The organism is Paenibacillus oryzisoli (assembly GCF_001653565.1).
GTDB classification, from domain to species: Bacteria; Bacillota; Bacilli; order Paenibacillales; family NBRC-103111; genus Paenibacillus_E; species Paenibacillus_E oryzisoli.
The window spans coordinates 1-57,671 of record NZ_LYPB01000067.1 but is presented as its reverse complement, the minus strand read 5'-3'; the positions used below and the strand labels follow the sequence as shown (position 1 = coordinate 57,671).

47 protein-coding genes (1 of these 47 running past the window's edge) are annotated in these 57,671 nt (G+C 48.7%); 19 read left to right on the top strand and 28 right to left on the bottom strand.

Features of this window, described 5'->3' with window-relative positions; genetic code table 11:
- Positions 1–1,080, bottom strand: the 5' portion of a protein-coding gene (locus A8708_RS14835) for an ABC transporter ATP-binding protein (protein WP_068664672.1). Its footprint begins 672 nt before the window's first position; the window shows 1,080 of its 1,752 coding nt (coding positions 1–1,080); its start codon is at positions 1,078–1,080; its stop codon lies beyond the left edge, outside the window.
- A gap of 552 nt (positions 1,081–1,632) precedes the next feature.
- Here A8708_RS14835 and A8708_RS35870 point away from each other — a divergent pair.
- The gene (locus A8708_RS35870; protein WP_167355889.1) at positions 1,633–1,800 is read left to right on the top strand and encodes a hypothetical protein; all 168 of its coding nucleotides are present in this window, start codon (positions 1,633–1,635) and stop codon (positions 1,798–1,800) included.
- Between the two features lie 65 nt (positions 1,801–1,865).
- Here the strand turns inward: A8708_RS35870 and A8708_RS14830 are convergent, their stop codons facing one another.
- From A8708_RS14830 to A8708_RS14805, 6 genes are all read right to left on the bottom strand, one after another.
- Positions 1,866–4,061, bottom strand: a complete 2,196-nt coding sequence (locus A8708_RS14830; RefSeq protein ID WP_068664670.1) for a sensor histidine kinase — start codon at positions 4,059–4,061, stop codon at positions 1,866–1,868.
- Complete coding sequence (locus tag A8708_RS14825) at positions 4,039–4,737, bottom strand: response regulator transcription factor (RefSeq protein ID WP_068664668.1); 699 nt, start codon at positions 4,735–4,737, stop codon at positions 4,039–4,041. The genes A8708_RS14830 and A8708_RS14825 overlap by 23 nt, the downstream gene beginning before the upstream one ends.
- A 294-nt stretch (positions 4,738–5,031) precedes the next feature.
- A complete protein-coding gene (locus tag A8708_RS14820; protein ID WP_068664666.1) occupies positions 5,032–5,286 on the bottom strand; it encodes a hypothetical protein in 255 nt (84 codons plus the stop codon).
- 192 nt (positions 5,287–5,478) lie between these two features.
- Positions 5,479–6,042: a DUF2231 domain-containing protein gene (locus tag A8708_RS14815; protein WP_068664664.1), complete on the bottom strand. Its 564-nt coding sequence runs from the start codon at positions 6,040–6,042 to the stop codon at positions 5,479–5,481.
- Positions 6,043–6,186: 144 nt separating this feature from the next.
- Entirely contained in the window at positions 6,187–7,026 is an 840-nt protein-coding gene (locus A8708_RS14810) for a M56 family metallopeptidase (protein WP_068664662.1), read from the bottom strand.
- A 2-nt stretch (positions 7,027–7,028) separates the two neighbouring features.
- On the bottom strand, positions 7,029–7,445 hold the full coding sequence (locus A8708_RS14805) for a BlaI/MecI/CopY family transcriptional regulator (protein WP_068664660.1): 417 nt from the start codon (positions 7,443–7,445) through the stop codon (positions 7,029–7,031).
- A 164-nt stretch (positions 7,446–7,609) separates the two neighbouring features.
- Between A8708_RS14805 and A8708_RS14800 the strand changes: the two genes are divergently transcribed.
- Positions 7,610–8,428 (top strand): pirin family protein, encoded by an 819-nt coding sequence (locus A8708_RS14800; RefSeq protein ID WP_068664658.1) that lies wholly within the window; start codon positions 7,610–7,612, stop codon positions 8,426–8,428.
- A 508-nt stretch (positions 8,429–8,936) separates the two neighbouring features.
- Positions 8,937–9,818, top strand: a complete 882-nt coding sequence (locus A8708_RS14795) for a (2Fe-2S)-binding protein (protein WP_204787536.1) — start codon at positions 8,937–8,939, stop codon at positions 9,816–9,818.
- Positions 9,819–10,477: 659 nt separating this feature from the next.
- Here A8708_RS14795 and A8708_RS14790 read toward each other — a convergent pair.
- The 9 genes from A8708_RS14790 to A8708_RS14750 all read right to left on the bottom strand — a co-directional run bounded on the left by A8708_RS14790 (position 10,478) and on the right by A8708_RS14750 (position 25,396).
- Entirely contained in the window at positions 10,478–13,000 is a 2,523-nt protein-coding gene (locus A8708_RS14790) for a trypsin-like peptidase domain-containing protein (RefSeq protein WP_068664653.1), read from the bottom strand.
- A 105-nt stretch (positions 13,001–13,105) separates the two neighbouring features.
- Positions 13,106–13,846, bottom strand: coding sequence for a formate dehydrogenase accessory sulfurtransferase FdhD (gene fdhD / locus A8708_RS14785; RefSeq protein WP_068664710.1), 741 nt, complete (start codon positions 13,844–13,846; stop codon positions 13,106–13,108).
- Positions 13,847–14,010: 164 nt separating this feature from the next.
- Complete coding sequence (locus A8708_RS14780; RefSeq protein WP_068664651.1) at positions 14,011–16,368, bottom strand: FdhF/YdeP family oxidoreductase; 2,358 nt, start codon at positions 16,366–16,368, stop codon at positions 14,011–14,013.
- A gap of 789 nt (positions 16,369–17,157) precedes the next feature.
- Positions 17,158–17,526: a Na-translocating system protein MpsC family protein gene (locus A8708_RS14775; protein WP_068664649.1), complete on the bottom strand. Its 369-nt coding sequence runs from the start codon at positions 17,524–17,526 to the stop codon at positions 17,158–17,160.
- A gap of 178 nt (positions 17,527–17,704) precedes the next feature.
- A complete protein-coding gene (locus A8708_RS14770) occupies positions 17,705–19,474 on the bottom strand; it encodes a methyl-accepting chemotaxis protein (RefSeq protein WP_068664647.1) in 1,770 nt (589 codons plus the stop codon).
- Positions 19,475–19,757: 283 nt separating this feature from the next.
- Positions 19,758–21,971 (bottom strand): alginate lyase family protein, encoded by a 2,214-nt coding sequence (locus A8708_RS14765; RefSeq protein WP_068664645.1) that lies wholly within the window; start codon positions 21,969–21,971, stop codon positions 19,758–19,760.
- A 12-nt stretch (positions 21,972–21,983) separates the two neighbouring features.
- Positions 21,984–22,853 carry a carbohydrate ABC transporter permease gene (locus A8708_RS14760; RefSeq protein WP_068664643.1) on the bottom strand — a complete coding sequence of 290 codons (870 nt, stop codon included), beginning with the start codon at positions 22,851–22,853 and terminating at the stop codon, positions 21,984–21,986.
- A gap of 14 nt (positions 22,854–22,867) precedes the next feature.
- Positions 22,868–23,785 carry an ABC transporter permease gene (locus tag A8708_RS14755; protein ID WP_068664641.1) on the bottom strand — a complete coding sequence of 306 codons (918 nt, stop codon included), beginning with the start codon at positions 23,783–23,785 and terminating at the stop codon, positions 22,868–22,870.
- A gap of 54 nt (positions 23,786–23,839) precedes the next feature.
- Positions 23,840–25,396: an extracellular solute-binding protein gene (locus A8708_RS14750; RefSeq protein ID WP_068664639.1), complete on the bottom strand. Its 1,557-nt coding sequence runs from the start codon at positions 25,394–25,396 to the stop codon at positions 23,840–23,842.
- Between the two features lie 220 nt (positions 25,397–25,616).
- Here A8708_RS14750 and A8708_RS14745 point away from each other — a divergent pair, with 220 nt between their 5' ends.
- Together A8708_RS14745 and A8708_RS14740 are read left to right on the top strand one after the other, a co-directional pair.
- On the top strand, positions 25,617–27,431 hold the full coding sequence (locus A8708_RS14745; protein WP_068664637.1) for a cache domain-containing sensor histidine kinase: 1,815 nt from the start codon (positions 25,617–25,619) through the stop codon (positions 27,429–27,431).
- Positions 27,418–29,031 (top strand): response regulator transcription factor, encoded by a 1,614-nt coding sequence (locus A8708_RS14740; protein ID WP_068664635.1) that lies wholly within the window; start codon positions 27,418–27,420, stop codon positions 29,029–29,031. Before A8708_RS14745 ends, A8708_RS14740 begins: the two co-directional genes overlap by 14 nt.
- A gap of 324 nt (positions 29,032–29,355) precedes the next feature.
- On the opposite strand, the gene A8708_RS14735 is transcribed toward A8708_RS14740, so the two are convergent.
- Both A8708_RS14735 and A8708_RS14730 read right to left on the bottom strand, forming a co-directional pair.
- Positions 29,356–30,189: a DUF72 domain-containing protein gene (locus tag A8708_RS14735; protein ID WP_068664708.1), complete on the bottom strand. Its 834-nt coding sequence runs from the start codon at positions 30,187–30,189 to the stop codon at positions 29,356–29,358.
- A gap of 582 nt (positions 30,190–30,771) precedes the next feature.
- Entirely contained in the window at positions 30,772–32,505 is a 1,734-nt protein-coding gene (locus A8708_RS14730; protein ID WP_068664632.1) for an ABC transporter ATP-binding protein, read from the bottom strand.
- Positions 32,506–32,727: 222 nt separating this feature from the next.
- Here A8708_RS14730 and A8708_RS14725 point away from each other — a divergent pair, with 222 nt between their 5' ends.
- The 5 genes from A8708_RS14725 to A8708_RS14705 all read left to right on the top strand — a co-directional run bounded on the left by A8708_RS14725 (position 32,728) and on the right by A8708_RS14705 (position 39,710).
- Positions 32,728–34,170: an ABC transporter permease gene (locus A8708_RS14725; RefSeq protein WP_068664630.1), complete on the top strand. Its 1,443-nt coding sequence runs from the start codon at positions 32,728–32,730 to the stop codon at positions 34,168–34,170.
- A gap of 11 nt (positions 34,171–34,181) precedes the next feature.
- Positions 34,182–35,690, top strand: coding sequence for an ABC transporter permease (locus tag A8708_RS14720; protein WP_068664628.1), 1,509 nt, complete (start codon positions 34,182–34,184; stop codon positions 35,688–35,690).
- 124 nt (positions 35,691–35,814) lie between these two features.
- Positions 35,815–37,656, top strand: coding sequence for an ABC transporter substrate-binding protein (locus tag A8708_RS14715; protein ID WP_239696695.1), 1,842 nt, complete (start codon positions 35,815–35,817; stop codon positions 37,654–37,656).
- Between the two features lie 103 nt (positions 37,657–37,759).
- Positions 37,760–38,215, top strand: a complete 456-nt coding sequence (locus A8708_RS14710) for a hypothetical protein (RefSeq protein WP_068664626.1) — start codon at positions 37,760–37,762, stop codon at positions 38,213–38,215.
- Between the two features lie 214 nt (positions 38,216–38,429).
- Positions 38,430–39,710, top strand: a complete 1,281-nt coding sequence (locus A8708_RS14705) for an ArsB/NhaD family transporter (protein ID WP_068664624.1) — start codon at positions 38,430–38,432, stop codon at positions 39,708–39,710.
- A gap of 162 nt (positions 39,711–39,872) precedes the next feature.
- On the opposite strand, the gene A8708_RS35460 is transcribed toward A8708_RS14705, so the two are convergent.
- Positions 39,873–40,034 carry a hypothetical protein gene (locus tag A8708_RS35460; RefSeq protein WP_157264784.1) on the bottom strand — a complete coding sequence of 54 codons (162 nt, stop codon included), beginning with the start codon at positions 40,032–40,034 and terminating at the stop codon, positions 39,873–39,875.
- A 30-nt stretch (positions 40,035–40,064) separates the two neighbouring features.
- A complete protein-coding gene (locus A8708_RS14700) occupies positions 40,065–41,099 on the bottom strand; it encodes a potassium channel family protein (protein ID WP_068664623.1) in 1,035 nt (344 codons plus the stop codon).
- Positions 41,100–41,341: 242 nt separating this feature from the next.
- Between A8708_RS14700 and A8708_RS14695 the strand changes: the two genes are divergently transcribed.
- Genes A8708_RS14695 through A8708_RS14675 form a run of 5 tightly spaced genes read left to right on the top strand, consistent with a single transcriptional unit; the run spans position 41,342 to position 45,567 of the window.
- On the top strand, positions 41,342–42,007 hold the full coding sequence (locus tag A8708_RS14695; RefSeq protein ID WP_068664621.1) for a Crp/Fnr family transcriptional regulator: 666 nt from the start codon (positions 41,342–41,344) through the stop codon (positions 42,005–42,007).
- A gap of 26 nt (positions 42,008–42,033) precedes the next feature.
- Positions 42,034–42,873, top strand: coding sequence for an ABC transporter ATP-binding protein (locus A8708_RS14690; protein WP_068664619.1), 840 nt, complete (start codon positions 42,034–42,036; stop codon positions 42,871–42,873).
- Positions 42,806–43,561, top strand: a complete 756-nt coding sequence (locus tag A8708_RS14685; protein WP_239696694.1) for an ABC transporter permease — start codon at positions 42,806–42,808, stop codon at positions 43,559–43,561. Before A8708_RS14690 ends, A8708_RS14685 begins: the two co-directional genes overlap by 68 nt.
- 30 nt (positions 43,562–43,591) lie before the next feature.
- Positions 43,592–44,620: an ABC transporter substrate-binding protein gene (locus tag A8708_RS14680; protein ID WP_068664617.1), complete on the top strand. Its 1,029-nt coding sequence runs from the start codon at positions 43,592–43,594 to the stop codon at positions 44,618–44,620.
- A gap of 26 nt (positions 44,621–44,646) precedes the next feature.
- Positions 44,647–45,567, top strand: a complete 921-nt coding sequence (locus tag A8708_RS14675) for an MBL fold metallo-hydrolase (protein ID WP_068664615.1) — start codon at positions 44,647–44,649, stop codon at positions 45,565–45,567.
- A gap of 52 nt (positions 45,568–45,619) precedes the next feature.
- Here A8708_RS14675 and A8708_RS14670 read toward each other — a convergent pair whose 3' ends face one another.
- The 6 genes from A8708_RS14670 to A8708_RS14650 all read right to left on the bottom strand — a co-directional run bounded on the left by A8708_RS14670 (position 45,620) and on the right by A8708_RS14650 (position 51,206).
- Entirely contained in the window at positions 45,620–46,198 is a 579-nt protein-coding gene (locus A8708_RS14670; RefSeq protein ID WP_068664613.1) for a hypothetical protein, read from the bottom strand.
- A 100-nt stretch (positions 46,199–46,298) separates the two neighbouring features.
- Complete coding sequence (locus tag A8708_RS14665; RefSeq protein ID WP_068664611.1) at positions 46,299–47,687, bottom strand: sensor histidine kinase; 1,389 nt, start codon at positions 47,685–47,687, stop codon at positions 46,299–46,301.
- Positions 47,681–48,376: a response regulator transcription factor gene (locus A8708_RS14660; RefSeq protein WP_068664609.1), complete on the bottom strand. Its 696-nt coding sequence runs from the start codon at positions 48,374–48,376 to the stop codon at positions 47,681–47,683. The genes A8708_RS14665 and A8708_RS14660 overlap by 7 nt, the downstream gene beginning before the upstream one ends.
- Positions 48,377–48,475: 99 nt before the next feature.
- On the bottom strand, positions 48,476–48,970 hold the full coding sequence (locus tag A8708_RS14655) for a histidine phosphatase family protein (RefSeq protein WP_068664607.1): 495 nt from the start codon (positions 48,968–48,970) through the stop codon (positions 48,476–48,478).
- Positions 48,971–48,999: 29 nt separating this feature from the next.
- The gene (locus A8708_RS36125; RefSeq protein WP_204787534.1) at positions 49,000–49,185 is read right to left on the bottom strand and encodes a hypothetical protein; all 186 of its coding nucleotides are present in this window, start codon (positions 49,183–49,185) and stop codon (positions 49,000–49,002) included.
- Between the two features lie 341 nt (positions 49,186–49,526).
- The gene (locus tag A8708_RS14650; protein ID WP_068664606.1) at positions 49,527–51,206 is read right to left on the bottom strand and encodes a glutamine--tRNA ligase/YqeY domain fusion protein; all 1,680 of its coding nucleotides are present in this window, start codon (positions 51,204–51,206) and stop codon (positions 49,527–49,529) included.
- A gap of 83 nt (positions 51,207–51,289) precedes the next feature.
- On the opposite strand from A8708_RS14650, the gene A8708_RS14645 reads away from it, so the two are divergent.
- Positions 51,290–52,519 carry an aminopeptidase gene (locus A8708_RS14645; protein ID WP_068664604.1) on the top strand — a complete coding sequence of 410 codons (1,230 nt, stop codon included), beginning with the start codon at positions 51,290–51,292 and terminating at the stop codon, positions 52,517–52,519.
- A 67-nt stretch (positions 52,520–52,586) separates the two neighbouring features.
- Here the strand turns inward: A8708_RS14645 and A8708_RS14640 are convergent, their stop codons facing one another.
- Entirely contained in the window at positions 52,587–53,447 is an 861-nt protein-coding gene (locus A8708_RS14640) for a hypothetical protein (RefSeq protein ID WP_082927513.1), read from the bottom strand.
- Positions 53,448–53,550: 103 nt separating this feature from the next.
- Between A8708_RS14640 and A8708_RS14635 the strand changes: the two genes are divergently transcribed.
- Positions 53,551–54,528 carry a helix-turn-helix transcriptional regulator gene (locus A8708_RS14635; RefSeq protein WP_068664700.1) on the top strand — a complete coding sequence of 326 codons (978 nt, stop codon included), beginning with the start codon at positions 53,551–53,553 and terminating at the stop codon, positions 54,526–54,528.
- Between the two features lie 194 nt (positions 54,529–54,722).
- Positions 54,723–55,223, top strand: a complete 501-nt coding sequence (locus tag A8708_RS14630; protein WP_068664602.1) for a DinB family protein — start codon at positions 54,723–54,725, stop codon at positions 55,221–55,223.
- A 458-nt stretch (positions 55,224–55,681) separates the two neighbouring features.
- Here the strand turns inward: A8708_RS14630 and rpiA are convergent, their stop codons facing one another.
- Complete coding sequence (gene rpiA, locus A8708_RS14625; RefSeq protein ID WP_068664600.1) at positions 55,682–56,344, bottom strand: ribose-5-phosphate isomerase RpiA; 663 nt, start codon at positions 56,342–56,344, stop codon at positions 55,682–55,684.
- A 148-nt stretch (positions 56,345–56,492) separates the two neighbouring features.
- Between rpiA and A8708_RS14620 the strand changes: the two genes are divergently transcribed.
- Complete coding sequence (locus tag A8708_RS14620; protein WP_068664598.1) at positions 56,493–57,344, top strand: SDR family oxidoreductase; 852 nt, start codon at positions 56,493–56,495, stop codon at positions 57,342–57,344.
- Positions 57,345–57,671: the final 327 nt, after the last annotated feature.

Sequence of the window (57,671 nt, the reverse complement as noted above, 5' to 3'; positions counted from 1 at the left end):
GCGGATCGTCATGCCAACTAAGTTATCAATGGATGAGGACGGGTAACGGAAGGTTACATTTTCAAAATGGATAGAATCTGGCTTCAACTGCGTTGCTGCGTTCGGTACTTCTTTGACATCCGGCTTGTAGCCGAGGGTCTCGTTAACACGATCTAACGATGCATTCCCGCGTTGCATGATGTTCATGAGCTCACCGATCGCAAACATCGGCCAGATCAGCATTCCTAAAAAGGTATTGAAAGACACTAGTTCACCAAGTGTCAACTCACTGTGGAACACCAGGTAACCGCCGTAACAAAGTCCGATCAGGTAGGAAATACCGACCAAAATTTTGACCGTTGGTTCAAAAAGAGCGTCAATAACGGCTACTGCGATATTTTTACGATAAACGTCGTCCGTCATCGTCTCAAAATTGCGCTCGCTTGCCTTCTCCTGCACGAATGCCCGGATCACTCGCACGCCTGCGATGGTTTCCAGAACCCGGTCATTCATCTGACCGAAAGCATCCTGTGCGAGAATGAATCTTTCGTGAATGCGGCCCCCGAAAATCGTAATCGCAACGGCCATAATGGGCAGTGGCAGAATCGAGGCCAGCGTCAGCTTCCAGCTAATGAAGAAGCCCATCATGCTCAGAATCGTTAACATAAACAGCGTCGAATCAACGAAGGTTAGAATCCCAAATCCTGCGGTTGTCGAGACCGATTGCAAATCGTTCGTCGCTCTAGCCATCAGATCGCCCGTACGGTTGCGCTCATAGAAGGTAGGTGTCATCCGCAGCAATTGGCGCATGAATCGGGAGCGCAGCACACGTTCAAGGACGAAGGCGCCGCCGAACAACTGGTACAGCCAAATGTACGACAGCCCATAGCTCACAATGATGAGCGCGCCCCAAAAGGCAAGTAATTGCCCCAATTTGGCCCCCGTTAAGGTGCCCATGTGTATGCCATCAATCGCGTAACCAATCAGCTTCGGCGGTAGAACATCAATGATGCCGACGATGATCAGCAGCCCAATCGCGAGGCTGTAGCGTTTCCAATTCATTTTGAAAAACCAAGCTAGTTTCTTTAATACAGTAAACATACGATCTTGTCACTCCTCTCAAATGGCGCATAGACACTTACAGACGCAAAAAGACATACCGCGCGCAGCGATATGCCTTCTATAGAAACAGAAAAGCGCTCGTTACGAACTTCGTAACCCGCGCTTCACAACTTAACGTATGGGAAGGGGTGCTAGCTCCCGAACATGCGCATACAATCGCAGTCTCACGGGCCAAGCAGCAGGTTACCATCTATGAAATTAGGTTGGACGTGCGTCCGTTTATGATGTGCGCTGCATGCATTAACCATGTTATCCATAGTGGAACCCCCCTGTTTCGTTTGATGAGCCCGGCACATTAGGTGCCTGTTACTTTTACCAAAAGCTGTCTATTCGTTTTCTTACAGGGTGATCTTACCATCCCTCTTCTGAACGTGTCAATCGGAGAAAAGGATTAAAATGCAACTCTCCCAGCCCGACATTTCCGATGTCTATACTCGTGATGAGAGGGCTTTCAAATGTCACACATGTTTCAAATTCACCCGGCATATGGATAGATTAGGAGTTCATCGCGCCTCAAAGGAGTGAATGCGGATGGTCGATCAAGTGTTTGCATTAATGGGATGGATTGTGGGATTCGGAACGATTATAGGCATTGTCATTGCGGCTACAGCGAGGTTTGTCTCGCGGGACTCGACCGCGTATGACATGGTTTTCTTGTGGGACAACCGGTATACCTTGGAGGAGTTGGAGTTGAAATAAAACAGAGAGGGCTTCCCTTAAGCCATGTGGCGGGGGCCCTCTCTTTCGTGCGATGGGGGTGGCGCCTACTCCAGCGGCACAGCTAGTGCATCCCGTTTCTCAAACTCGGCAATCACCTTGAATTGGTCACCGTCAATTTCGATCGAGAGCGTGCCGCCTTGCAGCTCAACGATGCTCTTGGCAATCGCGAGGCCGAGGCCGGAGCCTTCCGTTCCGCGAGACTGATCGCCGCGTTTGAAGCGTTCGAACAACTCTTCTACGCCGAAATTAAGCTCATGCGTTGAAATATTCTGAATGATGAAGATGACTTGCTCTCTATTCTCCGTCAATGTGACGTAAACACGCGTCCCCGGCAAGGCGTATTTCAAGGCGTTGCCGATGAGGTTCTCGAAGACGCGCCATGTTTTTTTGCCATCGAGAAGGGCATACATATGCGGGCTTTGTACGTTCACTCGGAATGACAGCGAGGACGCCTCGATTTTGTCGCTGAACTCCGCCAATGCCTGCGTCAGCAGAGCGGAGACGTCGACTTTTTCCCAAATGAGCTCGGTTGATCCGCTTGCCATCTTCGATGCCTCGAAGAGATCTTCAATCAACACTTTGAGCCGCTGCGTTTTCCGATCAAGCACCTCGAGATAGTGAGTGGATTGGTCAGCGGATACCCCTTCCTTTTTGAGCAAATCCACATAATTGATAATCGAGGTTAACGGCGTTTTCAAATCATGGGAAACATTCGTGATCAGCTCTGTTTTGAGACGATCACTTACACGTTGTTTCTCCAGCGAAAGTTGCAGACCGTACTTCATATTGTTAATGTTCATTGCCATGCGGGAAAGCTGGCCTCTCCCTTTGGCTGGGAGGGTTACATCGAAGTTGCCTTGCGACATTTGTTCCACACCTGTGATAATGGTACGAAGTTGCTTGATTTTGCGCATCATATAAGGCAGCACCACGAGTAGGAACATAATGTACCAGACGAACGTGAAGACGATAATAACCTCTTCTCCACCTGAAGCCACGATACAGACCGGCAGGAAGCCCATGATCGCAATGATTGCCATGAAGACGATCAGCTTGAAGATCAAGCCTCGTTGCTCCAGCGTATCTTTCAGGGTATGCCAGAAGGATGCGGTCAAGCTATTTCTCCATGCCATGGCGAGATTATCCGGGTATTTCAACAATGCGACTGCACCACGACAACCGCTGTACACAATAATAAGTAAAACGGATGCGATAAGAACGATAATAATTTGATATAAGCTTACATAGCTCGGGGACCAATAGTAAAGCTCCGCATTGAAGAGGATACCTAGCAGAGCAGCCCCCGCAATAAAAGTTGTCCAAGCCCGCACATCAATCGGCAAGCGTTCCCTTACTACTCTTTCGATGTCACTTAGCGATAGGGTATCTTCCCGATAGTGTCTTGCCAAATAGCTTAGCCCGATGGTAAGAACCAAGAGTGCTGCTAACCAGAAAACCGTTGATGTTGCTTGCTTCTTTTGAGACTCGTAAGAAAGATAATCCGACTGAATAATGCCAGAACCTTGTGATGGGTTTAAAATGTAGTACGTTGCTTTGACCTGGTCAACATTCATTTGGTACGTAAATCTATTCGGTTCATCGATTTTGGGTAACGTCAACGTATACATAATCGCTTGTTGGTCTATCTTTTTTTGCAGCGCTTCCGTTGAGATGTTGCTATAGGTTTCGCCGGTTTTCAGGTTTTTCACGACATAGTAAAGCGATTTGAAACGGTTATCCAAATTTGACTTGGCTGTCATGAATTGCTTTTGTTTAGCCGAAATTGCCGTCTTCAGACTTTGTTGAAAAGTCGTCTCTTTCTCCTTATTCAACTCCGCAATTTTCGCATCCCTCTCAGCTTCGAGTCGATCTACCTCTGTATTGTCACTACGGTCGCGAGCCGTATTGATGCGTGAGCCATACTTCTCCTGCAAATTGTTGAGGCGATCCTGTATCGTTCGCTCCGCGTCACGCTTCACATTATAATAATCATTATTGCCTAGCTGCTCTTCTGGTGTTTTCTCGTTAAAATGAGGTGCCTCCAGATGATACAACTGAATGTTCTCATAGACCGAATTGATTTCCCTGTCAAATGCTCCGCTTTTAAAATAGGCATCCTCACCGAAGTAGATGCTGTTCTTATAGACATTCGTTGCCGCAAATAACGTCAATGTCCACATGATCACAACACCGAACAGCAGCGCCAGTGAGAGTGATTTACTTCTCCATTTTATAGCCAACACCCCACACCACCTTCAAATATTTAGGTTCTTTCGGATTAATTTCGATTTTCTCGCGAATTCTGCGCACATGCACAGCTACGGTATTCTCGGCATTAAAGGCTGGATCTTTCCACACTTTCTCATAAATATCATCGATTGAAAAAACGCGTCCCTTATTCACCATCAACAGCTCCAAAATTTTGAACTCTGTTGGCGTCATTCGCACTTCCTCACCATCGACTGTGACTTCCTTCATAACGGGATTGAGCACGAGGCCACGGACGCTTAATTCCTCGGTCTTCTCCAGCGAATTAATAGGGCCTAGCGTTGTGTAGCGTCTTAACTGCGACTTCACTCTAGCGATTAGCTCCAAGGGATTAAACGGTTTCGTTAAATAGTCGTCAGCACCCACATTCAAGCCCATAATTTTGTCCATATCCTCTGTTTTGGCGGATAGCATCAGAATCGGGACATTGAAGATCTCTCTTATCTTGAATGTCGCCTGAATCCCGTCCATCTTCGGCATCATAATATCGAGTATGACAAGATGGATCTCCTTCTCCGCCAGTACATGCAGGGCTTCTAAGCCGTTGTTCGCTCTGCTGACTTCCATCCCTTCGCCCCTCAAATAAATCTCAATCGCTTCCTGAATGTCGATATCGTCATCGACGACCAGCACTTGGTATTTCGTCACGTCCACGCACCCTTTTTCTTCATTTCACTTCGACCCACCGTAGTAGCCTAATCATAAAAGATACTATTTACAAAATAGTTATCATAATTCTTACGAAATTATGAAGACAAGACTAACAAGCTGTTTCTCTCTAGTGTAGCACGGAAGTATGCACTTCATCATGAGTTCTGTTTACAGCAGATAGCGATGAAAACGCAAAAAAGCCGCATCCACTGTAGTTGTGAGCTACGGGATACAGCCTTTCTTCAAACACCTAGCAGGTTAATCTCGCATAGGCCTTCGGGGTTACAGTGTTTATTCCAAACTCGTCAGCCGAGCCTTATCCTCTTCTAAGGATTCAATAGCCTGCTGTACCGCGGGGCTATCCGATTGATCAAAGGCCTGATCCACCGAGTTTTTCGCCTTTGAAATGGCATTTTGCGCCTCTTCCGTCGTCTGAGCTGTCGGATGGGATAGGGCATGATTTACGGCTTGGTGAACGTTATCGACGGAGTTTTGCGCGGATGAGATCGGATTTTGCGATTGTAAGCTTGAATCTACTTTGGTCATATTTGGTCATTGCCTCCTTAAAAGGATATGTAGTACCTCTGCTAGGATGAGGTAAATGACGCAATTTTATTCGCCAGATTACCGCTATCACATGCTAATACCCTAGAAAAAAGTACACGAAACACGCCTTGGCCCACCATTAACAGGTGGAATATCCAGCAGCTGCTCACCGCGGACATCCCCTTTATATGATTATTTCGTTGGTGCGGATGACGATTGAGCACCCTGACCGCCTGGTTGTTGTTGGCCCGGTTGCTGTTGGCCTTGACCACCTTGACGCTGCCCTTGGCCTTGCTGTCCCTGACCTGGCCCACCGCCGCCAGGCCCACCCTGCATCATGCCCGGACCTCCTTGCATGTCGCGATGTACCATTTTGCCACCTAGATGGCCTGTGTAGCTAACGAGCAGCACGGCGACAAGAGAAGCAACGAGGAGGATTGGGTTGCGGCCTAGCTCGAGCTTTTTCCAGACAAGCAAGCCAACGCGCACTACGGCTAGTATAATCGCAACGATCATCGTTAGCCTTGCATAGAATTCATGTGAGCTGAGTGTCGCATTCTTCATCATCATCTCAGGCCCTGTCAACACGCTGGCAATCGCACCGAGCGCACCAACAACAAGACACAGCATGCCTGCTGAGTGCCATTCCTTCTTTTTAAAAATAAGGGCCACAACATCAAAAACGAAGCTGAAAATTAAAAGTGCAATTGGAACGTGCGTAAATATAAAATGTAAATTTTTGATGATGTAGTCCATGCTACTCGCTCCTTTATATATCGTAAAATAGCTTACACTACAAAGCGTAGTGTAAAAGGTTGGAATTGTCAATTTCTTTTCTGACAAGCCCCTCTTTTTAGCAAATTCGTATGCTGTAGATGTAAAAAAAGAAGGGCTTATTGATTAGATAAGCCCCATAACTAGGATAAAGATAAGTGCAGAAACCGCTATGCGAATTAGCGGCCAACGCAGAGCAACTTCCCTCTCAGGGTCCAAAATATGCTGAATGCGCACATTCATTGAAGTCTCCGCAAAGGAAGCGTGTGAGAGCGGGAACCGCGGTTTCGCGGTTTGTTTAAGCAACTTCAGCAGCGCACTGCCTAAGTCTGTCGCTTGCTCCATACGCTCAATGGCGTACTTGTCCGCACGGAGCTCGATCATCATGGGATATTTGTGCGCAATCCAAGCAAAAATAGGGATATACCCCATCGACTTCGAGATCAGCGCTAGCAGGAAGATAGCTGCAGGATCCCGGTGCCGTACATGGCATTTCTCATGCTCAATCACCGCACGCAGCTCACCCAGCTCCAGCATGTCCATCAATCCCGTAGAGACAAGAATACGCGGCTTCCATATCCCGATGGTCATGGCAAGTGGAGCTTTGTAGCGGACAATTTGGAGCTGTTGTGGGAGTAATGCAAAGCTCTCCGCATATGTGGCGGATAGTGCCACGTCATGGTATCTTTTCACGAGCTTATTCGCCTTAACCACATCATAACTGTGCTTGACGGTAAACCAAACCATGGTCCCCATCGTATAGAGAATCAATAGATTAACTAAAGTCATTGGCACGTGCCCGGGCAGATGCAGATAGTGAAGAAGAACCATACACAAATCGAATAGATTGCGAGAGGGTCGTATGTGGAGCATATGCCCAAGGAGGAAGGCTACCATTTGCCATAGAATCGTGCCTCCTATTACCAGCGCAGCCGCGTACAGCCATTTGAATCGCGATTCCTTCATCGTTATCGATCCCTTTTCAGAAGTAGAATATGCTGCTCCAACTGGTCAAGCAGCTCTGGATCCACTTTATCGAGCGCATCAACCATATGGGTTACTGCCAAGGAGCCGAACTGTTCAATAAGATCGTATGTCAGCTCTTTGGATTGCGTGTCCATGAACTCTTCAATCGTTACGACAGGCTTATAGTGAAACGACCGTGCAACAGAATGCTTTTGTAAAATCTTTTTGTCCACGAGGCGATTCATCACTGTCATCACCGTATTGAAATTAATCGCTTTGTCTTCGTCCAGCTTCTGTTGGACGTCTTTGATCGTCATTTCTGAGGAGCTGGTCCAGAGAATCTCCATAATTTTGGATTCAAGTGGACCGAAAAAACGGTTAAGCCCGCTTTCCTTTAATTTAAAATTTTGCATTTTCACGTTAGGCCACACTCCTTACACTATAGATTGTAGTGTGATCATAGTGTGGAAGTCAAGAAGTACCGTGTTGCGCGAGGAAAGCTTTTGACATCTGGGATAAAAGGCGATATAATACTTACATAAAGTTAGTTGTTAACTATTAATTAGTTAAGGGAGGGATTCTTATGAGCATCCACATATATTCAGCTAGTGAACAAGGCGTTGGTGCATTCGATGGAGGCAAATTCATTGAACAACGGGCCATTAGCTTCCCCGGTGAGAAGACAGCGGTAGATAGAGTCGGACCTTTATTCTACTGGGCATGGGGCAAAGCATCCGATGTATCGGAAATCGGCATGCATCCGCACAAGGCGTTCGAAATCGTCACGTATGTCATCGACGGACTCGTCGAGCACCGCGACTCCCTCGGATCCTTGGAAACCGTGACGAACGGCGGCGCGCAAGTGATTCAAGCGGGTTCGGGTGTTTATCACTCCGAAGCCTTCCGCAGAGCAGGCAGCGAGGCGATGCAGATCTGGTTCGAGCCGCATTTAAGCGAGACTGTGAAGAAGCCAGCTACCTACAACCAATACGAGCATGAGCTATTCCCTGTCAATCAAGCGGCCGGTACTACCGTGAAAGAAGTAATCGGCGGAGATGCCCCCATCCACTTGGATGCAGATGTCCGCATGTACGACTGGCAGATTGAGCCTGGCGCAGCGTTCAGCTATGATTTGGAGCTAGGACGTAGGACGGCGTTCCTCGTGATTCGCGGGGAAGGCGAGGGGCGCGTCGGTGCGGTGGGGAATGGGCAAGATCAAGGACAAGGGCAAGGACAAGATCTAGATCAAGAGCGGAAGAACCTGTTCCACAAGGACTTCGTGGTAGCGCACGCAGTAAGTGAAGGCGAAGCTCTTCACTTACTGGCGAGCAACGAGCAAGGCCTGCGGATCATTGCGATCGACGTACCAGAAGATCCGGGCTATGCCCTGTATCGGAAGTAAGAAGTGCCCTCCACGCGCCTCCCCCTCCATAAGGATGGGGAGATGCTGTGTTTCGGGGAGCTTCCCTGTCAGCAAACATCCAGGCTCCTTCGCGTGCTAATTAAGATAGTTCCGCCATGTCCACCAACTAATTCTTCCTTCCACCAGCACCGACACCCCGTCTCCTACTATTACTTTCTTCCACCAATACTGACACGGCCACCAACTCGCTCTTCCTTCCACTAATTCCGACACGGGCACCAACTAGCTAGCCCCCTCACTGATTAACTGGATTTCCTCCAGCTATTTTGAGCTTATCTTCCTCTATTTCAGAAATAGATGGAAATTATACAGCTAATCTCACTCATATCCGTCCGAAAAACCCAAATCCACTAGATTAGCTGTACTTTTTCCATCTAATCACTCAATTCAGGAAAATCAGGTTATATTACATGTATTTTTTCCATCTATTTGTAGGATCTGCCTTCCTTTTTTGGAAGAAACCAAATTGACACTTTCGTCGCGCATCTTGTATGATCAAAGGAATTATTATGATAACGATAATCATTCTTATATTTGGAGCGTGCTGACGATGCCCATCGAAACAAACGTCGATTTTTCGCTAGTTGAAACGTACTTTCATATTTCACCCAAAGGAATGGAAGAACCGCTTCTGCACGTTCCTGCACAGCAGCTCCTAGATGGCCCTGTGATGCTGAACATCCTGCAGCAAGGGCAAACGTTGCTTCGCGGCAAAGGGTTAGACATATCTGCTTCTTACCTAGGCCTCACGCTTTTCAATCTGGTGGCTACGATTCAGCTGTTTCTTGCCCAGTACAATCAATGGTTGGATTTGGAATTGGAGCACCTCGCACTCCAAGTCGAGAATCATGGCGACCATGCACATGTGGGCTATCAAATTGTAAATCTACAATGGAAGGAAGTTCCGACAGAAGATCGTGATCTATTCATTGAGTTGGAGATGCGCAAGTTGTTCTCCAATCTCATTGGTCCAGTCATTACGGTCATTGCAGAGCAAGCGAAAGTCAATCAGGCTATGATCTGGAATCAATTTGCTGCGCGCATGACATTCGTACGTGACTATGTGTTGGAAAATGACCCGCGTCCTCATGTCCGCGAACAGTTCTCCGCTGATTATGAGGTATTGACGAAACAGTTAACGGCCGACGTTTTTGGTCGCAAGGTGAATCCGTTCGTCCATGAGCCGAAGTACTTAGATAGTCCTTATCACGAAGGCAAAAAAATTCTAATGCGCTCCTCCTGTTGCATGTACTACCGCCGCGAAGAAGGAACAAAATGCTTCAGTTGCCCCATCCTCAAAGAATCGCAGCGTGAGGAAATGTTTATTGAGATCAAAAACAAGCAGGCGAGCACAGCTACAGCTGGTTAAAAAGATTGAATAGTCAAAGCCCCTGAGATTTCCCTCAGGGGCTTTGGTTTGTTCAGCTAGTTGGAAGGACTGTTCGGGTTCGGGTTCGGGTTCGGGTTCGGGTTCGGGTTCGGGTTCGGGTTCGGGTTCGGGTTCGGGTTCGGGTTGGGTCTGTGCTCGAGGGCAGGTTGATGGAGTCGGGGCCTGGTTGGGGGTGGGTGCGGAGGAGCTATCAAAACTGCAAATAGGCAGTTTTGACATAGGATTTCATCCGTTTTATTGAAAACTGATGCAAATAGGCATCAATTTAGTGAGCTTTGAAGAGATTTCCTTAAAATTCAATAGAAAGGATGCCTATTTGCACGAATTTATTGATTTGGAGGATAAATGAGGTGGAAAGGATGCCTATTTGCATTTTTCAAGGAATAACTCCCCTCCTCCTCTTTCAATCCTAAATCTAACGGACGGACGGTTGGTCTCAGATTTGGTGTTAGTCCTGGCCTTCTTGGTGGTGTTGGTATCGATCCCCATTAAATTTCACAATTAATGGGGACTTCGCTAATACTGCTGACATAGCAAATAAAACTGGAGCGTGCGTAAGGTAGCATAGAGTAATCAACAGAAAAAGCAGCGAAACTCCGCTGCTTCATCCAATTCTTCTCGCCAACCTGAGCGAGGCGCTATTTCCCACCAACGCCGTTCACAAAGGTGAACGAAGTGAAAGCCTTATTCAGTCTCGCGACATTCGCATCCGTGCTTACCGCAGTATCAATACGAAGCGTCACAGTATACGTGACCTGCTTACGATTAAATACATATACCGTTTCGCTATACGGAATGTGCGCTTTTGTATAGCTCACTGTGTATTTCTTCCCCTTCACATCACCGAAAAGCGTAATATCCTCCGATGAATACGTGTAGTCACTATCATTCGTGTGACTTTCCTTATGCTCGTCTTCGACATCCTTCAAAATCTCGGTATAACCCTTCTTACCGTCTGCCTCTACACGTAAGTAACCACCTGTGAAGGTAAAGGACTTCATCGCGGGATCAATACCATCGTAGGAGCGATTCGTTGTCCAATTTTCAGGGATACGCAAGGTATAGCCCCACTTCTCGTTCTTGTACAGCGATGTACGATTCGGATCGGCAAGCTCATCTAAATCCTGAATGAAGCCAAGCTCCCCATCCATCGCATCTTTATCCACAGAGATCGACGCCACGACGTTATCCCAGATTTTCTCCAGCTCATCCATTGGATCATCTTGCGGATAGGTCATTTGCACTTCATATTTGTACTTATCTTTGATGAAGAAAAGCGAACTTCCCGCAAACCACTCGTCTCCCAAGGAGCTCGCAAAGCCAACTTTCCAGGCGGGCACTCCATCTACTGTTACCTCTACTGGCTTGTCGACACGGCGGTAGTCCGCCTTGTATTGAGCTTCAAACTCATGCACCTCCCGGTCGACCCAATCCGACAGGGTATCACCTGAAGATGCTGAAGTCACTTGAACATGAATCGATTGCGAATAATCCTCATTGTAAAAGGAGTTGCTTCCCCGATGATCCTGCTCCCAATCCGCAGGCAAATCAATGGATAGCCCATACTCACTCGTGTAGGTCACGTCATCGGAATTAAACACGGAAATATCCTTCAATGAGTTATCCTCCGTATTAAAAGCAAGCTTAAAGCTATCTAACAGATCATTATAGCTATTTTGTTTGGAGCGATTCGTGTACTGTTCTTTGGTTACGAAGAGCTTCACTGTATACAAACGACCGCCGTGCAGGTAGCCACGCGTCTGAATGTAGCCATCTTCACCGGATCGACTCACGATTTTGGCATAAGGACTTTCAGCCCGCTTCACATATTGACGCTCCAGAATCGTCGCACTATCGCTATAACTCCCATATTCACTGCTATCATCACCTGCGATTTTGTTCAAAAGAACCGCTGGCGACAGCTCATCGCTTTGGTCGCTATCTACGTGAATGAACAGCGCGAATTCGCCTTTCGCATCAACGAAGCTTACCGAATCACCGTCGTCGGATTGATCTCTTTTGACAAGACCCGCAGGATACTTCATGGACCAGCCGAAATGGCTGTCACCAATCTTCGTTTTACCGCTGTCCGCGTCCAGGGAACTCCCTTCGGTATCCTCTGTCAATGTCGCTTCCGCACTGTGCGATTCACCCAGTTTCACGGTTTTGGTCAAGGTCGCGCTGCCCGACTGAAGCTTGATATCTACCGATTGGCCTGGCAAATACTTTTTAATCGCCTCGTTGTAATCCACGAGAGTTTTGACCGCGTTAGGGCCAACAGAAACCAGAACTTCATCTTGTTCGATTCCCGCTTCTGCCGCTGGTGAATCCGCATCCACGTAAGTCACTCGGAGCCCCGTGGAACTTGGCAAGCCAACAACAGCTTCCCAGCTTTCTTCTAACTCTAGCCCTGTATAAGCCCGCTTTACTTTGCCATACTGTTCAAAATGCTTCAAAACATATTTCACCGTATCGACAGGAATGGCAAATCCGAGATTTTCCACGCCAATATCCGCATATTTCATGGTATTAATCCCAATGACTTCGCCTTTCATATTGATCAAAGCACCCCCACTGTTGCCTGGGTTAATAGCGGCATCGGTTTGAATCAGCTGATATTGCGAGCTCACCGAGCGATCTAAACCACTGACAATACCCACCGTAACCGAGTTACGCAAAGCGAACGAAATCGGCGTACCAATCGCCGCCACCGTCTCGCCAACTTTGATATCCGAAGAGGAAGCAAATGTAGCTGGTTGGAGGCCTGTAGCATCGATTTTGACAAGCGCAAGATCGCTCTCCTCATCAATATTCGAGGCATGCCCGCGATAGGTTGTCCCCTCGGAGGTGACCACGACGATGTTTTTCATATTTTTCACAACATGCGCATTCGTTACAATCACGCCGTTCGAGGCCACAATGACCCCCGTTCCATGAGCAAGGTTAAAACGGTTCTTCTCTAATGACTTATCCATCTCTGAGGATGGTTTTCCTATAATGGCGACCACGGAAGGTGAAGCTTTCTCAATAACCTGCGGAATCCCTGCATTAATCTCAGCTGCATAAACAGGCGAAGACATCGGCTGTGCACACGTCACAAGAACGAAGGCTGCGACCAGCGAAATGCTCCCTTTTTTCATCCAAACTTTCCAATTTCCCATTATGTCGTTCCTCTCTTAACAAAAGTTAGCAAAAGTTAGCAATAGCTAGAATCTAGCACAATTCTGATAGAGAGACAACATATATATTTCCACAAAAAGGTAACTTCATCGACATTCCGCAATGCGTTCTGGATGCGTGTACACGCTGAGATGATCTCTTCGAATGAAGCCAACCACCGTAATGCCAAGATCATGAGCAAGTCGGAGAGCTAGATCGGTTGGTGCTGATTTGGATAAAAGAATACCGACGCCGATTTTCGACGCCTTTAAGACGACCTCGGAAGAGACTCTTCCGCTGAAAGCGAGAGCCTTATTCCGTACTGAGATCCGCGCTCGCAGGATGTGTCCATATATTTTATCCAGCGCGTTATGTCTTCCTATGTCTGCTCGGGTCACAATAAGCTCGTCTGCCGTACACAACGCCGCATTATGCAGGCCTCCCGTCAGCTGAAAATCAGCCGATTGCGCCTGAAGCTCGCTCATGAGATGAAAGCATTGCGGGATGGTCAGACTGAGCTTCGTCGTCACTGTTTTGGCTGTTCGCATATCATTGTGAAAATAAAACTGACGGCTTTTCCCGCAGCAGGAGCCGATGAATCGCTTGGATACCATCTGACGGCTCAGCTGATGGAGGTGGCGCAGCTTCACATGGGCAAAGCCACGGTCCTCCTCCAGTGAAAGAGATTCGATCTGATCAACGAAGCGAATCATACCTTCGGAAGCGAGGAATCCCGTCACCATATCGACAATGTCGCTCGGGGTACAGACAATTGTGGCGAATTCTTCGCCATCGAGCACAATGGTCAGAGGCGACTCAACCGCAATGGTATCCTCCGCAGGAAGCATCTCCGAACCGTTATAACGGTGAATCGACCATGTAGTCGTGGCAGGCGACGATGAGGAGGAAGAAGCCTCCGCAGGAATGGAGCTAGCGGGAAGTGGGACTTCACCGATTTCATGCTGCGAACTGCTCTCGGATTCCTTATGTTCTAGCTCCATCTCGTCCACGCTCATCCCTCCATTTCGATTTCCAACTCTATAATTCGCTTCTCCACATAGCGTGTGTCTTTGTGTGCATGATAGGTTTCCGCCTTTTCAACGATGACGGCCGTGTTGTATTCTGGAATACCAGCAAATGGTTCATATACCCCCTTGGGTATTAAACTATTCCCCTCTGGCCAGTGTACCTCGATATTTCCCTGCTTAACATCGGCCTGCTTCACCCTGCCATGCATTCTGCCGAAACCATTGTAAACCACGATGGCTTCTCCTTCGTTTAAGGCAAGTTCTTTCGCATCTTCTTTATGAATGAGTACGTCATAACGATCTGCTTCATTGAACGGATCGACGTCACTGTAGATCATTGAATTGAACTGTTTGCCGCGGCGCGTCGTCACCGCGAAGTGCCCCTCCGGCTTCCGCAGCTCCGGAAGCTCGATCGGCAGCAGCCGGCCGCGGCCATCCGGCGTCGGACAGACACCGTCTTCGCACAGCCACGCGCCGCCGGACTGGAACACGTCTCCGCGCTCCCGCAGGTGCTGGATGCCGTCGTAACTGGGCGCGGCTAGCGCGATCTCCGCGCGGATCGCCTCCGCGGTCTCACAGCCCAGCTGAGCTGCGGCTTCGGGTTTCACCCGGCGGGCGAGATCGACGTAGATGTCCCACTCCGCACGGGCTTCGCCGATGCGGGGACCGTCGATCTCGGGTGAGAAATACACCATCCGCTCCGTCGAGGTGGATGTGCCTCCCCCCGGCTGCTCGTAGCGCGTCATCGCCGGCAGCACCACCACGGCCTCCCGCGCGTCCAGCAGCGTGGAGGTGTTGAGGATGATGTCCTGGTGAACACGGACGTCCATTGACTCTAGGGCGTTCCGGACGAATGCCGGGTCCGGCATCGTCTCGAGGAAGTTGCCTCCGGATGTGTAGAACAGCCGGAGCTTCCTCTCCTGCTCCTCGGGCAGGAGCGCGTTCTCTAGGGTGACACCGACGATGTCACCCTGCCATTTGGGCAGCTCGAAGCCCCAGAGCTGCTCGATGCGGTCACGGTCGGCGGCGCTGTTCATTTCGCCGCCCGGCAGGGAGAAGGGATCGGCGCCCATCTCGCCGGAGCCCTGCACGCCGCTGTGACCGCGGATGGGCATCAGCCCGCAGTGCTCGCGGCCAAGAAAGCCCCGCAGGAGGGCGAGATTCGCCACCTGCGAGATGTTGTCCGTGCCGAAGCGGTGCTGTGTGAGCCCCATGCTCCACACGAATACCGCGCTAGCGGCACGGGCAAGTAGTGCAGCGAGCTCGCTGATGCGCTCGCGGGTGAGACCGGACGACTGCGTGAGCGTCGTCCAGTCGAGCTGCGCCACGTGGGCGCGCAGCTCTTCGATGCCGTTCGTGTGCGCAGCCACGAACGCATGGTCAATCGCGGAGCCGGGCTCGCGCGCCTCCATCTCGAACCACACCTTCATGATGCCGTTCATGAAGGCAATATCTCCGCCGATGTTCACTTGGTACACATCGTCGGCCAGCTTCGTGCCGAATAGCGCCGATTCGGCAATCGAAGGAATCCAGTACTGCTCCATCGACGGCTCGTAGTACGGGTTAATGACAATGATCTTCGTCCCTTTGCGTTTGGCCGCATACATATACTTCGTCGAGACCGGCTGGTTGTTCGCGGCCACGCTGCCCCAGAACACAAGGACGTCCGTACCGATCCAGTCCTTGTAATTACACGTCGAAGCGCCCACGCCTACGGAGCGCTTCAGTGCCGTCTTCGACGGGGAGTGGCAGATGCGCGAGGCATTGTCGATATTGTTCGTACCGAGCAATCTCGCAACCTTCGCTGCCACGTAGTACGACTCGTTCGTAATCCCTCTCGCCGTTAAGTAGAACGCCATCTGCTTCGGGTCCAACCCTCGCATCTTCGAGGCAACCGTATCCAGCGCTTCATCCCAGGTCGCGCGGCGGAAACGTCGTTCCCCTTTCCTACGGATGAGCGGATACGGAATGCGCCCGAGCTGACGAAGCTCGGTGGAGCTCATGCGGCTGAGCTCATCGATGTCCGCGTGAAGCAGCTCCTGACGAATGGCTGGCATCGTATTCAGGCGAAGCACATTCAACCGCGTCGTGCAGATATGCGGTCCCGCCAGCGTCTGATCGTAAAGCCCCGACACACCTAGCGCACAACCGTCGCATACCCCCTGTGTCAATATCCTCACCGCATAGGGCAGATTATCTCGATTTTGCCAAGCGATCTTGGCGGTCTCTCGAATATGCTTCGGTTTGACCTTGCCTAGTCCGAACGGTATTTTGCTGACCCACAGCTTCGGGTCAGGCTTCGCGGGCAGCTTAATTGGCCCTGTGTGCTTCGTTTTCCCCAAAATGAACGCCTCCCATTGCGTGTATATATGGCCTCACTATGTATTTGCATGTAGTTTGCATGTCCTCTTCCTCGGACCATTACTCGACGTCACTATCACTTCCACCGCTATCAACGTTGCCCCAAATAACTGCAAAAGTGCAACCTTTCACCAACAAATTCAGCCTTTTCAGAGAAATAAGTGCAGATAGGCATCTATTTCTGTCATTTCTAACGTTTATGGTGTGTTTCTCGCCAAAAGGATGCCTTTTTGCAACAATTCCTCCTCAGTGGGGGATCCAGCGTGAAAAGGTTGCCTTTTTGCATCTTTCACGGTCTAGACCCACCAGCCAAGCACTTTCTTGACTCTCATCTACTCGCCTTTATCTATCTATCTATCTATCTATCTATATCTATATCTATATCTATCTACTACCTATCTTCATCTATCCACTTTACCTACCCATTCACTCCTACTCACCACTACCTATCTACTCACTCTTGCCCACAAACTCTCATCCACCTACTCTTACCTACCAGCCCCCACATTCCCCTCTATCTACTCTCACCGACCGACCACCTACACTCCGATCGGAGCCAAGTAATTGCCCACCCACCAGTTGGTTAAAGTTTCAACCGCATGTTAACGACTGCGCCTCCGTCCCTAGAAGCAAAAAACCACCGCAAAACAACCCCAAGCCCCTCTTTACGAGAAGGATCTCGGGTTGTCTCACAGTGGTTAGTCTCCGGCAGGTTCGCTACCAAGTGCCAAGCACCTTACTTATGTATATGTTGATGTACGAGCGGTTAGTTATCCGTGTTTGGTACTGAACTTCTTTTCCAAATCCTGATCAAAGACGAATACCGACATCCCAACATCCTGCGTAATATCGATATCGACAAACAGCTGAATGAACTTCGCGCCGAGTAATTCTTCCATTTCTACAGGTGGATGATCCTTGTAGATCTCTTTGACCATTTCGGTGCGTGCCGTGCGGAGCATTTGCCTGCCATCGCCCGTCTTCGCCATAAATTTCTCCACAGGGGAGAGGTTTCCCGCCATTTCGCAGATTGCCCAACTCTTGCAGAAGGTCGTTGTCACACGCTCAGGACCTTTGCCCATATGCCTCTTGCGATACGCTTTTACCAAGTTACTGAATTCGGCCTCCATGCGGTTCATTGGTCAGCCACCTTTATGTTTACTAGCTTCATCATAGCAAGAAAGCCCTTACCTGACAACATCATAAAGGCCTATCCGTGTGGCTTACCTTATACCACTCCCCGTATGACTTCATTCATGAAAAAGAGCGATCAAGACATACGTCTTGTCGCTCCACCTCTCTGTTGCGTCGTTCATCTCATTCCTTAATCTGAAACTGATGTGCCATCTTCTTAAGTGCTGTCGCCATGTGGTTAAGCGAACTGGAGGATTGCGCGATTTCGTCAATCGTGGCCATTTGTTCTTCCGTTGCGGCGGTAATTGACTCCGAACTTTTGGCTGACTGCCCGGCAATGCGGTCCAGTTCCTGCAACGAGGCTGTAATTTCTTCGGAACTTGCCGACATTTGCTCCGCCGCCGCCGAAGCTTCTTGAATTTGGCTCACGACCCCTTGCGCTGTTTCCACAATTTTCGCAAAAGCTGTTCCCGTTTGCTCAATCGCCAACATGCCTTCCTGGAATTCGTCGATGCCTTGGACAGTCGAGTTGGAAGCGGATGCAATGTCGGCCTGCACTTGACTGACAAGCTCGTTGATCTGCTCGGAGGAGTTCTTCGACATTTCCGCCAGCTTTTTCACCTCGGACGCAACAACCGCAAAGCCTCGCCCTTGTTCCCCAGCACGTGCCGCTTCAATAGATGCATTTAGTGACAACAGGCTCGTTTGCGAGGCGATATCCGACATCATCGTGACAATGCTGCTAATTTCCTGGGAGCGCACATTCAGCGTCTCCATCACCTTGGAGATGTTGTTGACCGCTTCCTCCACGGACTGCATTTTGGAAATGGACTGCTCAATAAGCCCGAAGCCGTATTCCGCTTCTGTCTTTGATTGAATGGATGTTTCATAGGCTTGCGAAGACGTATCGGCAATGCGCAGAATGCCCTGCGTCATTTCTTCCATCGCTCTGGAGCTTTGCTCCGTGCTCATCGCTTGTGTTTCGATGCCTGCCGCAATATGCTGCGTGGACTCTGCAATGTTCCTTGAAGCTTGTGTCGTTTCCTCAATGGAAGATTGCAACGTCTCCGAAGCTGCGGAAACTTGATCTGAGCTATGCATCACTTGCTTCACCAGCGTTTTTAAATTCGTGCTCATCGTTGTAAAATCACTGGCAAGCTTGCCGATTTCATCCCTATTCTTAATGTAAAGCGCATCCGAAGTTAGGTCGCCAGTTGCAAGCTTTCGAGCCTCGGCGGCAATTTTCTTAATTGGTTTGGAGATATGATTGGAGAAAAGAATCACACCCAGCGTTCCCACGACCAGACAAATGAGCAGTGTCGTGATCATGGCATGCAGCAAGCGCGTCTGACCTTCGTTGTAGTCCTGATAATAGGAACCAGCTACGACAATCCAATTCCATTCCGGAACTTTGAGGGCATAGGCGATCTTCATCGCCTCTTGGTCGCTGTTAGGCAGCGGCCAATCATAGAAGGTAAACCCGCCGCCATTTTGAGCTTGGTGAATCATGTCCTGGATATAATAAACGCCGTCCGACGACTTTTTATCCCAGATATTCTGACCTTCCAGACTTGGATGAGCTTGCAAATCCCCTTTATCGTTTAGGACAAAATAATAGCCGTTGACGCCCATGTTAATATTACGATTAACCGGTCTTGTTCCATCTGCCTGCTTGCTGCCCAACATGATGAGCTTCGCGTCTTCTTCCGCCAGCTGCATCGTTAATTGGCCGTTCTTTACCAGCTCATTTAGCTGATTAATATTTTGAACCATCAGTTTGACGCTGTTCTCCAGGTTTTTCTCAATGAGCTTATCCGTCTCTTCTTTGGCGTTAAAATAACTGTCAACAGATAAAAACACCGTAGGAATCAACAACAATAATAGGCAAAAGGCCAAAAGCTTCTTTCGGATTGTAAAGCCCCATTTCAAGGAAGTACTGCCAACTTTGTGCATGTGTTCTTCGCCTCCTGAGCAGCTCGCAAGCATAGGTTTATTAACCTAGGTATAAATAACTAGATATATAGATCTTTATACCCCCATTATACTTGGGATTCTATGCAGCTGAGCACGTATGTGTTACGAAAACAGTAATTTTCGCGACACATTAGTCAGTGCGATGTACAGGTGTGCTAGTTCTGGGTTTTTCTAGTGTATTCTGATGTGTGCTGGCTGGTATGCGAGTACGGGTGCGCATGTGCACAAAAGGCTGCCAGCATCCACTGACAGCCCCACCGTATTAACGCGATTTGATGATGACACCCTCGCTGCGCATTTCCCCAGCAAAGATCAACCCTTCGATTGCCCGTGGTTTGGGTAAAAGCGATGCACTCACGATATTTCCCGTATGATCGAGATAAGCACTAACATCCATATTGCCATGATAGAGGCATATCTCATCCGACCAGCTTTCCCCTTCAATCCGCAGAGCTGTCGCTTCCCATGGCGCTAGCTCTCTTCCTTGTAAATGTGCAGATATCCGCTGAATAACCACACGAGGACTTGCGTCGCCTTCTTTATTCGGTACAATGACAGTCTCCATCGATGCTTTCCCCTGAACAGATAGCGATCGCTTAACGACTGGATTCGTATAATACTCCCCTAGATGAAACAACAGACCCGATTCTACGGTCAGCACATCTTCCTGCCCTGCTTGTGGTGGATAGTGTAGTTGCACATTCGCTCCATCCAAATGCGTACTAACCCTTCTCCCCTCCCAATCACAAATGGCTTGGCCACATGGCAGGTGATAATACTGCTCATATCGATGCAGTTCATTGGCGTCGAACAGATCCACGATGAGCCAGTATCGGTTCTTTACAAACAGTACTTTGCGTGAGTGAATAACGGGATCATCGTACCGGGTGTAGCCATAATGACTGGCAAACCAATAGTCATACTGTGAATTACCATGCACTTCCCAAATTTTGCAAGCCGCTGTCGGCGGCGACTGCCAATGCAGGCCTCGGACGTGCTGATCCTGCCCGTCCACAACAACCGTGTTATGCGCTCGCGTGGACACGGTATATTTCCGCTCTTTGTTCCACTCGAAGAGGCCCATACCCGAGTCCGGCAGCAGCTCTTTGCCGCCAGCATACATGATCACGCTCAGCGCATCGGAATGCGCATGTCCGTTGATCCCAACGCCAGCGCGCATCCCCATATACAGCGCATCTTGCTTCCAATCCCCCCGTGAGAGGATATACCCGCCAATCGGGAAACTGGCTAGTGTTTCCTTCGGTATTTCAGCAGTCAATCGAATATATCTTTCCACTGCCTGAGGTCCCAACCTCCATAGTAAAGAGAACGGCAGTTCGGCGTGTCCGCAATATTTGAAATCCCCCCGATTAAATAAATACGCCCCTAAGCTCATTGTCGTGCGCAGCTCACTAGGCACATGCGAATCGGTATCGCCGAAGCGCGGTAACAGGCCATCTGGCGTCAGCATATGCAGAAGGACGATATACATTTGTTCGAGCACTTGCTCATACGAGGATTCGATAGCCAAACCGAGTGTCTGAAACAGCGGAACCAATTCAAACAAGTCCCGCATGACGACCAGATGATAGTTGGGACTCGCCTCGAACTGGACACCATCCTCGTACACATTTTGCTGGATGTAGCCCGGTAATTCCTTCAATCCGTAGTTCAGCCACGCGGACGAGACCTTGAGCTCTGGGAGCAGCAGCGCGACCTGAATGAGACCACGAAGCTGCATTGTCGCATGGTTGCCATGGTGTGCGTGGTAGCGGCGGACATAGTGACCATGCTCGTGGAACGATTTGATCATTTTCATTTTCACTTCCGGCGTGAAAGAGGACGAACCCCAGAACGTCATGAATGCTTCCGGCAGCATGAACAATCGCACCCCGACGGACAACGGATCCCATGTACAGTGCTGCGCTCGGAACGTATCACCCACAGGGACAGGATTATCATCGATGAAATCACGCATCATCTCATTCCAGCACACTGCGTACTTCTCGTCACCAGTCACACAATACGCTCGTGCCAAATGCTTCACGTATACGAATCTCGTCAAATGCAACTGATACTGCGAGCTATCATATAGCCAGCTGTTCCAATCGTACTTACCCGCCTGAAACTGTACTCGCTTTCCTTTGAAAATGGGAATATCCCCGGCCACAATCCGGTCAGCTTCCTCGACGGATAACTTGGCTTCCTCGTCATCCCTGTACCGTTCTCTCGCATAGGCCATCAAGCTCGGCACATCGCCAACGTTGAAGTAGTAGCGCTTGGTGACGCTGGCATCGATCACCGCCAAATACGCGTCCCGCGCTCCAACTACATCGCCGAGAGTCATGCGCTCACGTATTTGCTCCATGCCTGGTCGCTCCAAATCCAGTTCTTGCCGTATAAATGTCTCGTCGGACATTTGCGGTTGCGTATAACTTGGATTATGTCGTAAATCCTTATACCCCATCTCAATCATGCTTTCACCTTCTTATTCCTTAATTGAGCCTAGCATCGCGCCTTTGGCAAAGTACTTTTGTAGAAAAGGGTACACAGCCACGATAGGCAACATCGCGAGCAAAATCGCCGCATTCTGAACATTAGGTCCCAGATTGACAGCCAACTGTGCATCAATAGCGGCATCAGCCGAGATGTTGGAGGCACTAATCGCAACCATTTGCCGCAGCAACGGCTGAATCGGCCAGCGGTTCGTATCATTGATATAAATAACAGCAGAGAAGAACTCATTCCAATACTGCACCATGAAAAACAGCGTGAAGGTCGCAATAATCGGCTTCGACAGCGGAATTACAACGGATAATAAAATACGGAATTCTCCCGCTCCGTCAATGCGCGCTGCTTCGTCCAGACTCTCCGGCAAGCTTTGGAAAAAGGAGCGGATGACAAGCACGTTAAACGCACTTGTTGCCGCAGGCAGTACGATCGCCCAATAGGAGTCGAGCAGGCCTAAACTTTTCACAACCAGATAGCTCGGAATCATGCCGCCATGGAAAATCATCGTAAAGAAAATAAACAGCATCATGATACGGCGTCCAGGCACAATCCGTTTAGAGAGCGTATAGGACAGCGTGATGGATACGAACAGATTGACACAAGTGCCCAACACGGTAATGAAAATCGAGTTTTTGATTGAATTCAGAAAGGTTTGAGCATTAAACAAGTAGCTATAAGCGTCCAGTGTCCAATGCTTCGGCCAAATAAAGAAGTTGCCGGCCATCGAATCCCCTAGGGGGCTGAATGAAACTGCAATGATATAAAGAAAAGGTAGAATGACCGTCAAGGAGATGAGCACAATGATGACGGTAAGCAGACAGTCGAACCAGGTTACGCGTGCTTTCATACTGTTACTCCTCTCTAGAAAATGCCCTCTTCACCGAGCCATTTGGCTGCATAATTTGCGGTGAGCACCAGCACTAGGCTCGCTATCGACTTAAACAAGCCAACGGTAATGGCGAAGCTGTAATTGAATTGTTCTAAGCCGATGTGATACACGAAGAGGTCAAACACATTGGACACATCGAGATTCAAGCTGTTGGTCATCAGGAAAATTTGCATAAAGTTCGAATCGAGTGAGGAACCCAGCTTCAGCAGCATCAGAATAACAATCGTGCTTTTGATCCCGGGCAGTGTAATGTTTACGATGTTATGGAAGCGATTTGCCCCATCTACTTTGGCTGCCTCGTACAGTTCTGGATTAATGCCAGCAAGTGCAGCAAGGAAAATAATCGTACCCCAACCCGCATCCTTCCAGATCGATTGCAGAATAATGAGTGGACGAAACCATTCATTGCTGACAAGGAATAATGTGTTCGAGCTGAACCATTGCTCCATGTAATGATTGATGACCCCTGACGGGCCAAAAAACGAAATCGTAATGCCGTATATAACAACCCAGGACAAGAAGTGTGGGAGATAGACGATAGTTTGAGAAATCCGTTTAAACAGGTGAAGCCGTAATTCATGCAGCATAATGGAAAGCATAATCGTAAATGGGAAATAAACGAACAAATTGAGAAAAGAGAGCAGCAATGTATTTTTGAGAAGAATATAAAAGTCCGACGTACTGAAAAAGTCTTTGAAATTCGTAAGGCCGACCCAAGGGCTGTCCCATACGCCGACAAAAGGACTATAATCCTTAAAAGCAAGCACCAACCCCCACATAGGTGCATAGTGAAACACGATGAAATAAAGAAGGCCCGGTGCTGCCAGCACATAAAAAGGCCACAGTTGTTTGAATTTATTAGGTTTATGAAGTCGTATCGTTCTCTCCAAGCCGTTCCCCTCCTTACCACAAATAGAGGGGGCTAGCCTGCCCCCTGCTCTATCTTACTTATGATCTTCGTTGTATTGATCTAGCAGCTCTTTCGTGATTTGCCCGCCTAAGCCGTTCGTCCAAGCATCCACTTCTTTCTGAACGTCATCCCATTTGGACTCGCCCAAGACGTATTTCGTCATGACCGCGCTCATTTTTTTGTAGCTATCTGGATTTTTACTAGCAATTTGTGAGTTATAGCTGAGGAAAGGATTCTCAATACCCGCTTTGCTGATTACATCCAGTGTTGTCTTTTGAATCTTCAAAATCGCTTGATCTTTCGCTGTTGCGTACGTGTATGGATCAGCTTTGTTCTCGAGAACAAATTGGGATGGTTTATCCAGATCAAATTGTTTCTTCTGCTCGTCCGTTTGAATGGCTACGCCGTCCTTCAGCTCACTAGCATGCAGCCCAATCACGCCGGTTTTCGCGAATACTGCGTTCTCTTCGGAAGCACTGAAATCCAAGAAGTCGATGATTTTTTGAACTTTATCTTTAGGCACCGAGCTCGGAATCGCCCAAAGTCCGTAGTAGCCGCCACCTACGCTAACGCCTTTTTTACCACCTGGGCCTTCCAACAGGTCAATGATGGCAATCTCCGCATTCGGGTCAACTTGTTTTAGTTTAGTTACATTCGTTTCAGTTAAGTCACTCGCATTGCCAGCAAATACGCCAGCTACGCCCGCCATGAATTTGCTTCGCACTTGCTGCTGGTTTTTCAGTACTGGCGCGTCCTTATCAATCAAACCTTTGCTCCAAGCACTTTGCAGCCAATCGAGGTATGCTTTGTACTCCGGTGTTTGGAAATCCCTAACTGCATTACCGTTATCCAGCTTCCATACATTAGGAATACCGAAAGCAAACTGCATCGGATTCGTGCCGGCAAATGGACCAGGATTCCCGATTGCATCGACACCGTTGACCGAAAGCGGAATCGTTTTACCGCCGCCAGCCGGATCTTTTTCCTTAAACACTTGAAGCGCGTTTGTTAACTCGTCCACTGTTTTGGGCATCGGCAAGTTGTATTTATCCAGCCAGTCTTTCCGAATAATCAGGTTGCCGTCTCCACCGCCGTAAATACCGCGTGGTCTTGGAATCCCGTAAGCCTTTCCTTTGACTTCTGAGTTGTTCCACACCTTCTGATCAATCTGCTTTAGATTCTTGGTATTGTCCAAATAAGGAGTAAGGTCATGGAATGCACCCATTTTGACCAAATTGGTATACTTATCGTCTTTACCGCCATCAAGCAAGAGCAAGTCATAGGAATCTCCCGCGGAGACTGCGACGGAAAGCTTATCTTTGTAGGCTTCGGATGGAACAAATGTAACGTCAAGCTTCACATTCCCTCTCTTCTCCATATCCTCTTTCGCCTTATTATTGTCTGTTGCGGGCGGATTGCCGAACAAAATGGTCATCGCTTTAATTGTTGTTGGTGCCGCTGAAGCTGTTGGTGACTGTGAACCCTGTGCTGTGCTGGCTGGTGTCTTGGAATTGCTTGAGCAGCCTGCTGCCACAGAAGCTAAGAGCAATGTAGCCGCGAGAACGGGTACAAACGTTTTTTTACTAGTCATGTACATTCCCCTTTTCGTTTTTACTGACGCGTCGTATGTGGTACAGTTTGAATTATAGAAGATGATAAGGAAGCAAGAACATGTCGAAAACAAGTGAAAGTGTCACCGTTTTTAAGATATCGCTCTGAAGCGGTATCCCCCTTTCTCCCCATGTACTATAATGCAAATACAAAGACCCCCGACCTGAGCGGAGGGAGATCAACTATGCCAAACGGATGTGATGAGCACCATGATGTTGCCCTTCTTCGGTTTTCTAACACGCAGCTTTTATATCAAAATGATTCTAGTCATGCTGGCCGTCTCCATCATCCCGCTGATTGTATTATCCTATATCTCCATATCCGTCTCCAGTTCAACTGTGGAAAAACAGGTCAATCGGCTGAATGCCCAGCTCGTCAATCAAGTGGTGGACCGCATTGAACTGACGATGTCCAGGTTCCGAGAGCTTAGTGAGCAGTATTCCCGTATTTCGTCGATTCAAAGCGCACTGGTGTCGCCCTCCTCCCAATACTTCGAAGAGGTTGTTCGCAAAAAAGATCTCATTTCGGTTCTCAGCACCGCTTCTGCCGTGATCGGCAATGTCGAAGGATTGCAGGTATATTCCAACATTACGGGTGAAGTCCTATCGTCGGATGAGGCTCCCTCAACCTTGGAACGCTCACCTTTCAAGCCATTAATTCAAGAGTTCCTTGCTAAGGGCCAATCCAGTATGTTCCTGGATAAGAGCTCGCACCCTGAATTGAAAATACTGCAAAACTCAACCTACTATATCGGCCGAATCCCTTTCGAAGTCTATGAGGATATGCGCGGGGTGCTGCTGATTTCGATGAATAACGCGCAGTTTCAGCAGCAAATTGAGAATATTCAGCTGGGCTCACTCGGTTCTGTCTCACTCCTAACGCAGAGTGGCGTGACCATAGCCACAACCAGCAAGTTAGAGCGCAGCCAGGATGATGTCCGCACCCGCAGCATTTTAGCGCATTGGGTCTCGTTAGGGAAACCCACGCAATTCGAGATGGACACGTCTATCATTTCCGTGAAACAAACGAAAACCTTTGATAAATGGATCGTCATCTCGGAAATTCCTTCACAAGAGTTGACCCAAAGCGCTGACATCATTCGCAAGACCGTCACCTATTTTCTCCTGGCGCTCGTCACGGTCGGAGGGCTTTCCGTCATCGGCTTCGGATACCAATTGTATCGCCCATTGCAGGCAGTGAAGCGACAGGTCGATGCGATCAAAAAAGGGAACTTTGATGCCCGCGTCACTTATTTTGCCAATAATGAAATCGGCGACCTCGGACGTATGCTCAATGCGATGGCTGTCCGTATTCAGGACTTGCTCTCCGAACAGCAGGAATCCGAAGATATGAAGCGCAAGCTGGAGATTCGAGCGCTACAATCGCAGATTAATCCACATTTTATGTACAATACGCTCAATACGATTCGCATGTTTGCTATGCTCAAAGATTACGACAACATTAATACCTTAATGGGCAAATTCGTTTCCTTGCTGCGTTACAGCATGGAAAATTACGATCAGAATGTGCCGCTGCAGCAGGAGGTGGACTATCTACAAGATTATATCGGTCTGTTGAACATGCGGTACAAATACCAGACCAAACTCCATGTCGACATTGAACCGCCTCTGGAAGCCATGTACATCCCTAAGCTAAGCTTGCAGCCACTCATTGAAAATGCCGTATTTCATGGGATATTACCGAAAAAGAAGGCTGAAGGCCACATCCACATTCGCGTGTATACGCAGTCTGATGATGCTTCTACCGTTATTGAGATTGAAGATGATGGGATCGGTCTAGATGAGGCTCAGTTGGAGAAACTGCGCGTGCATATGCAGCAAGAACAATTAGGCGAAAATATCGGTCTCAAAAATGTCTGGTTGCGTATGAGACTAATGTTCAGCAAGGAAGCGCAGATGGCATTATTCTCTCCCAGCGATCAAGGCCTGTTGATTCGTTTCCTGCTTCCCCCAGATTCCGTACGTTTGAAGGAGGTGCAGCATGAGCAGCTATAAAGTGTTATTGGTCGAGGATGAGATACCGGCAAGAACCGTTTTTCGGCACATGATCGAGGGACACAGCGACATGTTCGCACTCGTAGGTGAAGCGGAGGATGGACTCGAGGGTCTTGAACTCTTTTTACAGCATAAGCCCCACATGATTGTTACGGATATTACGATGCCTGGAATGAACGGCTTAGAAATGCTCCACGAAATCGAACAAAGCGGTGAAGGGATGCCGCAAATGATCATTCTGACGTGTCACAAAGACTTCCACTATGCGCAACAAGCCATTCAGTTAAAGGCCGCTGCCTATTTAATCAAAGATGACTGTCTTTCTGATCCCGAGTTGCTTCCCCGCACCATGGAGGGCCTTGCCCGGCAGGCGGTTTCATTAGATGAATCTCGGGAAAAGCAGCTGCTCCTAGAGCAAAAGGTACGCTCGAACGAGATGGAGATTGAGCAAAGCACCTTTCTCGATATGCTTCGTTCATCGGACGCCGAGGCCCAGTGGCTTCAGAGCTTGGAGGCAGCCCGCATCCCCGTAGCCAGAGGGAACTTTCACGTGCTGCTGCTGGAACTCGATCGAAGCTCGCTGCGCTTCTCGATTGATCAGCAGGAGGAGTTGAAGCTGTGGCAATTCGCCGGAGTCAACGTCTTGAGGGAGCTGCTCTCAGCTCGTGGGGCGAATAAGGTTATCGCCTTGGACAAGGGGCGTTTCTTTGCGATCTATGCGCCGGAGGGGAACTCCTCTCAAGGAGAGGTGCTCCTTGAACAGATCATTCAATCCTTTACTGCTTATCTGAAAATGAACCCGCTCGCGCTGGAATTCCGAATCGAGCAGGGAATGGGAGAACGGCTGACGGAGCTGAAGAAGCTGGTGACAGCCGCTTATCCGTTCTTTTATCCGAGTAATGGGATCACCTCGCGCTCCGCTTGGGCTGAGATGGTCACATTCCAACACATCCCAGAGAACTACAGTCGGCTATGGGTGAAGATCTTGAAGCAAGCTCTGCTGGAACCGCTCCGCAGCGCAGCCGCCCTGGAGCAGGAACGTAACTCGTTCTTCCGGCAAGCGAAAGAACAACGTTGGGACCCAGAACAGATTAAATCCTTATATCTACGCGTATTTCTGGATATTAGCCAATTCATGGCAGAATCCGAAGAGTTCGTGGAGCTAGAAGCTGCATTCCGCAAGAAGCTTGAGCAATGTCAAACGTTCCACGCCGTACATGAAACGACGTTCCTTTTCTTCCGTAACTTGCAGAAACTGCAGGGTGATGTCAAGGCAATCGATGCCTCGATCTCCCGTATGATTCAGAAGATGTATGAGGATCTCAGCTATCCGTACAAGCTGGAAGAGCTGGCTGAATCGATTAATTACAGCGTGCCTTATTTCAGCAGTATGTTTAAGAAAACGACCGGCGAAAGCTTCGTCCAGTATTTGACGCGACTGCGCGTGGAGAAAGCCAAGCTTCTACTCCTAACAACAGATCAGAAAACGTTCGAAATTGCCGAGTCTATCGGTTTCGAGAATTACCGTTCGTTTAATCGGATTTTCAAAAGAGAAACTGGCTTGACACCTTCGGATTACAGACGGGTGCAGAGCGAGTAACAACAGCGCAACGATGTTAGTCGGTATACTACCCATTCAAATACCCCTGGAAGTGAGCACATCATGTGAAGTGCTTCCTACAGGGGCATTTGTGCAGCTATGAAACTTCTATTCATCATCTTCCCATTTACGAGAATAAGCCTTCTTCGTTATCCAAATCGTTAGCCCAATCACGATAATAATCGCGATCACACTGCCAATAATCGCACCGACCACCTGTTACACGCCCCTTTTATCTGCTCCTACGTCCCATTGTATCAAAAGTCATCTAGCCCGACAGCATCGACTTCGACAATTCCGCGACAGAACACCGCCTCACAACCTCTAGAATAGATCCAACTGCCTCGGTGCCAGCCCCTCGTAGTCGAGACCCAGCATGCTCATCAACGTTTTCGCATTGCCTGCTGCATGTCCACCTGAGTTGTTGTTGAAAATGATACAAAGCTCCCGCGTCTGCTCCTGCAAGCGGAGCAACCTCGCCTTCCACTCGAGTAATTCCTGCGGATTGTAGTCATACAGATACCTCACATCGCGCCAGTTGGCTTCGTTCGTCTGCACCCATCCTCCTACGTTGCGTCCGTGGAAGCGAACCATCGTCATGTCGGGATTCGTCGCCTCCAACACGATCGGAACAGATCCAGTCCCTGCCTGCGGCTCGTCGCAAATGCTGTGCATCCAGCCCTCGCGCTTCATGAAGGCCAGCGTCTTGTCCCGCATATCCTCCGTAAACCAGCTCTGGTGGCGGAACTCCAGCGCTAGCGGCACATCGCCCATTCTCGCCTTCGCCTCGCGAATCACATCCACACTCCCCTTGTTGCACGCAAACCAAGGGGGGTACTGGAACAGTACAGCCTTCAGCTTCCCCGCTTCCTGCACAGGCCGAATCGACTGCCGGAACGCCTCGAACATCTCGTCTGCCCCGCCAGCAAAAGGATTCTCTCCCCGCAGATGGCCCGTCATTCCTTGGTAGGCTTTGATAATAAAGCCAAAATTCTCAGGCGTCTCTTGGACCCACTTCGCATAATTCCGCTGAGGCTGTACGGCATAGAATGAGGTATCTACCTCCACGATCGGAAAATGAGACCCATATGTCGTCAATTTCCCTTTATTCCCGCCCAAGTCATGGTCACCCCAACCTGCTAAGCCGATGTTGATCATTGTTATCACCTCGAGCTCTGTGTTCATTCGCTTTCTCTTCGGCATTCGTTCGTTCAACTATCATAACATTTTCCTGCCCGATACCATAAAATCCGTACTCATTTACCTGCAAAAGACGGCAATCCCTGCAGATTGCGCTGGCCCCTCCCTCTGATTTATACTACTATTTTTCGAGTTTGCGTGCGATGCTGAGGCTGAGACGGAGGAACTGTGGCAATTAACTGGATTTCCTACATCTATTTCAGGATAAAACTAGCCTCCAAGGAAGTTTAACTGGATTTTCTACATCTAATCTTGTTCGAACTGTCAGGTTTGACCACATTGAGCTGAAATAATGGGAGGAAATCCAGTTATTATGCAAAAAGACGTGATTTCTTTGGAATTAGCTGCAGAAAATCCAGTTATTCACTAGGCCATCCCAAAACAATGCATTCTAGCATGCGAAATAAATGGCTACGCCGTCCTTTGAAGGACAGGAGCGTTCATCTAGAAATTCAGCATAATTAGTAAGTAAAACTTATAAATTCTGATATTTTCAAAAAAGCGCGTCCCCTTCAAGAGGGACGCGCTTTCCTTATATTATCATTCGTTGACAGCTAACCAATGGCCAGGCGTCACTTCGACAAACCGCGACCGCTCTAACCCGTACGGATCTTGTAGCGAGGAATCAATAAGCGGCACGAACGCCTTACGGGACTCCACTGCCGGATCAGGGACTGGAATTGCCGCGAGCAACGACTTGGTATAGGCGTGCATCGGGTTCGCATACAACTCTTCGCTCTCTGCGAGTTCAACGATTTTGCCTTTGTACATCACGGCAACACGATCGCTGATATGTTTAACCATCGAGAGGTCGTGAGCGATGAATAAGTACGTCAGCCCTAATCGCTGTTGCAACTCTTCTAGCAACTTAACGATCTGCGCCTGGATGGAAACATCCAGAGCCGACAACGGCTCATCGCAAACGATAAACTCCGGCTCGACCGCCAGTGTTCGGGCGATGCCGATCCGCTGCCGCTGCCCGCCGGAGAACTCATGCGGGTAGCGCATCGCATGTGAGGGGCTAAGACCAACCATCTCAAGCAGCTCCTCGATCCGATATTGCCGTTCCCCCTTGCTCTTCGTCATGCTGTGAAGGTCCAACGCCTCACCAATGATGTCAGCAACGCGCATACGGGGGTTTAGGGAGGCATACGGATCTTGGAAGATCATCTGCATGTAGCGGCGCATTGTCTTCATCTCCTTACGGGATAGCTGATTAAGCGAGATACCCTTGTACAGCACCTCTCCGCCTGTCGCCTCGTTTAACCGCAGGATCGTTCGCCCCGTGGTTGACTTCCCGCAACCTGATTCTCCTACTACACCTAACGTCTCCCCGGCACGAATATCAAAGCTGACATCGTTGACCGCTTTGATGATCTGGCCTTTGCCTAAATTGAAATGCTGTCTAAGTGACCGGACCTCCAGCAGCGGGCGATCATCTGCCGAACGCGTGACTGCCGAAACCAGCTTAGGTTTCTTTTTCTCGTCAAGCCTTGGCAGTGCGTTCAGGAGACGCACCGTATAGGGATGCTTGGGCGATGAGAAAATTTCTTCCGTTGTGCCCGTCTCAACGACCTCACCATCTTTCATAACCACGACCCGGTCGCACATGCCGGCTACGACACCAAGATCGTGCGTAATCAAGATGATCGATGTGCCGAGCTTACGTTGAATCTCTTTCATCTGGTGCAGAATTTGCGCCTGAATGGTGACGTCAAGCGAAGTCGTCGGCTCGTCCGCGATCAGCAGGGATGGTCGACAAGCAAGTGCGATAGCAATCATTACACGTTGACGCATACCTCCGGAAAATTCATGGGGATACTGTAAATAGCGTGTTTCTGCGTAGGGGATCCCGACCAGCTTCAGCATCTCAATTGCTTCCTGTTGTGCTTCTTCCTTGCTAAGCCTTCGATGCTTGATCAGACTCTCCTCAATCTGCCGACCTATGCGCATCGTTGGGTTCAAAGAGGACATCGGATCTTGAAAGATCATACCGATATCGCGGCCGCGAATCTGCTCCATCTCGAGATCTGACTTATCAGCGAGGTTCTGCCCATGGAAGAGAACCTCGCCCCCCTTCACCATCGAAGGAGGCGATGGCAGTAACCTCATGATTGTACGTGCAGTAACACTCTTCCCGCTGCCGGATTCACCGACGATTCCCAGTGTCTCGCCTTCGCGAACCGAGAAACTTACGTTACGAACCGCTTCAACTTCTTTATCGCGAGCGTAGAAAGAGACAGACAATTGCTTCACTTCTAGTATGGATGTCATATAATCACCTTCGAGTTGGGATAAACTTGAAAAGAAAGTTTCTATCATTTGTATTTACATGTTAAAATATAAGCTATTCGAATCGCAACTATAAAAAAAATATATATTTCAAAAAAATGAAACTATTATTTGACCATTGACATTTTTAGCTACCACTTTTAAAATCTACTATATCGATCGGAATAATGCAATATAAACTGACCGACAAAGGAGCATACGAACTTGACCGGGCACACCTCAGCTATCGATACACCTCTAGTCGACCGACTCGGGAACATTTTTTCCAAAATGCTATTGCATCCAACTTATCGCTTTCTGCTAGTACTAGCAGGAGCCCCCTTGCATCTAATCATCTATGGTGTCTATTTATCCAGTAAGAAGAAGAGTATGCACAGGGCAAATATGGACAAGTTAGAACAGCAATGGATTTCCTCTGGATATCGCGATCAGCTGATCACGGAGGCGCGAGAACAACTTGAGCGCAAGCACCGATTCTTCGGACAGAACGTTACACCAGAGAAACTGAATCGCGAAGCTAACCGAATCGGGACAATCAAGTTCAGAGAAGCATTATTGCGTCACCTTGATGCTGAGCAAGATGGGAATGGCAGGTCGCAGACAACTTATGCCGATACATTTACTCAATTGATTCGGCACCCGGCGTTTCTTGCTATATCCATTATTCCCGGCGTTCTCATGTACATTCTTATGTTGATTTATAATAATGCTTATTTCAAATACATCGCTGAACGGCTTGTGATGACCGTTTTCGTCATTTTTGGTGTAGCCTTTCTCGTCTTTACCATTCTCTATTTATCGCCAATGAATCCTGCCGCGAATATTATAGGGGAAACGGCTACAGCAGAGCAGATTGCTAAGTTTAATCAACTTTACGGGCTTGATCAACCGTATCTGACTCAGCTTTGGCATACGTTTCGCGGTATCCTGACATTTGATCTAGGCAAATCGTTTGCAGGAAGTGAAGATGTCACCACCTCCATCGCCGCGAAGTTTCCCGTGACGCTGACGCTAACCGTGATATCCACGATTGTAGCGGTGCTGATCGCGCTCCCGATCGGGTTGATATCTGCCACTCGGCCGAATTCATTCTTCGACTATACGTTCATGCTGATTGCACTAATTGGGTTGTCGATCCCTAACTTCTGGCAAGGGCTCGTCCTCATCCTGAATTTCTCAATCAAGCTGCACTGGCTTCCCGCTACATATAATCCGCAAAATGCACTGACGATGATCATGCCGATTGTTGTATTGGGAACAGGCCTTACGGCGGCAGTCGCTCGGATGACGCGTTCTTCTACGCTAGAGGTCATCCACGAGGATTATATCACGACCGCCCGGGCCAAAGGGTTGTCTCGCAGCCAGGTGCTTTGGAAGCACGCCGTAGGTAATGCGCTAATCCCGATTATTACAGTCATCGGACTTCAGTTCGGTGCGATGCTTGGCGGAGCGGCTGTAACGGAGAAAGTTTTCAATATCAACGGGATCGGAAGCTATATCGTGGACAAGCAGTTCATTCCCGATATTCCCGCAATTATGGGTGGCGTCGTCTATACAGCCATCACAATCTCTATCGTCAATGTCATCATTGACATTCTATACGCCTTTATTGATCCAAGAATCCGTTCCAAAATGAAACAATACTAGCAGGTGACCACGTGACCACATCGACACTTACAAAACAAGATACTCATTTCAGATTACGTACCTCCTCCGAATACGGACAGGCCAGCTTTGCGGGGATCGCCTCGTTAAGTTTGGCCCTGGTATTGTTGATCAACAGCTTCGAGGGAGCCCACTTGGCTGTGCATTCAGCCGTTTTCGCTGCCTTTGTCTCTTATTTGGTCTTTGCACTTCTTCAACTAGGAACTATGGCGTTAATTCGCAGAGATTTGCTCCAACATGGCGAGATACGCCGCACCACTCGTTGGTTAGGCTACCTGCTATTGCTCAGCTTGCTGACTGCTAATATTTTCATCGTTACAGCTGCCTTTCAACTTATCAAGCGCAAGAAGAACGCAGCGTATATACTCTCGTTCTACGCTTTGTTGACGACCCTGTTCGTCTTCGCTGTCTCAGCTCTAAACGTCTTTAAACCGTATGTATCTAACTTGTTCGTACCGGGTATGGGGCTCATTTTAGTCGCGGGAGCCATTCAACTACTTGCCCTGCTTCTGATCTCCCGATATGGGGATGGCCAGATCCTGCCCAAGTGGTTGTGGATCGTCGCGGTACTGCTGCTTGCAACTGCTCTAACGGGTAATGTGTTCGCTCTCGCGCTTGGCATCCTGTTAATGTCCAAACTTAAGAACAGGCATGATTCCTCGGGCACGAAATTGAATGAGGTTGTAGATCGACTGTCCCGCAGCTCGACTTCCATGCTCGGTCTGTGGTTCATCGGCTTTCTTATTTCAATCTCGTTGTGCAGTTATTTAACTTTCGACTACGGAATGGCAATCGACAATAATTACGGAGCTATCCTGCAATCGCCAAGCCTCACCTATCCGCTTGGTACGGACAACTTCGGCCGATGCCTGTTCTCTCGAATCGTATTCGGCGCACGTATCTCGCTCTTTGTCGGTATCCTCTCCACCTTGATCCCCGTCATTATTGGAGGGTCGTTGGGTGCAATATCCGGCTACTACGGACGCAGTACCGACAATCTCGTCATGCGAGCGCTTGATATCCTGTACGCCATTCCAGGCATCCTGCTAGCTATTGCTATCATCGCAGCATTCGGTGCCAGCACAGTCAATCTCATCCTTGCGCTGAGCATCGGGGCTATCCCTACGTATGCTCGGACCATGCGAGCCAACGTGATGCTCGTCACTACACTTGAATATGTGCAAGCCGCGCGCGCTTTCGGCGCCGGCGATTTCATCATTTTGCTCAGACATATTATCCCGAACTCCATCGCACCGATGATTGTTAAGTCTACGCTAACAGTCGGCGGAGCCATCATCTCAACGAGCAGCTTAAGCTACCTCGGACTCGGCGTCGAGCCGCATATTCCCGAGTGGGGTAACATTCTAAAGGTGGGAAGTTCCTACCTGGAGACTCATGCCTATACGGCCATCTACCCTGGTCTGGCGATCATCGCACTCGTGCTGTCCTTCAACTTCCTTGGAGACGGCCTTCGCGACGCGCTTGATCCCAAGCTGGATTAAGCAAGCATTACAGCAACTACTTGGAATCTTCATTCTTACTCCATGAATTCTCAGGTTACACAACACAGAAGGATATGGAATGAATGTGCGTTCATACACTTACTTTTACTAGGAGGGTCAATCAATGATTAAGAAAAGCAAGGTCGTCATCCCCGTTCTCCTCGGTGTCTCTATGATGCTAAGTGGATGCAATTTCACAACCAAAGATGACGCAGCAGCGTCACCAACACCATCAGCAGGAGCAACAGCTGCAGCGAACACTACCCCTGTCGACATCGAACTGTTGGGTATGAGCTCCAATGAAACAGACCTTAACATCGTGCGCGATCAGCTTACGAAGAACGGTTTTAACGTTAAGTTAAACATCCAGCCGGATTACGGTACGTTCAAAGCGCAACAAGATGCAGGCAACTTCGACGCTGCCTTGTCCAGCTGGACCACGGTTACAGGTAACCCGGACTATGCGGTACGTTCCCTCTTCAAAACAGGTGGTGACTACAGCATTATGTCCGATCCAGAGATCGACAAGCTGATTGATCAAGCTGCAGGCCAAACAGCGGAACAATACACGGACACATACAAAAAATTCGAACAGCAATTAGTCCTTGATAAAGCCTACATTGCACCGCTCTACAATTCACTCAAAGCACAAGCATTTAATCAAGATGTTTTGAAGAAAGAGTCTGTACGTCTCTCGAAGTCACGTTCCCTGCCTTGGGAAGAACTAGACTTCAAAGATACGGCCAAACGTGCGAAAGACCCGATCATTCTGCAATCAACGCTTCCTTCTCTAACATCACTTGATCCGATCAAAGGAAACGACGGTTCGATCAATATTATCAACACGAACATGTATGTACGTCTGCTCAACTTGACAGATGATGACAAGCTAACCGCGGAAGGCTCTCTTTCGCATAACTTTGCGATTGCAAACGGCAATTCAGACTACTACTTCTTGCTTCGTGACGACATCGATTTCGCCCAAGTTAAGAATAAGCTAGCGGTTGACTCCGGCGAACGCGTTGGTGCTGAAGATGTTATTTTCTCCCTAAACCGTGCTAAGGATAAAAATTCGGTACCGAATCACCGTACATTTACATTGCATGAACATATTAAAAATGTAGAGCTTGTAACAGACCCTGCTGTACTTGAATCCGTTAAAGTATCCGGCGGTTCCGATACCATCAAATCGAGTTTGGAAAAAGGTCTGGACGCTAAAATTTCCTCCCTTGTAGGGGATAAAAAGCAAGCAAGCAACAAAGAAGGCAAGTATCAAGTTGTTAAGCTGACAACGACGGAACCATTCCCGCAAGTATTGAACTATTTAGCTCATCAATCGGCGGGTATCGTCTCCAAAAAGCAAGTCGAAAGCATCAACACGTATGATATAGCCAAATATGACGTAAATAAAGACATCGCCTACGGCGACCAAGCGACGATTACGGAAGGCGCGAAATACAACAATACGTTGGCAACAAGCGGACCTTACATTCTTTCTTACAAAACGGACTATGAAGCTGTCTTCTACAAAAACCCAGGTTATATGAAGGGGACGAAATACGAGCCGAAAGTCGACTCCATCAAAATCCGTTTCATCAAAGATGCTGAAGCTTCCTTGTCAGCGCTAAGAAGCGGCGAGATTCACTTGTACTACGGCGTGTCCGAAGTCAAGTTCGACGTTGTCAAAGCGGATACCAAGCTTTCGCTTCAAACAATCCCTAGTAACGCCGTATCCTACCTATTGTTCAACACCAAGAACCGTGAGATTGCCAAGAGCGCTGACTTGAGAAAAGCTGTGCTGTATTCCATCAATCAAGACGAATTCCTTGCGTACTACAAGAACAATAAGTTTAAAGCCATCTCTACATTAAGCCCGCTGGTCAAAACGGGATTAGAGCTCAAAGCAGACCCTGCTAAAGCGAAGGATTTCTTGAGCAAGTACAACGCCAGCAAATCCAGCAAGTAAGCTGAACCACTGAACATGCGAAGAAGACTGCCTCATCGTCGATTAGGACGGTCGGGCAGTCTCTTTCATACAAAGCCGCATTCACAGATAGGAGCGAATACCAATGCCAACACCCGAAACTACCCCAGTTAAACTGTCGCAATGGGATGCACTCATCCTAGAATCACTCAAGACCCAAGAATCTTCCGCAGACGAGCTGCTTCAGCGGGTCCAAGATGGCCGGCTTCCAGTGGATGAAAGCAAGTTCCAATTCGACTATAAGCGCCTAACCGAGTTAGCGAGCGAGGATCTCGCTTCGTTCGAGCAAGCCGTTCGTCACGGCTACCAGATCAAATACAATACGCTGCGCGGCATCGCCAGCTGGATTCTCGTCGTATTCGGCCAGGAGGCTGAGTTGCAGCTCGAACCCGGTCACGAAGCGGTCGTGGCCAGTCTTACCGCGGAGCAGCATCAGCGCCTGACTGCCGTACTCTCGCATGGATGGGTCGTGCGCGGCGAGCAAGCATCTACGCCTCAAGCGAGTTCAACATACATCATCGAGCCTCTTGTACGAGGTTGAAGATACTCTTTCTATTCGTTCCACGATGCTGCTCACGACTTTATCTTTACAACTCCCAGGGGAGACGGTATAGTTACCCTATATAGGATTGACCCGGAGGAGCCTGTCAAAAGCGGGCTCTTTTTGTCTTTTTCCGGGAACTGCGGGTCGTTCATCACATAATTCAGGGTAATACTGGAAATCCTGAAATAAAGTTAAAATGGAGGCAGATTTAGTGGAATTACAAGCTTACTGGGCGATTGGCATCTTCTTACTTATTTATGCAATTATCATTTCCGAGAAAATTCACCGCACCATTATCGCCATGATCGGTGCGGTGCTTATGATAATTTTTGGCATCGTGAGCCAGGAGACAGCCCTGCACCACATCGACTTCAACACGTTGGGTTTACTCATCGGGATGATGATTATCGTGGGCATTACGGCGGAAACGGGGCTTTTCAAATATGTTGCAGTGAAGGCAGCGAAGCTTGCCAAGGGACAACCGCGAAGAATTTTGATCGCGCTGGTGATTATCACAGCGGTGTGCTCTGCCTTTTTGGATAATGTGACGACCGTCCTTCTCATGGTTCCGGTTACCCTGAGCATTACGAGACAGCTTCGCGTGAATCCATTTCCGTTTCTTTTTACACAGATCATTGCTTCCAATGTTGGAGGTACAGCCACGCTGATCGGTGATCCGCCTAATATTATGATAGGCAGCGCGGTGAAAGAGCTTACGTTCATGGCGTTCATCAACAACCTAGCACCTATCGCAATTATTATCATGGTGGCTTATATACCGCTGTTCCTTATCCTCTTCGGAAAGCAAATCAAGTCTACCCCAGAGCTGCAACAGAGTATTATGGCGATGGATGAGAAGGCGATGCTGACGGACCGTAAGCTTCTCTCGAAATGTCTTATCGTTCTGACCCTTACCATTCTAGGCTTTTTCCTGCATCAGAGCTTACATTTGGAATCGGCCACGGTTGCCTTGGCAGGCGCGTTTCTGCTGCTACTCTTGACAGGTGAGCGGATGCTTGAGCATGCTTTTGAAAGTATTGAATGGCCAACCATCTTCTTCTTTGTCGGTCTGTTCGTGCTCGTATCGGGACTTGTAGAAACAGGCGTAATTACACAGTTAGCTGTACATGCGATTGAATTGACAGGGGGCAATGTGCTCGCAACGTCAATGCTGATTCTATGGCTGAGCGCGATCGCATCTGCGTTCCTCGACAACATTCCATTCGTAGCCACGATGATTCCATTAATCCAGGAAATGGGCACGCTTGGCGTTGATAATTTAGAACCACTGTGGTGGAGTCTGGCTTTGGGCGCTTGTTTGGGCGGCAATGGTACGTTAATCGGGGCGAGTGCGAACTTAATTGTCGCAGGATTAGCCGGCAAAGAGGGGTATCCGATTACCTTCGTGAAATATTTGAAATATGGCTTCCCATTGATGCTTATTTCGATTATTTTGTCGAGCATTTATATTTATTTTAGATATTTGATCTAGAAAAAGGTTAGAGTCTGAATTGTTCCCTGGCTTGGGCAGCTTCTGGGGATTAACTGGATTTCCTACATCTAATTTTGCTCGAAATGTCCCGTTTGGCGAAATTGGCTTTAAATAACGGGAGAAAATCCAGTTAGTTTGCAAAATACCGTGATTTTGCTTGAATTAGCTGCATAAAATACAGTTATTTGCTTGCTCAGGATGACTCGTAGCCAGCCCCGATGCTGGTGCCCGCACCAGCGCCAGGAGCAACGCCTCTGTTGTACGTTCTGTAACATCCATCTCCGCCACGGTCTCATCCTCAAAAAACATAACACAAAGAGCCAAGAGGTTTGAATCCCCCTCCTGGCTCTTCTTCTATTTCTTCGTCAACCGTCCGTACGTTTCCTTATCACAAATAACGAACAGCCTTGCTCCCTGCGGAATCTCTTCATGGAGCCTTTTATTGATATTCAGATGCTCGCCATCTGAGATCAGTGTAGCTCCCTTTTGCAGCAAATCCTGAAAAGCATCATGGAACGTCACCCACTTCGTCTGTTTAGGAATCTCGTAGAGGTCCTCGCCTTGAGGTGTACGGGTCAGCAGCTGCGTAAGGATCTTCGAGGTACCTGGGCTAAACGCCGAGCGTACCGCGAGCTGGGAAATCGTCTCACTGCCAAAGATGAACTCATCGATGCGAATATGCTGGAAGTTAGGCAGATTATCCTTATCGCGAATCTCCACGATCGTGTAGACATGGTTATAATTGCGCTCGATGGTCGTGGCGACCAACAAGGTTTTGCCATCGACGAAGGCAGGATCTCGAACCGTATGCTGGAACTGTGTCACCTCATCAGCGAAGATGAAGACTGCTCTTGCCTTTGATGTATTGGCCATTTCGAGTGTCGTCACGAGCTGCGGGTTGCCCAGCACATAATGCACGCGGTCATGCACGATTGGCGATTTGTCCAGTGTAGCTATAAGCACAACTTCCACGAGGGGATCGGAGTTCAGAATCTCGTTAATAGCATTCTCTGCATGCTGACTCCAATCAATAATGACAAAATGATTCTCCCCAGCAAATTTCAATTTCCCTTCCTCCTTCATCCGCTGATACACAAATAAAGCATCCACGACTTTACTAATCGTTATAGAAATGAGCCCAATACCAAAGATGTAGACGATGATCCCTAAGCATTTGCCTGCAACTGTGTGTGGATAAAAGTCACCATATCCTACTGTCGTCACAGTCGTCATCACCCACCACAAGCCGTTGAATCTGGTCTCGAAGGTGCTCGGCTCAAGCTCGTACGCTAGCAAGGCGCTTCCTCCAATGAACACAACAGCCACGCCAAAAACAAACAGATTATTCCAACGGATTAGACGCAATAAGAATTTGGAGAAGAAGAGCATGGCGACCTCCCTACAGACTTCCGCCCAACAATTTCCAGACTGTGGATTTAGTATAGCAAGAAAAACGCTTATAGATGAGTATTTCTCAAGAGTCTAACTATTTCTATACGCGATTTTTTTAATTTTGTCGGGAATCCGACATTTTAGTATGAAATCATGTGATAATATACATATAACAGATTGGAATACTCGGCATTAAATGAACTGCATAATTTGAGGAATATGAATAGGGGAATGATCCTATGGACCAATTACATGAGCTTGCTGACCTTAGGGACAAAGACCCTACAAAGGAAGTCATGGTTGAAGCTTTTCGAAAACATGGCATTAGTCATACTTACCGGAAGAACGAGTATGTTTTCCAGGAAAATGACTTGCCCAGCGGTGCCTATTATGTGGCTTCAGGATTAATTAAGATCTCGCAATCCTCTGAGGAGGGGCAAGGGATTACCTTATTTCTTCGCTATGAGGGGGAGGTTTTCGGCAATGCGGAAGTGTTGACCAACATGGTTCGGAAGCGTTACGCCAAATGTCTGGTAGACAGCCAAATTCTTACGTTAGACAGTCGGAAATTTCTTGAATTGGCTAAGGAAAATGCGGAGTTTGCCTATTCGGTGGCCGTTCTAGGTGCTCGCAGACTGCTGCAAACACAGCGCATGGTCGAAACTTTAATCTCCCGCCCCGTCGCCTGGAGGCTCGCTTGGTTCCTCCTGCAGCTGGGGAAACCGACGGACGCGAAGCTTGAAGTTCAGGTGCCGCTCAGTCATGAAGAGATCTCGTATGTCATTGGCTGCAGCAGACAAACCGTCACGGAAACCTTGAATAAATGGCGCGATAAAGGACTTATCGATTATGCCAAAAAGAAGATCGTTGTTTATCATCCGAACTCTTTCTTCACAGATATATAGACGAGCATCCCTTGGAGGTTGACCATATGATCACGATTAGTAATGTGAGTAAATCCTTTTCGCAGCAAAAAGGCCATTCCTACACGGCTTTAGACGACGTTTCTCTCACCATCGGAAAGGGAGAATTCGTCTCCGTCGTAGGGCCTTCAGGCTGCGGGAAATCCACGCTATTGAATCTAATCGCCGGATTCGAACATGTGAGCAGCGGAACGATTACGGTGGGTGGGCACAAGGTTACTGCGCCAGGAGCCGATCGGATCGTTGTTTTCCAAGAACACGGCTTGTTCCCTTGGCTCACGGTGCTCGATAATGTAGCGTTCGGTTTGAAGCAGAAAGGGCTATCCAAGATAGATCGCTATGCGCTTGCAACTGAGCAAATTAAAGCCGTGCACTTGAGCAAATTCATCGACCGTTATCCGCATGAGCTCTCGGGCGGAATGAAGCAAAGAGTAGCAATTGCCCGAGCGCTTGTTATGGATCCTGAGATCCTATTAATGGATGAGCCCTTTGCGGCCCTAGATGAGCAGACCCGCTTTATTTTACTCAAGGATTTGGAAGAGATTTGGCTTAAAACAGGTAAAACCATCTTGTTTATTACGCACAACATTCGCGAAGCCGTCATGTTATCCGATCGTGTAGTTGTGATGGCGACGCAGCCAGGCAGGGTCAAGAAGGAATTTGCGGTACAGGCTGCAAGGCCTCATCAAATCAGCGACCCACTCATTCATGCGTTGGAAAATAGAATCATGGAAGCTCTGACGGATGAGCTCGAGAAGGTAGTCAGAGAGGAGCTTGGCCATGCATACAGCCTTAAGAAGAACGCTATTTCTAATTCTGCTGCTGATCATATGGGAGTTGGGATTTAGAATTTTCCAGTGGGGGTGGAAGTTCCCCTCACCATTGCAAACCTTCCAGGCTTTCTATGATGGGTTTGTTCACGGTCATCTCTTAAATGCCATAGGAGCTAGTCTCCGTCGTTTACTCATCTCATTTGCCATTTCCATTGGGCTCGGGACACTATTAGGTTATTTATTTGCTCGCTATCGGTTCTTTGACGAAACCTTCGGCTTTGTCGTTGTGGCCCTCCAGACCGTACCAAGTATTGCATGGCTGCCCTTCGCAATTATCTGGTTCGGACTCAATGACACTGCGGTCATTTTCATTACGACCATTGGCGCCACATGGACGATGTCAATGGCCAGCCGCACAGGGATCATGAATATTTCGCCGATTCATCTGCGAGCTGCGCAAATGCTGGGAACAGGCAGCGGCTACCGCTTGTTCTTTCAAGTGCAGCTGCCTGCGGCATTTCCCCATTGGATTACAGGAATACGCGTGGCCTGGGCCTTCGCTTGGCGGGCACTTGTAGCTGGCGAGCTCATCGCTAAGGGCGTTGGGCTGGGGCAAATGCTGCAAGATGGGCGCGGACTTGGCGATACGGCAACCATCCTGTGCGTCGTCATCATCATCGCTGTGCTCGGTACCATTTCGGATCATTTCTGTTTCAAACAACTAGAGGATCGCATCGTGCTTCGTTTTCAGCTTAAGAAATAAATAACTAGAACCAAATAAGGGGGAATTCGCGTGAAAAAATTAGGTTGGATTATGAGTTTAATCCTATTGGTATCTTTGGTCTTGTCCGCATGCGGCCAGAGTAAGGAAGCTGCTTCAAGCGCTGTAACTACGACTGTAAAAATTGGTATTTTGAAAAATGTCACCCATGCTCCGGGATTCATCGCCCTGCAAAACAACTATTTCCAGGACGCTTTTGGTAAAAATGCCAAGATTGACGTCACGGCTTTTGACAATGGAGCAGATTTCGCAACAGCCATTGCGACGGATCAGATTGATATCGGCTACGTCGGCCCAGGTCCAGTCATCAATCAATATTTGAAAAGTAAAAATATCAGAGTCATTGCTGGCGCCAATAACGGCGGCGCGGTATTAGTTGCCCGCAAGGATGCAGGGATCAACTCCGTGAAAGATCTTGTCGGCAAAACAGTAGCCGTAGCTGCCAAAGGCGGCACACCGGATCTATCGCTTCGTTTGCTGCTTAAACAAGAAGGATTGAAAGTATCGAGCGATACGTCAGGCGTACAAATCGTGACGCGGGCCCCAGCCGATACGTTAGTCGCGATACGTCAGAAAGAAGTGGACGCGACATTAATTGCAGAACCTTGGGGTACACAGATCATCCAAGAGGGCACCGGTACGATTTTGGTAGACTGGAACAAAATCCCTCCAAAAGACGGAAATTACCCGTTAACGATTCTCGTAGCCAGCGATACGTTTCTGAAGGATCACCGTGACCTGGCCAAGAAAGCCGTGAAAGCCAACAAACAAGCGATCGATTTCATTGGGCAAAATCCAAACAAAGCTTATGAGCAGATTAGCGATGAATTGAAGCAGTTAACCGGTAAAGGGATGGAGCCCGCGCTTATCAAAGCAGCCATCGACCATTTGAAATTAACCGAAGATATCACGTTAGAGGACATTAATGAACAGGCCAAAACTTCCTTTGATGCCGGGTACTTAAAAGTGAAAGCAGAAGAGTTGGATTTCAGTAAATTCTTGGATTTGTCGCTTCTAAATGAAGTTAAGAAAGAGAAATAATCTTACGCAACTAAGGAGGCTTTCCTATGTATATACAACCACAAGAGAACCTATTGCCTGATTACCATGAGCACATGAAAGTCGTCATTCTGGGCACGGGCACACCGAGAGCTTTTTACGGAAGGGCGAAGGCAGGCGTCGCTATTCTCGCAGGCGATAAAGCGTTTCTGTTCGATTGCGGAGGCGCAACTGTAGATCAACTGATTAAGGCAGGGATCATGCCGCAGCGGATTTCGGATGTCTTTTTTACGCATCATCATAGCGATCATAACTCTGGGTTTTTCGATGTCTTCATCACGAGCTGGCGGACACATGTAATCGCGGACCGTGTATTTGAGGGCCGGAAAGGGCCAATGAACGTCTACGGGCCCATCACAACGAAGGAGATTATCGGTAAAATGAGAGCCTCTTTCGACTTCGATGTAAATCTTCGAGTGAACTATAACTTCTCCGCTGGTCAAGGAGCGGACATTCGTTATTTTGAAAGCAATGAGGGTATTGTATATGACCAGGGCGGCGTTAAAGTCACCGCATTCGAAGTCGATCATAAACCTGTTGATCCTGCTATTGCTTATAAAATCGAGTTCAACGGGAAGTCGGTCGTCATTTCGGGGGATACCATCCCCGTCGACAATATGATCAAACATAGCCGCGGCGTTGATTTACTGGTTCATGAATCTTACAACAAAGCGTGGTTGGACGCGCTAATTACCAAATTCCCTGAGCAGACCGTTGGCCTGTCCAATCCTGCAAAGTATCATTCTACGACGCTGGAAGTAGCCGAAATCGCCCGTGAAGCAGGTGTGGCTCATCTGGTGCTTACCCATCACATTCCTGCTCCTGCAGCCACTGAGGAGGCGGAAGCTGCCTATACAGAAGGCATGGGGGACATCTATGGTGGTCAGATCACGATGGCGCGGGATTTAATGGCATTTGACCTATCCTAATATCAAAAAGCAGCCCTGAGTTATTCGCTCAGGGCTGCTTTGTCTGCCAAACTTATTTCGCAGCTTGTTTCGCCCATTTGGCTTGCAGCGCACTCGTGATCTCTGCATACACTTGCTCCGTCGTTTTGCCATCCGTAGAGATGCCTAATTTAGCTGCTCTCTTGTTCATAGCTGCGGAAACCTTCGCTTGTTTCGCTGCTTTCTTGGCTTCTTTGGCAGCCTTTAGCGCTGTATGAAGCTCCTTGTTCGTCAGCCCGTCCGCGCTCACGCCAAGCTTGGTCGCTTTCTCCTGCAGCTTCACACCAACCGCAGTTTGGATCTCCGTTTTGAGCTGCTCCGCTGACTTGCCATCTGTGGAGATACCCAATTTAGCTGCCGCTGCATTCAAACGCTCCGTATGCTTTGCTGTGCCTGCCGCCTTCAGCTCTGTCTTAATCTCCTTATTCGTTTTCCCATCCGTCGCTATGCCAAAAGCTTGCGCTTTCTCTTCTAACAGTTGTTTCATAGGATGAAATTTAGTTGCCGATGATGCTGTTGCATCTCCTTGTACGCCTTGGGCAAAAGCCGCCATGGGAACGGAACAGACGATCGCACCAACCAATACTATTCCTGCTAACTTCTTCTTCAACATATGGCATCACTCCTCGATTCGTTTATGGGGTTGTTCCCCTGTACCCTACGAACCCTATCTTAGCTCAGAGTTATGTCATAAGTTTGTCATGCGGGGATATTTATGCAGGTGGCAAAAAGATTTTGAAAACCGTCCCAGCCCCCAGCTGTGACTCGACACGAATCGTACCGCCATGCGCTTCGATAATGTGTTTACAAATCGTTAAACCTAGCCCTGCGCCAGAGCGATTGCGGCTTTCGTCCGCTTTGTAGAACCGATCAAACAGATACGGCAGCTTCTCCGGAGAGATGCCTTGCCCCTCATCCCATACTTCAATCCAACGCTCCTGCCTGACGGCCTTCACGCGAATCCCCGCTTGGGAGCCCTCTGAAATGTGATTGATCGCATTATCCAGCAAATTAATGAATACTTGCCGTAGTCGATCTGCGTCGGCATGAACGGTATATGCTCCCTCCACCTCAGCGCTAAGCTCAATTCCCTTGCCCCTCGCCTTCATCTTCAACTGTGTCACCACGTGGCCAATTAACTCTAGCACATCAACAGTTTGCATCGTCAACTTCACCTGCTTCTCCTCAAATGAAGACAACTCCAGCAGATCCTCCACCAAATGACTTAATCGGAGTGTCTCCTGGAGGGAGATATCGATGAATTCCTTCGCATCTTGGGGCTCTACCACACCATCGGTAATACCCTGCAGAGAAGCACGAATCGTCGTCAACGGCGTCCTCAGCTCGTGAGAGATTTCCGATAGAAACCGCTTGCGGCCATCTTCGACCTTCTGCAGCTTGCCTGCCATGCGGTTGAGCGATCCCGACAACGAGGCGATTTCGTCTTTGCCTCGTACAGGTACCCTGCCGCTAAAATCCCCAAGTGCCAACGCCTCTGCCGTCTTGCTCATTTGCTGAAGAGGCTTCACAAAGTGCCGCGACACAAAGTAAAGAACCGCAATAGCCAACAGTGCAACTACGAGGGCAGATACATAAATGGCGCGATTAATCTCTTTAATCGTGCCTTGGATATTCTGAATCGGCGTATACAGGAAAATCGCCCCAATTACCCGACTGTCCTGTAGGACAGGACGTCCGACAATCAGCATTTTGACAGAGCTATTCTGTGCAAATGTACTCTTCACCGTCACCGGTTTACCGGAGAGCACCTTCTCCACCCAGCCTAGCTGGGCAGGAACTTCGCCTACCGCTTGGATTTTATCCAAGGTCGCTCTAGGGTGACGAATCACCGAGACACGGACATTCGAGGTTTTCTCCATCGCATTGATTTGCTTGCGGAAATCCTTCTGCGTTGTTGAATTATCGAACAGATCCTTCGCCAGCTCATCCACTTGCTCTACTTTTTCCAGTAGAAGTTTCTCACTGCGGTCGTACGTCTTCTGCTTCATCGTGTACCCAATTGCGCCCGAAATCGCCAGAATTGATACCACCGTAATAGCTATATAGATAAACAGTAGCTTGCGATAAAAGGAATTCAGCATACGCCAGGCCCCTCGAACTTATATCCCACACCCCAAACTGTGCGGATACTCCAGTCCTCTTTCCCTGCTGTGAGCTTCTGTCTTAATCGTTTGATATATAAATCAACCACCCGATCCTCACCGTCAAAGTCCCACCCCCAGATCTTCGCGATCAGATCCTCCCGCGTGAACACTTGATTCGGATTCCGCACGAAGAACAGCAGCAGCTCGTACTCCTTCTTCGGCAGTGCCACCACTTGCCCAGCAACGGTCACTTCATGACCTAGGCTATCAATACGCAGACTGCCAACCTCATACACGTGTGCCGCAGGTGCCACTTGGGCGCGAAGCCCCGTCCGACGAAGGATCGTCATTACCCGTGCAACCAGCTCATTCGGGTCAAAAGGTTTCACCAAATAGTCGTCGGCTCCCATCCGCAAGCCTTCTACACGCTCATCCACGTGGCCTCGCGCCGTCAGCATCAGAATCGGCACATCGCTTTGTGCGCGGATCATCTGACAGACCGACCACCCGTCGCGCTTCGGCAGCATAATATCCAGCACGATGAAATCGGGCTGCAGCTCCTTGAACCGAGTGAGCGCCTGCTCGCCGTCGTTCGCGGTCGCTACCTGGAAGCCGTTTTTCTCCAGATAGAGCTTCGTTATTTTACATATATTCAGATCATCATCTACGACTAGTACCGTTGTCACGAGGGGCACACTCCTTGAATGAAACCATTATCCTTTTAGTGTACGGGAAAATTGTGAAGGAAGTATTTCTTTTTTAGCACATACAAATAGAACAATCCTTCAGCTTCTTCGGCTGCGAGATTGCTCTGTTTTATCGTTATATGTCGCATCAAAGTGATTCATCATTAATGTCATCACATTCCCATGCGTGCCGATGGCAATCTTCTTCCCCTTATTTTCTTCTAAAATAGTGTTCAATACAGCCACCGATCTTTGTTGGCACGCTCTATTAGATTCTCCATCTGGGTAAGCATAATCAAAATCATCAAACATCCGATTCATTTCTGACATAAAATCCTCAGTAGGAATCAGAGCATCTTCACTAGAAAAATGTCTTTCCCGAAGATCTTCAAATATCTTAATCTCTTGTTCCAGTTCCTCCGCCAACCCCTCTAGGGTTAAAATTGCTCGTGCATAGGGGTTAGATATCAGCCTATTAATTTCTTCGTCTTTTAAAATTTTTGTGATAGCTTCCGCGTCTATTCTCCCCTTGGGAGTAAGTCCCCTGGTTCTTTCGGTTCCTTCATTATAGGGAGATTCTGCGTGTCTAACCATATAAATCGTCGTCTTTCATGTGCGCCTCCTCAAGCTACTTTATTCGTAGTTATGACCGTCAAGATCGTAGACCCCCACTCCCCCATTTTCACAAATATTTCCTTATACGCATTCGCGAAATGCTTGGAATCTCCTGCACTTTGGCTGAAAACTGCAAATAGGCATCCTTTTTCCCGCAAATCCCCTCGTTGACAGAAATGCGTGCAAAAAGGCATCCTTTTCCCTTGAAATCTTCGATTTCAGGTCATTTTTCCACAAATAACTGCCTTTTTGCATCTTTCCTACCTTTTTAGACTAAAAAATCCCAGAAAGGATGCTCTTTTGCACTTTTGTAGGGTGGCAGGCGGTGGTAGTAGCGGTTTGGGGTAGTGAAGGTTGGTGGTAGTGGAGGTTGGTATTTGTTGTAGTGCGTATTAGTAGTGGTGTGTTAGTGGAGGTGCATATTTGTGGAGGATGTCGTGACTGTAGGTGCGTTCGGTGTAGGTTGGCGTGTGGCTGATACTAAAAAAAACCAAAACCCCCAAGCATACGCTTGGGGGTTTCAGATCAACGTTCGTTACACCACGAACGAGCTTTTCAACGATACGATCAAGTTGAACACGAGATGATCCGGTGTCGTGTACTTCGGATCCACGTTGAAGTAGCCGTGGCGGAAGAACTGGAATTTATCCTGCGGGCTCACACTCTTCATGTTGTCTTCCACGAAGCCTTGCACGATTTGCAAGGAATTCGGGTTCACTTTGTCCATGAACGATGTCTCTTCATCGCCTTCCTCATCGTCCAAGATCAGTGGCTCGTACAGACGGAATTCCGCGGGTACGGCGCTTTTGGCATCCACCCAGTGGATCGTGCCTTTAACTTTACGGCCAGTGAAGCCGCTGCCGCTCTTGGTCTCGACATCATAAGTGCAGTGCAACTCAACTAAGTTGCCTTCGGCATCCTTGATGAAGTCGTTGCATTTGATGAAGTAGGCGTTCTTCAAACGCACTTCGTTGCCGGGAAATAACCGGAAATACTTAGCCGGTGGATTTTCCATGAAGTCATCTTGTTCGATGTAGATCTCGCGGGAGAAAGGAATCATACGATTACCCATTTCCGGGTTCTCGGAGTTATTCTCCGCTTCCAGCATTTCAACGCTATCCTCCGGATAGTTGGTGATGACGACTTTGAGGGGATTCAGCACGCCCATCGTGCGCAACGCCTTCAACTTCAAATCCTCGCGGACGAAGTGATCCAGCATGCGAGTGTCAACAACGCTGCCACCGCCGCCTTTGGATACGCCAAGCTCACGTACAAAGTTGCGAATCGACTCTGCTGTAAGGCCTCTACGGCGCAGACCCGATATGGTCGGCATACGCGGGTCATCCCAACCGTCAACGGCTTTCTCGTCCACGAGTTGTTTCAATTTTCTTTTGCTCGTAACGGTATTCTTTAGACTAATACGGGCGAATTCATATTGTCTTGATATATTCGGCATCTCGCACTCACGAATAACCCAGTCATAGAAAGGACGTTGATCTTCAAACTCGCTAGAACAAAGAGAGTGTGTGACACCTTCAATAGAATCTTCAAGAGGGTGTGCGTACGTGTACATCGGATAGATGCACCATGCATCTCCTGTATTATGGTGATGTGCGTGAAGGATACGGTAGATGACCGGGTCTCTAAGATTAATATTCGGTGCTGACATATCAATTTTGGCACGCAGCACACGCTCGCCGTCTTTGAATTCACCCGCACGCATACGCTCGAATAGGGACAAATTCTCCTCGATCGTACGTTCGCGATAAGGGCTGTTTGTTCCTCCTTGCGTCAGTGTTCCACGCGTTTCACGGATTTGATCCGCCGATTGGTCATCGACATAAGCTAGCCCTTTGCGAATCAAGACTAATGCTCGGCTATACATTTCTTCGAAATAGTCCGAAGCAAAGAAAAGCCCATCCCATTTAAAACCTAGCCATTCTACGTCTTGTTTAATGGACTCCACATATTCAACATCTTCTTTGACCGGATTCGTGTCATCAAATCGAAGGTTCGTTAACCCATTGAAATCATCCGCGATTTCAAAGTTCGTGCATATCGCCTTTGCATGTCCTATATGAAGGTAACCGTTCGGCTCCGGGGGAAATCGGGTCACGACCGTACTTACTTTGCCTGATTTCAAATCTTCGTTTACAATGTTCTTAATGAAATTTGATATTGCGCTTACGTTTGTTTCAGCGTTTTTCGTTTCCATATGTGCCCAGCCTTTCTCCCGCGGGTTAAAGTTTTATTTTCTATCATACATTAATGGTACTCAAATATAAAGGAGACATAGAGATGGAATCATTCGAGCATTACTTAGACCAATATGCAGAGCTTGCGATACGCGTCGGATTAAATGTTCAAAAGGACCAAACCGTCGTCATTACGACACCGATTTCGTGTGCGGATTTCGTACGCAAGCTGGCACAGAAGGCGTATGACGCCGGTGCCAAGGAAGTCGTCGTAGACTGGGATGACGACGAGGTGAAGGCGCTTCGACTGAAGCACGCACCTGAAAGTACGCTTCAGACCTACCCCGCATGGCGTGCTAACGGGATGGAAGAGATGGCCAAGAAAGGCGCGGCATTCCTATCCATTTACGCACCTAACTCGGATTTACTCAAAGATATTGACCCAGCACGTGTCGCCATGTCTAGCAAAGCAGCCGCTACAGCTCGAGCCGGCTACCTGAACTATACGCGCAGCAACAAAGTCAACTGGCTTATGGTCTCTTACCCGACACCTGAATGGTCAGCAAAGGTATTCCCGAATCTAGGCGAGGCTGAGCGTGTTCAGCAGCTTTGGGAACAAATTTTCAAGCTGACGCGTGCTGATCTAGCCGATCCTGTGACCGCTTGGAAGGAACATATCGGCACCTTAACCGCGAAACAGAACTTGCTGAACAACAAGAAGTTCGAGCAACTGCATTTCCAAGGACCAGGTACCGACCTGTACATAGAACTAGCACCGAAGCATCTATGGGTTGCCGCAGGCAGCACATCCGAGAGTGGCATTTTCTTCGTGCCGAACATTCCGACAGAGGAAGTATTCACGATGCCAGCACGTAACGGCACGAACGGTACGGTTCGCAGCACGCTGCCGCTCAGCTACCAAGGCTCATTAATTGATGGCTTCTCCCTAACCTTCAAGGATGGCCGCGTCGTCGAGGCAACTGCAGAAGTGGGTCAAGAAGTGCTGAACAACATGCTGAATATGGATGAAGGTGCTCGTTATTTAGGTGAAGTGGCACTCGTTCCCTATGATTCGCCAATTTCGCAATCAGGACTCATCTTCTACAACACGCTTTTCGATGAGAATGCATCCTGTCACGTCGCACTCGGCAATGCCTACCCGTTCACGATTGAGGGTGGAACGACGATGAGTGCCGAGGAACTTGAAGCAAATGGTTATAATAAAAGCTTAATCCACGTGGATTTCATGATTGGTTCCAAGGATATGGCGATTGACGGGATTAAAGCAGACGGTACGCGTGAACCCTTATTCCGCAATGGGAACTGGGCATAAGCCTCACAAGAATGAAAGACCGCCCCTACATGGAATGAGTTCCGTGGAGGAGCGGTCTTTGTTTCATCTAGTCTTCGTCCTCAGGACTCGGTACGCGCACCATACTGGTCATCAGCGTTTGTGTGACGGCCGCTTTCTTCAACTTCCATTGGCCTTTGTGCCATCTCCATACCGATGTGACATAACCTAATGTATCTGCATTCGCGATACCTGTGATACGCTGAACACCTTTCAGCTCACAGAACCCATCACGATCCACATCGACGGGCTTCAATAAACTGTAGGCATCCACATTTACAATGATCGGCTTCACAATTTTCCCCTGATTGTACATGCCAAATTGCTCGTAAGCCTCCTTGCGATCGGCAATATCCAGAGTATAGGATTTACCTGTCTCCTCGATCTTCATCTTTACCTTATAATTATTCTCAAAGGTCGCTTTAACATGCAACGGTTCCGGCATCGGGATCTCGGTAGGCACGTTATTTTTGAGCGAATAGATGTAATTCGAAGTAAACCCACCACTGCCGCCGGTATCGGAGGTCATATAGATCTGAGGCAGCTTGTCATGGATAAAATCGCAGAAATCCATCTTCGGATTATATCCGCCTTCCAGCGGAATCACGACCTGCGCCTGACCTTGTCCGACGACAGAGATAAACAGCTTGTCATAATAGGGACTGTTCATGTCCGATTTCAAACCGACAAGGGAGACCATCTCGGGTTTGCCGTCACCGGTGACATCAATCTCACGTGTCTGGATAAGCTGACCCTGCCCGCTCTGTGGAGGCGTTAATTGGGATGGTGGTGGAGGAACTTCTTGCGTGTAAGCCTCTGCCGATCCACCAAAACTCAAAACACCGCTCAAGAGCACCCCCATTGTTGCTGCGCGCAGTGGGATTACCAAACTTTTTCTAAACCGAGACATGGTTCGCACTTCCCATCCTAGAATTCAATTCGGTTTATTATTTCAAATTTTTCCATAAGCTATGCGGCAATAACGGATATACATCTGTATAATGGAATACGGAATGAAGAATATGACCCGAATTAATGAGGTGTTCCTTTTGAAAATAGATCGTTTACTCGCCATCACCATGCTGCTGCTCAATCGTCGCAGAATAAGCGCTAAAGAGCTTTCGGAGCGGTTCGAGGTGTCTCTGCGCACCATTTATCGGGATGTGGAAGCTATTAATCAAGCCGGCATTCCCGTTGTTTCCTATTCGGGACTCAGCGGTGGATATGAAATCATGGATCAATACCGGCTGGATCGTCAGTTCCTGTCCCTGGAAGAGCTACAATCGATTATTACTGGACTCAAAGGAATTCACGCTTCCGTCCCCGACCAAGAAATCAGCAATCTGCTGGATAAGGTCGGCGCACTCGTCGCCAAATCCGAGCAACCTGCTGCAGCTCATCTCGGCAACCAGCTCATCCTCGATATGAATCCGTGGGACAACGGCCATCAGAATACAGAGCAGCTGACAACCCTTCGTACCGCAGTCAAGGAGACACGCCTCATCACTTTCTCTTATCTCTCCTCACAAAGCGAATCGTCCGTGCGAACCGTGGAGCCCATGGGTATCGTGGTTAAAGGCTTCGGCTGGTATCTGTACGGATACTGCTTGCTGCGTGCCGATTTCCGAGTATTCCGACTATCGCGCATGCATAATGTCGAAGTACGCTCGCAAACGTTCGAACGCAAGCAAGAAACGTTGGATCGACTCGACTATCGCCTAGGCCGTAGAGACCACTCTACCCTTATTACACTCGTGCTGCACGCGCAGCCGAATGTGAGAGCGCAAGTTGAAGACTATTTCCGACCGGAGGATGTAACCCTGCAACCTGACGGAACACTGATGATTAGAGCGACACAGCCCGACGAGCCTTGGCTGCATGGCATGCTGCTCAGCTATGGTCCAAGCTTACGCATTCTAGAACCCGCACATCTCGCAGCTACTATTAAAGAGAAGGCTGAAAAAATAGTTGCCCTCTACTCGACTCACTGACATCCAGTTGTCAGCAATGATTGTCTATACTGGGTTTATGAGCTGCGCATGGCATTCAAGACATCCACTACAAGCAGGCTTCAATGAAACTCTGCTCCTGCAGACGACGTATTCATACAGGAATGCGAAAAAAACAAAGCTTCTACTTACGATGCCAGTTTCCCTGGCAACCCAATTTGAGGAGGACAACCCCCATGATTAAGATGATTGAAGATTTTGTAACTGAATATACCCGTGAAGCACAAGGTACCCAACGTGTGATGGACGTCCTGACAGACGCATCCCTTGCTCAGAAAATCACACCTGAACTCCGTTCGCTTGGTCAAATCGCATGGCACATCGCCACAACGGTTCACGAGATGCTATCCCGCACAGGGCTGACTTTCCCTGCTCCTGAAGGGGAAGAGCTTGCTCCCGCTTCTGCCCGAACTATTGCAGACACCTACCGTACTTCCGCTGCCGCAGCCATCGAAGCGATTCAATCGCAATGGACTGACGCCAAATTGTTCGAAACTAGCGATATGTACGGTGATCAGTGGCCTAACGGACTGACATTGCGCGTCCTTATCTCCCATGAAATTCACCATCGCGGTGAAATGATCGTCTTGATGCGCCAAGCTGGATTGCGCGTTCCCGATATTTATGGCCCGACACGGGAAAGTTGGGTTGCGATGGGTATGCAGCCGTTGGTGTAGGGTGAATCACCACCAATTTTACTTGTGCCTACACCTATAGACACAGCAGCTCTTCCCGCTTAGTTAATCTTCAAGTAAAATTCGCTCACCGACTCTGCACGCTCAGCCGATCTACAAGTAGAGTACACCACCTCTGCCCGATCCGCGCAGAATAGATGGATTTTCTGTAGTTAATTTCACCGAAATCTTATTAATTTGAAAAATAACTGGATTTCCTACAGCTAATCTGAAGCATTTTAGCTAGAATCGCACCTAGTAGCTGAAATAACGGGAGTTTTTCCAGTTAATCTGAGAATAGGTAGAAATTCTCCCGAATTAGATGGAGTTTTTCCAGTTATTCCTCAGGTTATGACGATCGAGACATCTAAACTCGTCGTTTAAACATAAAAAGAGTTGTACCCTCAAGTCATAATAGACAGGTGGGACAACTCTTTTTTTATATTAGGTGTGCCGTTCTCCTACAATCTCTCCACCGAACCATCCTTATACCCCACGATCACCTGACTAGCCATCCCGATAAAAAGCCCAGTCTCCACAACACCTGGAATTCCGTTAATTGCCTGATGCAGCCCAGCAGGATTCGGTATGCTGCCGAAATTACAATCGATAATATAGTTTCCGTTATCCGTCAAGAATGGCTGACGATCAACAACTCTAACTTCAGGCTTGCAGCCCAGCGCTCGAAGCCTCCGAATCGTCAGTTCATAACCAAACTTTACAACCTCTACAGGTAGGGGAAAGGCACCAAGCTGGGCAACAACCTTACTCTCATCCACCACGATAATCAGCTTCCTACTTGAAAATGCAACGATTTTCTCCCGCAGCAGCGCGCCTCCCCCGCCTTTGATTAAGTTCCAAGCGGCGTCCACTTCATCTGCACCATCTATCGTGACATCGATTTCTGAGATATTGGCAAATGCAATAAGCGGAATCCCCAACTCCTTCGCTAAGTTCTCAGAGGCTTCGGAAGTGGCCACAGCCTGAATGTTCAGGCCATTGCGCACCCGAGCCCCAAGCCCTTGGATCGCCCAATAGGCCGTTGAACCTGTTCCCAAACCGACGATCATCCCTTCACGGATCTCCGCCACCGCTAACTCTGCTGCTGCTTTTTTCGCTTCCATTTGTGCACGCTCCTCACTTCCACTGTTTGAATGCTATCTAACCAGTTTAACATACATAGGAATATTCAACGAAGTATCGATCACCGCAATCTGATAGGCGGGAATTGTTCCCATGGTCTATACTGGAGTAAAAGGAGGCGATCCCGCGATGCACAATAAAACGGTACTCATCACCGGAGCTAATTCCGGGATGGGCCTTGCCACGACGGTGGCATTGGCCAAACAGGGCGCCAACGTCATCATGCTCTGCCGCAGCAAATCAAGAGGCGAGCAGGCGCTCACTGAAGCGCGTCGCCAAAGCGGCTCCGAACGCATCGAGCTCATGCTCTGCGACCTCGCTTCGCTGGCGAGCATTCGCGCTTTTGCGGCGGCGTTTCTTGCCAAACACGACGTGTTGGATGTGCTCGTGAACAACGCGGGCGTCGTCACCGTGAAGCGGCAAACCACAGCAGATGGCTTCGAGGCCATGATAGGTGTTAACCATCTCGGCCACTTTCTGCTGACCCGGCTTCTGCTGGACGCAATCATCCGCGCTCCGCAGGGGCGGATCGTTAGTGTCTCTTCTGGCGCCCACAAAATCGGGCGCATCGATTGGACGAACCCTCACCTGCAGCGAGGGTTCCGGGTCTGGAACGGATACGCCCAGTCGAAGCTGGCGAATATCTTGTTCACCCGCGAGCTCGCGAAGCGGCTCGCAGGCACTTCGGTCACGGCCAACTCGCTCCATCCGGGAGCCGTGGCTACGAGCATCGGTGTCGATCGCGACACCGGGTTTGGGAAGGCCGTGCATGCGATGCTGCGGCCGTTTTTCTTGACGCCGGCGCAGGGTGCGGATACGGCGGTGTACTTAGCCTCGAGCCCGGACGTCAGTACGGTCAGCGGCGAGTACTACTACAGGCGGCAGATTGCGCCTGTTTCCGCCAGAGCGAAGGACGACGCGCTGGCTCGTCAGCTCTGGGCTTGGAGCGAGGAGCAAGTGGACCTAACCGGTGGCGCATAAGAGACATAAAAAGACGAATCCATGCTGCTTTTAGCGTGGGTTCGTCTTTTTCTTGTGACTTCTTTTTAGCTAGCTATAGGGACTGCAGTCTCCCAACATTAGATGGATTTCATACAGTTAATTTGCACATTTATGAGTATTTTTTCGACTTAGATGGAAAAACTCCATCTATTTCCTCCCAATCCCCCACATTCGGCGTTAAAGTCCAGATTTAGCTGTACTTTTTCCAGTTAATCACCTCAAAGTGGTAGCGTCAAGAAGTTTGTGTAATGTAGGATTATCCATCGGGACGATGGATAATTAAGATCCTTAAGGTCTAACGCAACA

What these genes read in the sequence shown, in the direction of transcription:
- A8708_RS35870 (WP_167355889.1), top strand. Translation starts at nt 1,633, where the DNA reads ATGGTCGATCAAGTGTTTGCATTAATGGGATGGATTGTGGGATTCGGA.
- A8708_RS14820 (WP_068664666.1), bottom strand. Translation starts at nt 5,286, where the DNA reads ATGACCAAAGTAGATTCAAGCTTACAATCGCAAAATCCGATCTCATCC.
- A8708_RS14815 (WP_068664664.1), bottom strand. Translation starts at nt 6,042, where the DNA reads ATGGACTACATCATCAAAAATTTACATTTTATATTTACGCACGTTCCA.
- A8708_RS14810 (WP_068664662.1), bottom strand. Translation starts at nt 7,026, where the DNA reads ATGAAGGAATCGCGATTCAAATGGCTGTACGCGGCTGCGCTGGTAATA.
- A8708_RS14800 (WP_068664658.1), top strand. Translation starts at nt 7,610, where the DNA reads ATGAGCATCCACATATATTCAGCTAGTGAACAAGGCGTTGGTGCATTC.
- A8708_RS14790 (WP_068664653.1), bottom strand. Translation starts at nt 13,000, where the DNA reads ATGGGAAATTGGAAAGTTTGGATGAAAAAAGGGAGCATTTCGCTGGTC.
- fdhD (WP_068664710.1), bottom strand. Translation starts at nt 13,846, where the DNA reads ATGCTTCCTGCGGAGGATACCATTGCGGTTGAGTCGCCTCTGACCATT.
- A8708_RS14775 (WP_068664649.1), bottom strand. Translation starts at nt 17,526, where the DNA reads ATGAACCGCATGGAGGCCGAATTCAGTAACTTGGTAAAAGCGTATCGC.
- A8708_RS14770 (WP_068664647.1), bottom strand. Translation starts at nt 19,474, where the DNA reads ATGCACAAAGTTGGCAGTACTTCCTTGAAATGGGGCTTTACAATCCGA.
- A8708_RS14765 (WP_068664645.1), bottom strand. Translation starts at nt 21,971, where the DNA reads ATGATTGAGATGGGGTATAAGGATTTACGACATAATCCAAGTTATACG.
- A8708_RS14760 (WP_068664643.1), bottom strand. Translation starts at nt 22,853, where the DNA reads ATGAAAGCACGCGTAACCTGGTTCGACTGTCTGCTTACCGTCATCATT.
- A8708_RS14750 (WP_068664639.1), bottom strand. Translation starts at nt 25,396, where the DNA reads ATGACTAGTAAAAAAACGTTTGTACCCGTTCTCGCGGCTACATTGCTC.
- A8708_RS14745 (WP_068664637.1), top strand. Translation starts at nt 25,617, where the DNA reads ATGAGCACCATGATGTTGCCCTTCTTCGGTTTTCTAACACGCAGCTTT.
- A8708_RS14740 (WP_068664635.1), top strand. Translation starts at nt 27,418, where the DNA reads ATGAGCAGCTATAAAGTGTTATTGGTCGAGGATGAGATACCGGCAAGA.
- A8708_RS14735 (WP_068664708.1), bottom strand. Translation starts at nt 30,189, where the DNA reads ATGATCAACATCGGCTTAGCAGGTTGGGGTGACCATGACTTGGGCGGG.
- A8708_RS14730 (WP_068664632.1), bottom strand. Translation starts at nt 32,505, where the DNA reads ATGACATCCATACTAGAAGTGAAGCAATTGTCTGTCTCTTTCTACGCT.
- A8708_RS14715 (WP_239696695.1), top strand. Translation starts at nt 35,815, where the DNA reads ATGATTAAGAAAAGCAAGGTCGTCATCCCCGTTCTCCTCGGTGTCTCT.
- A8708_RS14710 (WP_068664626.1), top strand. Translation starts at nt 37,760, where the DNA reads ATGCCAACACCCGAAACTACCCCAGTTAAACTGTCGCAATGGGATGCA.
- A8708_RS14700 (WP_068664623.1), bottom strand. Translation starts at nt 41,099, where the DNA reads ATGCTCTTCTTCTCCAAATTCTTATTGCGTCTAATCCGTTGGAATAAT.
- A8708_RS14695 (WP_068664621.1), top strand. Translation starts at nt 41,342, where the DNA reads ATGGACCAATTACATGAGCTTGCTGACCTTAGGGACAAAGACCCTACA.
- A8708_RS14690 (WP_068664619.1), top strand. Translation starts at nt 42,034, where the DNA reads ATGATCACGATTAGTAATGTGAGTAAATCCTTTTCGCAGCAAAAAGGC.
- A8708_RS14685 (WP_239696694.1), top strand. Translation starts at nt 42,806, where the DNA reads ATGCATACAGCCTTAAGAAGAACGCTATTTCTAATTCTGCTGCTGATC.
- A8708_RS14675 (WP_068664615.1), top strand. Translation starts at nt 44,647, where the DNA reads ATGTATATACAACCACAAGAGAACCTATTGCCTGATTACCATGAGCAC.
- A8708_RS14670 (WP_068664613.1), bottom strand. Translation starts at nt 46,198, where the DNA reads ATGTTGAAGAAGAAGTTAGCAGGAATAGTATTGGTTGGTGCGATCGTC.
- A8708_RS14665 (WP_068664611.1), bottom strand. Translation starts at nt 47,687, where the DNA reads ATGCTGAATTCCTTTTATCGCAAGCTACTGTTTATCTATATAGCTATT.
- A8708_RS14655 (WP_068664607.1), bottom strand. Translation starts at nt 48,970, where the DNA reads ATGGTTAGACACGCAGAATCTCCCTATAATGAAGGAACCGAAAGAACC.
- A8708_RS36125 (WP_204787534.1), bottom strand. Translation starts at nt 49,185, where the DNA reads ATGCCTTTTTGCACGCATTTCTGTCAACGAGGGGATTTGCGGGAAAAA.
- A8708_RS14650 (WP_068664606.1), bottom strand. Translation starts at nt 51,206, where the DNA reads ATGGAAACGAAAAACGCTGAAACAAACGTAAGCGCAATATCAAATTTC.
- A8708_RS14645 (WP_068664604.1), top strand. Translation starts at nt 51,290, where the DNA reads ATGGAATCATTCGAGCATTACTTAGACCAATATGCAGAGCTTGCGATA.
- A8708_RS14640 (WP_082927513.1), bottom strand. Translation starts at nt 53,447, where the DNA reads ATGTCTCGGTTTAGAAAAAGTTTGGTAATCCCACTGCGCGCAGCAACA.
- A8708_RS14635 (WP_068664700.1), top strand. Translation starts at nt 53,551, where the DNA reads ATGAAGAATATGACCCGAATTAATGAGGTGTTCCTTTTGAAAATAGAT.
- A8708_RS14630 (WP_068664602.1), top strand. Translation starts at nt 54,723, where the DNA reads ATGATTAAGATGATTGAAGATTTTGTAACTGAATATACCCGTGAAGCA.
- rpiA (WP_068664600.1), bottom strand. Translation starts at nt 56,344, where the DNA reads ATGGAAGCGAAAAAAGCAGCAGCAGAGTTAGCGGTGGCGGAGATCCGT.
- A8708_RS14620 (WP_068664598.1), top strand. Translation starts at nt 56,493, where the DNA reads ATGCACAATAAAACGGTACTCATCACCGGAGCTAATTCCGGGATGGGC.